A 49,335-nucleotide genomic window follows, 5' to 3' on the forward strand; every position below is an offset into this window, starting at 1 on the left:
GTTGAATGAATCCAGCTCCTCCTTGAATTGTTTCTAAAAGTACACCCGCAGTTTTTGTAGTGATTTTTTGTAAATCAGCTTCATTGTTAAATGTAATAAAAGCCACATCGGGAATTAAAGGTCTAAAAACTTGTTTGCGTTCTTCAAATCCCATAACACTCATGCTTCCCATTGTATTCCCATGATAAGCATTGTGGCAAGAGATTAACTCACTTCTTCCTGTAACTCTTCGGGCAAGTTTTAAAGCACCTTCTATGGCCTCTGTTCCTGAATTGGTTAGATAAGTTTTCGTTAAAGGTGAAGGTAAGTTTTGAGCTAATAATTTACAAAGTTCGGTTGCTGGGCTTTGAGCATATTCTCCGTAAACCATAACATGAGAATATTTGTCTAATTGCGCTTTTATAGCATCGTTAACTCTTTTAGGTTGATGTCCTAAAGTGTTTGCAGATACACCAGCTACAAAGTCTAAGTATGCTTTTCCGTTTGTATTGTATATGTATGATCCTTTTGCATGGGATACTTCCATGGCAAGAGGATGTTCTGTTGTTTGGGCTTGGTATTTAAAAAAATCTTCAATCATTTTTTGAAGGTAAGTAGGTTATAAGTAATCTGAATACTGCTTATTCTTTTTTAGGATTTTTTTTATCGTATTCTAGTGTTTCCTTTAAAATTTCCATAGGAACATTTTCTTCCATTTCTTTCTTCTTAGTTTCAATCACTATTTTGTCGTGAATAATGTTTTCTTCTTCAGGAAAAATATCATCTTTAGATTTTATTCTTTCGTCTCCACGCCAAGTAAATCCTCGAAGCTTTCTTGCGTTTTCTGGAAACTCTGATTCTGGATAAATCTCTCCTTCAGTATTTTTAAAAAACGTAATTGTTTCAATTTTATTTTTATTAAGCATCAAGTTAATTTTACTACAAACACTTTTATTGATTCCAATTAATTCATTAGCATCATTGTACAAGTAATAAATAACTTCTGCATTTTTAACAATATCAACTTCATTAAGGCTGTTTTCTACAAATTTACCGTATAAATTCTGACCTTTAATTTGGTTGTATCCGTTCTTACTTAAAGTATCTTTTTGAATTAAAAATGCGTTGTTTAGCACTTTTAACGAGTCCAATTTTTCAGATTGATTATTGCCAATTAAATGAATAACATCACCAGTCATTTGATTATCGAAATTCCAAATAACAGGTTTTCCAATTAACTGTGTTAATGCTGTTTTATTGCTTGAATGCAGAGAGTCACATTTTCCGCTCATATCCGTTTTATAAAAACGCACATTATTGAATGCTTTGATGATTCTGTTTTCTGGCGGACCAGTGACTTGTATTTTTTTACCGTGCATGTAAAGTGAGTCTTTCTCAACTTTTGTAATTACAACTGCTCTTTTAGTTAGTATAATTGAATCTTTTCGCGTTATAGGATTTCTATACATTTCAGCATAATGTCCTTTAGCAACTAAATTATTAGTAGTGTCGGTAATTTTTACATTATTAATTCCTCGAGAATAGTTTTTTTCTCTATCATAATATAAGTCATCTCCTTCAATAACTTTATTGCTATAGCTGATTTTTGAACCTTTTTTAAGTTTTCCAATTCCTGTTTTAGTATCGTAAAACCCTTTTTCGGTATAAATGACATTGTCTTTACTCGTAATGGTTGATGGTCCGAAAACATAAGCATGACCAGAGTTTTCATAAAAATCTAAATGATTTGTTTTTATTGTGCTTTTAGGGTTTGTAACTGTTACTGCTGAAGTAAATTGGTATTTTTTTTCTGAAAGAAAATATTTTCCCGATTTACTTTTTAAAGTGTTTTCTTTATTTCGAATAGTTCCATAACTGTTGTAAAAAGCAATTTGTCTTTTTTTATCAAAAAAAACTGTATCAGTAGCTAAAGTAGATTCTGGCGAACGAAGATTTACATCTCCTGTTGCGAAAGCAAATTCGGTTTTACCATTGTATTCCGCATAACGACTGTTCATAAAAATGGAATCACCTTGGTTGATTTGTACATTTCCAAATGCCTTAATGTAATCTTCATCCTTAAAATGATAGGCTTTGTTACATTTTATTTGAACTCCATTATGAAGAACACTTACGTTTCCTGTAAAAACAATTGCTCCAGGAATTTCATTCTGATTCATGTCAATGAAATCTGAATGTTCAATGACAATTTTCTTAGATTCTTGAGCAAAAGTTATAAAGCTTAATAATGTTAAACTTAAAATATATAAGAGATGTTTTTTCAAAGTAAAATTATTTTGATTCAAATTTAAGTAAAAAGTCGAAAGGCACTTTATTATTAAGATTTTTTTATCATAAAAAAAACGTCTCCTGTAAAAGAGACGTTTTAAAATATTACTTAGTAATTGTTTGTTTTCTATCTGGTCCTACCGAGATTACTTTAATAGGGACTTCTACTTCTTTTTCAATGAAAGCAATGTATTCTTTAAATTCAGAAGGTAATTCCTCATAAGTAGTCATTTTTGTTAAATCAGCTTTCCAACCTTTCATAGTTGTGAAAATAGGTTCAACATTTTCTGGCTCAATATTATAAGGCAAATGTGCAATTACTTCACCTTTGTATTTATAACCTGTGCAAATGTCTAAAGTATCAAAGCCAGAAAGAACATCGCCTTTCATCATGTATAATTGCGTAACACCATTTACTTGAACGGCATATTTAAGAGCAACTAAATCTAACCATCCGCAACGTCTTGGGCGACCTGTTACGGCTCCAAATTCGTTACCTACTTTAGCCATAGTTATTCCTTCTTCATTAAATAATTCAGTAGGAAAAGGTCCGCTACCTACACGAGTTGTGTATGCTTTGAAAATTCCATAAACTTCTTTTACTTTATTTGGAGCAATTCCTAAACCTGTACATGCACCAGCAGCAGTAGTAGTAGATGAAGTTACAAATGGATATGTTCCAAAATCAATATCTAAAAGTGAACCTTGTGCACCTTCAGCTAAAATAGATTTACCTGCTTTTAAGGCTTGGTTTAAATATTCTTCACTATCAATGAAAGTTAATTTCTTAAGTACCTCAATAGAAGCAAAAAATTCTTCTTCCATTTCTTTTAAATCATATTCTAAAGCTACATCGTAAAAAGCAATCATAGATTCATGCTTGTCAGCTAAAGCTCTATATCTTTCTTTAAAATCTACTAATTCAGTATCTCCAACACGTAAGCCGTTTCTACCTGTTTTGTCCATATAAGTTGGTCCAATACCTTTTAAAGTAGAACCAATTTTTGCTTTTCCTTTTGAAGCTTCAGAAGCAGCATCAAGTAAGCGATGAGTTGGTAAAATTAAGTGAGCTTTTCTAGAAATTAAAAGTTTAGAAGTTACATCCATTTTGAATTTTTCTAAACCTTCCAGTTCTTTTTGGAAAACTACCGGGTCAATAACTACACCGTTTCCAATAACGTTTTTTGCATTTTTATGAAAAATTCCAGAAGGAATAGTTCTTAAGACATGTTTAATTCCGTCAAATTCAAGAGTATGACCAGCATTTGGTCCACCTTGAAAACGTGCGATAATGTCATATTTTGAGGTTAATACATCTACAATCTTTCCTTTTCCTTCATCACCCCATTGTAATCCTAGTAGTAAGTCTACAGTCATTTTTTTAGTTGTTTGTTGTTGTTATTGAGTAGTTTATTGTTGTTTTTTTGTGGCATAGAAATATAGAGAATGCGAATGAATATCGATTCCAAACATTTCTTCCATAGTTTGTTTTATTTGTTGAATTCTTGGATCACAAAATTCAATTACTTCACCAGAATCTGCGATGATAATATGATCATGTTGTTTGTCAAAATAACATTTTTCATAATGTGCTTGATTTTGACCAAATTGATGACGTCTTACTAATCCGCACTCTAAAAGAAGTTCAATAGTATTGTATAGAGTTGCTCTACTAACACGATAGTTTTTATTCTTCATTTTAATGTACAAAGATTCAATATCAAAATGTTCTTTGGTATTGTAAATTTCTAGAAGAATTGCGTATCGTTCAGGAGTTTTACGATGTGCATTTTCTTCTAAATACTTCGTAAAAACATTCTTTACAATTTCTTGATTTTTGTTGTTTTCCATTTAGTTAAAACTAATAAGTCGCAAAGATAGTTTTATTTTTTGATTGACTTTACTCTATTATAAACAAACAATGAACACTTATTGTTGAAAAATACTATTCCAAATTTCATTATCTAAATGATCAGCCATTGAATCAGGTCTATATTCTCCATTTCGTATTAATGTTTCTCCATTTGGTTTTATTAAACCGAAAGAACCGCAAACGGTAGGATGTGTAAATAAGTTTAATCTAAAAAATGAATTACTATCTGAGTAAAAATATTCTCTTTTTGAATTTACACTATTTTTCAGTTTTATACTGACATCAAAAAAGCTTAAAAAAACTACATTAATATATTTTTTTTCCAACTGCTTTTTAATAGAATTCAAGGATTCTTTTCTATTATAAATTAATGATTTGGTCATATTATTAGAAAACCAATCAGAACAGTTATCATTGAAATAATTAAAGTTTAATAAAAAAATTGTAGAATCATTAAAGGTCTTATTAGTGATTTTTTCAATCTCTTTTTTTATTATCTCGTAGTCTACTTTGTATGTAGAATATTTTGGAGAATTATATTGATAAACCATTCCGCTATCTATTGTTTTTCGGAACCCAACAGAATTATCTGGAAATGACTTATAGAGCGACATTCTATTATTTTTCTCAACAAAATCACCATTCTGGTCTAACCAATGATTTGCACCTTTGTTTTGTGAAAATGAACTTAAACTCAAAAAATATATAATTAAAGTTATTATCTTCATAAATTAAGTATTATAAACCCTTGTTACCTTGTCAATTCCATCTACTTTTTTAATATTATCAATTAACTTTTTAAGAATAGTGTTGTTTTGAACTATAACTGTTATTTCACCGTTAAAAATTCCAGCATCTCCGTTTAAAGAAATATTTTGAATGTTAACATGCATTTGATTGGATATTACTTTTGTAAGTTCATTGGTTAAACCTAAAGTATCCATTCCTGTTATTTTTAAAAGTGCTCTAAACTCTTCTTTGCTAGAATCTATCCACTTAGCTTGCATAATTCTATACGCATAGTTAGACTGAAGACTTATGGCATTCGGACAATCTTTTTTATGAATTTTGATTCCTTCATTAATTGTAAGGAATCCAAATACTTCATCACCAGGAATTGGATTACAACAACTAGAAAACTTATAATCAAGTTTAGACTGTTCTGCTCCAAATACTAATAAATCATACCTTTTGTCTATCTCATTTTTATTAATTTGTTCTGGTTTGACTGTTGGAGATCTTGTAAATGGTTTTTTGAAGAAATTGACTAAAGTGTTGTTTTTTTGTGCAACAAAATCTTTCAATTGCTGGTTTTCAATTGCTCCAATACCTATTCGATAAAATAAATCTAAACTGGTTTGTACCTTGAAAAAAGCTACTAATTCATTTATAGTGTTTTCGTTTAATGTAACTTTTAAGTGACGTAGTTTACGAGTTAGCAGTTCTTTACCGTCTTCGGCAATTTTCTTTATATTCTCGTTTAATACATTTTTAATTTTAGTCTTTGCTCTTGAAGTGGTAACATAGTCTAACCAATGAATTGTTGGTTTTTGAACAGGTGAAGTAATTATTTCTACCTGATCTCCACTGTTTAAAATATGATTAAGGGGAACTAATTTTCCATTAACTTTTGTTCCTCTTGTATGAATTCCTATTTCTGAATGTATACTAAAAGCAAAATCTAAACTCGTTGCTCCTTTTGGTAATGATTTAATGTCTCCTTTTGGAGTAAATATATATATTTCTTTAGCGTATAAGTTTAATTTAAAGTCTTCAACAAAATCTACTGCATTAGAAGATTGATTTTCTAGAGCTTCTTTTAATTGGTTTAACCAAATCTCTAAACCATGTTCTTCACTATCTACGTTTTTATATTTATAATGTGCTGCATAGCCTTTTTCTGCAATTTCGTTCATGCGTTCACTACGAACTTGAATTTCAACCCAGCGGCCTTTTGGTCCCATCACAGTAATGTGCAAGGCCTCATACCCAGAAGATTTTGGCGATGAAATCCAATCGCGTAATCTACTTGGACTCGGTCTATAATGATCTGTTACAACTGAATATATTTTCCAAGCTAAGAACTTTTCATCATGTGGGGCAGATTTGTAAACAATGCGAAGCGCAAACTTGTCGTAAACTTCATCAAAAGTAACGCCTTGAGCCTTCATTTTCCTTCTAATTGAATAGATTGATTTTGGCCTTCCTTTCAAAGTAAATTCTACACCTTCATCTCTAAGTGAATTTCCAATAACTTCAGAAATTGCTTTAATGTATTCGTCTTGTTCTTCTTTTGTTTCTTTTATTTTACTGACAATATCTTGGAAAACTTCGGGTTCAGTATATTTAAGACCTAAATCCTCTAATTGAGTTTTAATATTGTATAAACCTAAACGATGGGCGAGTGGTGCATAAATGTATAACGTTTCAGATGCAATTTTAGCTTGCTTATAATCTACCATACTTTCCATAGTTTGCATATTATGCAATCTATCTGCAATTTTGATTAAAATTACACGTACATCATCATGTAATGTCAGAAGCATTTTTCTAAAATTCTCTGCTTGAATACTTACATCTTGGTCCGTTTTAACTTTAGCTATTTTGGTAAGGCCTTCAACAATTTTAGCAATACTTGGGTTGAACATTTTTTCAATGTCTTGTACTGTAATGTCTGTGTCTTCAACTACGTCGTGCATTAAAGCAGCAGCAATTGAAGTTGCTCCAAGACCAATATCTCTTGCTACTATTTTTGCAACAGCAATTGGGTGAAATATATAAGCTTCGCCTGATTTTCTTCTTTGATCTTTATGTGCATCAACAGCAACATCAAAAGCTTTTCGGATTAGTTTTTTGTCTTCAGCACTAAGGGTTTGGTAACTTATACGAAGAAGTTCTTTGTATTCTTGCGCAATTGCCTTGTTTTCAACTTCTATATCTATCTCGGTCATAGTAGGTCTTTAAACACTAAAGTTATAACAAAGATATGGACTGTGCAATAGATTTAAAGCAATTAAGTTGAATTGAAATAGTTATTTAAAATTCCTTTGTCTTTTTGCTTCAAATAGTAAAATTGCAGCTGCTACAGAAACATTCATAGAATCGATTTCACCTTGCATAGGAATAATAATATTTTGTGTGGTATTATCTCTAAATGTTTGAGAAACACCAGTTGCTTCTGTACCCACAACTAATGCAGTTGCCGAAATATAACTTTCTTTATGGTATTCGTTTGAGTTTTGAAGTGTTGCGCTGTAAATAGCAATGTTGTTTTCTTTTAAAAACGCAATTGCTTCTTCTGTAGTACAAACAGCAATTTGATTGGTAAACACACAACCAACGCTAGAGCGAATATTATTTGGATTGTAAATGTCACTTTTAGGATTGGCAATAATAACTGCATCGATATTTGCAGCATCAGCAGTACGTAACATTGCGCCAATATTTCCAGGTTTTTCAATGCTTTCTAAAACTAAAATTAACGGATTTTTTTTTAATTTTAAATCAGACAATTGTAACGATTTGCTTTTTGCAACCGCAATTATTCCTTCTGTTGAATCTCTGTAGGCTAATTTTTGATAAACGTCTTTTGAAATTTCAATAACGTTTAACTGTTGATTTGTTAATTTGTTAATTTGTTCTTCAGAAATAATTTCAGGTAAAAATAAAATAGTTTCTAATTCATAGTTTCCTTTTAAAGCCAATTCAATTTCACGTTTCCCTTCAATTAAAAAAGTACCCGTTTGTTTACGACTTTTTGCTTTTTCTTGAAGTTGTACAAGCGATTTAATAAAAGGATTTTGAACTGAAGTAATTTGTTTCATGAAACGTTTTATTTAGTTGCAAAACTACAAAAAAAAAGCCTTTTCAATTTGAAAAGGCTTTATGTAATTATTTGTTTGAATTCTCGTTTTCGTATTTTCCTTTATAACGTTCGTAAAGTTCAGTTTGGTGACTTTCTAAACTTATTTCTCTACCGTCTATAAAAGCTTTTGTAATGGTGTTCGTTCTCATGTCTAAAGCATCTCCGTTTGAAATAAATAGAGTAGCGCTTTTACCACTTTCTAACGAACCGTAATTATCATCGATACCTAAAATTTTAGCAGTATTTAAAGTAATTAATTTCAAAGCTTCTTCTTTACTTAATCCCCAAGCTGCGCAAGTACCAGCATAAAACGGTAAATTACGAGCTTGCATACGTTCCATATCTCCAGAGTTCTCTAAACCAACTAAGATTCCTTTGTCCACTAATAATTTGGCGTTTTTATAAGGAAGGTTTACATCTTCATCCTCTAAAACTGGTAAGTCATGCACACGTCTTAATAGGACTGAAATATTATTTTCTTTTAATAAATCAGCAACTTTATAAGCATAATATCCACCAACAATTGTCATATTTTTGATGTTGTTCTTTATCTTGAATAAAACAGCATCGATAATTTCTTTTTCTCCATTTGCATGAATGAAAAGTGTTTTTTCTCCAGATTCGATTCCTTTCATAGCTTCATAAGGAATGTCTCTCTTTGCATTTGTGGATTTTAAATATGCAGAGGCATTATTGTAAAATTCTTGCACTTCTTTAAGTTGTTCGTCGTATTTTTTATTTGGTTGAATTGCTCCTCCGTCAGACCAAGAACGAGAATAGCTTCTTGGCCAATTTAGATGAATTCCTCCATTTTCTTTAATAACAGCATCTTCCCAATTCCAAGCATCTAATTGAACAACAGAAGAAGTTCCAGAAATCCTTCCGCCTCTAGGAGTAATTTGAGCAACTAAAACTCCATTTGGACGCATAGTTTCTACTAAAACAGATTCTGTATTATAAGCGATTAAACTTCTAATATGCGGATTGAATTCGCCCATTTCGCTTTCGTCATCAGAAGCTCTTACGGCATCAATTTCTACTAAACCTAAAGTGGTGTTTGGAGCAATAAAACCAGGGTAAATTTGTTTACCTGAAGCATCAATAGTAACATCATGTTTCATTGGTTTCATAACTCTTGCGTCGCCAATTGCACCTATTTTTCCGTTAACGATAGAAATTAAACTATTTTCAATTACTTCTCCATTTCCTAAATGTGCTTTTCCGCCCATAATAAGAATGCTTTTGGTTTGTTTTGAAGCAGGAGTTTGTTGTGCAAAAGCCAAACAACTCATTAATAATAAAAGAATATATTTTTTCATTTTGAATGTTTTTATGTTATTAAAAAATCAATTTTTAATTGTGTAATTCCATTGTGTCACAATGGTAATGTTTGATTTCTTTTTTAACAGGTGCTTGTGTTTTTAAACCTTTGTTTTTAGCTTCTAACATAGCATTGATAAGTTCACTTCTTTCTTTTTGAATCGTATTTAAATTTTCTTGTTCTTTATTTAAATCATAGAAAATTGCTCCTTCAATAATTGTTTTTTCAGCTTTTGCATAAATAGAAAGCGGATTATCAGTCCATAAAACAACATCTGCATGTTTTCCTACTTTAATGCTGCCAATTTTATCATCTACTTGTAAAATTTTAGCAGGGTTTAACGTTACAAAATTCCAAGCTGTTTCTTCTGAAACGTCACCATATTTTACTGCTTTAGCTGCTTCTTGATTTAATCTTCTTGACATTTCTGCATCATCAGAATTAATAGAAACTAAAACCCCTTGACTGTTCATTAAGGCTGCATTATAAGGAATGGCATCGTTTACTTCAAATTTATAAGCCCACCAATCTGCAAATGTAGACCCTGCAACGCCATGTTCAGCCATTTTATCGGCTAGTTTATAACCTTCTAAAATGTGTGTGAATGTTTGGATTTTGAATCCGTATTTATCGGCAACTTTCATTAACATATTAATTTCAGATTGAACATAAGAGTGACAAGTAATAAATCTTTTCTTGTTCAAAATTTCACCTAAAACTTCCATTTCAATATCAAAACGAGGCATTATTTTATTCTTACCTTTTTTCGATTTGAATTCTTTCCATTCCTTTTCGTATTCTAAAGCTCTTGTGAAATAATCTTCGTATACTTGCTCAACACCCATACGAGATTGTGGAAAACGATTTCTAGCATTATCACCCCAGTTTGATTGTTTTACGTTTTCACCTAATGCAAATTTTATGTACTTAGGAGCTTCTTTCATAATCATTTCATCTGGAGTATAGCCCCACTTTAATTTTATAAAAGCAGCACGACCTCCAATAGGATTTGCAGAACCGTGTAATAAATTTGCAGAAGTAACTCCGCCAGATAAATTTCTGTAGATATTGATGTCATCTGAATTTACAACATCTTCAATGGTAACTTCAGCAGAAGAATTTTGGCCACCTTCGTTAACTCCATTAGAAATTGCAATATGTGAATGTTCATCGATAATTCCGGCTGTTAAGTGTTTACCAGTTCCATTAATTTCAAGAGCACTTTTAGCAGAAAGATTTTTCCCGATTTTAGTAATTTTCCCGTTTTCAATTAAAACATCAGTTTCTGTTAGGTTCCCTTCTTTTTCACCTGTCCAAACGGTTGTGTTTTTAACTAAAATGGTTTGTTGTTTTGGTTTTTCATTGTTTCCAAAGGGTAAGTTTGGATAAGTTACTGCCACCATTTCTGGAACTATTTTTTTATCTTCTTTTTTATCTTCATCTTTCTTTTCTAAAACGTCTTTTTTAGTTGCTGTCCAAGAAGATTCTTTTCCATTTTCTAAAACTACTTTTCCTTGTAGTTGATTGTTGATTTTAGTTCCTGTAAAACGTAAATACTCCGATTTCAAAGTGTCTTTTGTACGAATAACAAAAGATAACCAAGGCTCATTAAAAGATAATTTCGTTCCGTAATTAATACTGTCTTTAGAAACCTTTCCGTCCAGTTTTTCTAATTCACCTTTAATGTTTAATTCAAAAGTTTCATTGTTAAAAGCTAAATCATATTTACCTCTAATATCATCAGTGTCCATTTTATTGATTACTGAACGATTTCCTTGAACCCAGTTTTCATTAATTTTAGCATCGTCCTCAAAAATGTCTTTCGAAGTAATAATAAAATTTGCCAATTTCCCTTTTCCTAAACTTCCAATTGAACTTGACTGTTTAAGTATTTTTGCTGGATTTTCAGTTAATGCAGCAATTGCTTTTTCTTTCGGGAAACCATAAAAAACAGCTTTTCTTAAATTGGTTAGAAAATCTTCTGGTTTTTTGTTATCTGAAGCAGTTAAAACAAAATTTATGTTGTTTTCTGCTAATATCTTTAAGTTAAAAGGGGCTTGATTCCAAAATTTCATATCGCTCACACTAACTTGTTGCGCTAAATAAGAATCAGAAACATCATATGCATCTGGGAAATTAAGAGGAATAATATAAGTAGCTCCCGTTTTTTTAATTTCGTCTATACGCTCAAATTCATTTCCACTTCCTTTAATTATATAGTTAACTCCAAATTCTTTACCAATTTTAGCTGCTCTTAGACTACTCAGTTTATCGTTGGCTTCAATAATTTGAACTAAATTTTTATTAGCATTAAAACTTTCTAACGATAAATCTTTTGTAGTAGAAAAGCCTTTACTGTACCATTCAGCATCATGATATACTTGTCTTATTAGAGCCATTCCACCCATTAATGAAGAAGGGTAAGATTGTTTGGTGAAATTACTACGCTTAAAAGTAAAATGCTGTGATATTTTAGTATTTAAAATACGAGTTGCATTATTTGTATCGTCATTAAGCGTCCAAAGTAATCCAGTACCAGCAATAATTCCATCGTTATGGTGACTTAAAACTGTTCCGAAACCTATATTTCTTAATGATTCAGCAGTTTTTGAATCATAATTTGTGTTTTCAAAAGCATTATATTCTGGTTTTACATGATCGTTCCAGTAAAAACCATCTCTTGAAGAATCATATTGTGGAGTAAAATTTCCATTAGGCCTTTGAGCAGGTTTTTGGATGCCAAATTCACTAAATAAATCAATAAAGGATGGGTAGATGGTTTTTCCCGTTGCATCTATAATTGCTGCGTTTTTAGGAATGCTAATATTTGTACCAACATCAATAATTTTATCTTCCTTTATTAATAAAGTTGCCTTCTCAATTTTATTAGTTGATGAAATGTAAATTGTTGCATTTGTAATTGCAGTATAATTTTTGAAAGTTTGTTTTACACCGTCATTTTTTGGAAAATAATCTTGTGCTTGCAAACTAATGCTAAAACAAATTAAGAGTAGTATTTTGTAAAATTTCATATTTTTTTACTTAAAATTTTTGCTAAATATAATGATTAATATAAAGAAAGAAGTTGAAAAAATCTCTCATGAGTAAAATTTAACAATTGTTAAAACATTTTATTTTACATCTATCGAGTTAAGTACAAATAACCTGTTAATGGTTCTGAATAATTAGGGTCATTAAGGTATAGAATATAATAATAAGTTCCTGCAGGAGCATCATCTGGACCAACAGATTTTAAAACTTTTCCATCCCAATCAGGCAGACTGTTGTCGCCTGTCCAAATATGTCTGCCCCAACGGTTGTATATTTCTATTTTAAAATTCACAAAAATATCTCGTAAACCTTCAATGAAAAAACCGTCATTTAATCCATCGTTATTTGCAGAAACAGCATTGAAAACTTCGGGAGGACAATTTCTTGTTCTTAGTTTAAAAGAAGTAATACTAAAACAAAATTCATTTTCAATTCTAATAAAAATTTCTTTAGGTGTTGTTAGAGATTCGTAGTTAGTTGTATTGAAAATTTCATTTATATTCAAAACGGCATCGTTATAACTTTCATGAAAAGTAACAATATGAGACGGGTCACTTTTTACAAGCTCTTCATAGTTTGAAAAATCAAATATTGCTCTTGTTAACCCTAAATTACATGATAGTAAATCTGTTAAAAAATTAAAAGTTGGAGAAATTTTAAGGTCTATTAAAGCTTCAAACGTATTGTTTGTTTCTAAAAGTTCTGAAACAATACCTGTTCCTGTTCCATTATCGTCAACAACAGCTGTAAGAGTAAAGTTAGTTGAAACTGCACTAGGTATATTTAATACTACAGAGCCGTTTTCACTTCCTCCAATAGGAATATCATTTTGAGTATAGAAAGTTCCTAAAACGGTATTTTGAATGTAAAAAGTGATAGGCGTGTTTGCAGGTAAAAATTCTGTACTGTTAACATTGAAAACCGTATAGTCAACTTCTATCATTCCAGTATTACATTCTGTTGTGTAACTATTTAGAACTATTGTCGCATCAGGTAATTGACTGTTAAGTTTAGTGACAATTGCATTAATCATTACATAATCTTGGCTTGATGTTAATGAAATGTCTGCAGTTGTATCACCAACAGCGATGTTGTTTTGAATATTATAAATATCCAAATCCATATTGTAAAGAGTGTTTGATCCTGTTACACTATTTGTACTGTTAAAAGCATTATTACTTGGGTTTAAAGGTGGATTGCTTAAAACATTTCCATTTATAGTTAATGACTCGTTATTTGCTATCCCAACATCACCTTCCCAAGCAAGGAAACCAATTTTTGCATCAAAATTATCTATAACATTTAAGCTGCTTAATGTAATGTCAATTCTATCTGGAACAGCTTGCATTCCATCATAAATATTCAATTGGTTTAATGGAAGTGTATTGTTTTGGTAAACGACAATAATTGCCCAACCTCCAAAATTGGTTCTATTTTGAAAATATTGAGGAATTTCAGCGGTTAAATCTAAGTCGGAAAGTGTATAAGTACCGTTGCCTGTTGCTTGAACTTGTGCAGTGATATCTTTAAAAGCGCTAAAATGTGGCCATCCTGAACTTGCTTGTACAATTGAAAAAGTTCTATCCGGTGTTATATCAATTCCATTTAGTTGAACATCAAAATCTCCAGTTCCACACCCTGCCCAATATAAATACGCTCTTTCAATTACATCACTAGGTCCTAATGCTAAGTTTGCCGATGAGCTAGTTAGGATTGTTGGTGTTGACATAAACGAATTTTCATTGGTGTTTAATGTGTTTCCAACAAATGTGAAATCATAACGACCGTTAATTTGCGTATATAAAGAGATATCCTGTGAAAAAAGTGATTCAGGAATTAATAGGCAAAATAAGAATAGGGAAAGCGTAATTTTTTTTATCATGAAAAATAAATAAATATTTCTGTACCAATATAATAATTTTTATTAGAAAATAGTAAAAACTGCTGTCGAAGAATTAAAAAATTAGTAATTTTCCGAAAATTAATTTCAATTGGGTAACTACAAAGTTCAGCGATATCAATCAAGCCAATATAACGATTGGAATACATTTGTTGCAAATGCTAAGAATGCAACATTTTTATTTCATCGCGACTTTATGGAATATCATGAAAATAGTTTTGATGATTTTTCCCTGATGATTTTTGATGAGAAAGAAAAACTAGTTGCTGTTTTACCTGCTCATAAATTAGGAAAGACTCTTTATTCACATCAAGGTTTGACTTACGGCGGACTTGTTTTAAGTTCGAAAATAATTTTATCGGAGGTTGTTTTAATTGTGAAAAATATTTTAGAATTTTTACATAAAAACACCATTTCTAGAGTTGAGTTAAAAATAATTCCATCAATTTATAATACTTTTCCATCAGATGAAATGGAATACATTTGCTTTCTTTTGGATGCCAAATTAGATAGGAGAGATGCATTAGCAGTTTTAGATATTACTAATCAAATTTCAGTTTCTAGAGTTCGTAAAAGAGGAATTGAAAAAGGTAAAGTAAACAGTTTAGTGGTTAAAGAAGAAAATGATTTCACATCTTTTTGGAATGTATTATTAATTCCAAACTTAAAAGAGCGTTATAATGCAAAGCCTATTCATTCGTTAGCTGAAATAACTTATTTGAAATCTAAATTTCCAAAACAAATTAAGCAATATAATGTTTATCAGAATGATAAAATTGTTGGCGGAGTTACTGTTTTTGAAACAAATAATGTAATTCATCCTCAATATATTTCTGGTAATAAAGCTTTTAATAACGAGCTAGGGGGGCTTGATTTTTTATACCATCATTTAATTTCATCTGTATATAAAAATGAGAAGTATTTTGATTTTGGAATTTCAAATGAAAATCAAGGAAGACAAGTAAATGAAAGTTTACATTATTGGAAAGAAAGTTTTGGAGCGAGAACAATTGTTCAAAATTTCTATTCCATTGAAACCGATTCTTTTTCTAAATTAGACAATGTTTTAATATGATAAAATTTCTCGATTTAAAGAAGGTAAATCAACCTTTTGAAACTGCGTTCAAACAAAAAATGGAACAATTTTTAGAAGGCGGCTGGTACATTTTGGGAAGTGAAGTAAAACTTTTTGAAGAAAATTTTGCACAGTATTGTGGAGCAAAACATTGTATAGGTGTTGGTAATGGTTTAGATGCTTTAGTTTTAATTTTTAAAGCCTATATTCAGGTAGGAAAGTTACAAAAAGGGGATGAAGTCATTGTTCCTTCAAATACATATATCGCAACAATTTTAGCTGTTCTTGGAGCTGATTTAGTTCCGGTTTTGGTTGAACCAAAATTAGAAACGTTTAATATAAATTCCGATTTAATCGAAGAAAAAATATCGGATAAAACCAAAGCTATTTTACCAGTACATTTATACGGTCAATTAGCAGAAATGGAAGAAATTCAATCAATTGCTGAAAAACATAATTTATTAGTAATTGAAGATGCTGCTCAAGCGCATGGAGCAATTGGAATCGGAAATCAAAATATGAGAGCCTATAGTTTTTATCCAGGAAAGAACTTAGGTGCTTTAGGCGATGCCGGAGCAATAACCACAAATGATGATGCATTAGCTGAGGTTTTGTTTTCTCTTCGAAATTATGGTTCGAAAGTGAAATATGAAAACGAAATAATTGGAGTTAATTCGCGTTTAGATGAACTTCAAGCTGCTTTTTTAAATGTTAAAATACCAGAATTAGATAAAGAAAATCAAATTCGAAGAAAAATTGCAAAACGATATTTATCTGAAATTAAAAATAATAAAATAGTTCTTCCTTTTTGGGATAATTCAGAAAATCATGTTTTTCATTTGTTTGTAATTCGGACAGCAAACAGAAATGAATTGAAAGAATATTTACTTAAAAACGGAATTGAAACGATGATTCATTATCCCATTCCGCCACATAAACAAAAAGCATTAAAAAATTGGAATTGTTTGTCTTTTCCTATTGCAGAAAAAATTCACGATGAGGTTTTAAGTATTCCATTAAATGGAGCGCTGAATCAAATAGAAATCGATAGAATAATCACAACTTTAAATAATTATTAATTTGAGTTGGATAAAAAGTATAGCAAAATCACCCTTGTTTAAAATCGCGAGTTTTAATAGCGCAAGTCTATTGGTGCGTATTTTTACAGGCTTACTTTCGTCGAAAGCGATTGCTTATTTTATTGGTCCATCTGGCATGGCTTTAATGGGGAATTTTAGAAATTTTAGTTCAACATTAGAAGCTGTTGGAATTCTTGGTTTTCAAAATGGAATTGTTAAAACAGTTGCAGAAAATCAAGCAGATAAAGAAAAAGTCTATTCGTTACTAACAACTGTTTTTTATACTTTATTGATTACTTCTTTATTGTTGATTTTTACCGTTTTAATTGGTTCAACTTATTTCTTAAAATCTATTTTAAACGGAAATGAAACCTATTTATTAGCCTTACAAATATTAGCTTTTACAATACCTTTTACAATATTACATTTGTTTTTTGTTTCGGTTATCAATGGTCTTAGTGCATATAAAAAAGTAATTAACATAACTATTTTTAGTTATATAGCCGGACTTATAATTTCGATTTTCTTAATGTGGAAATTTACCGTTTTAGGTGCTATGATTTCGGTATCTATTGTTTCATTTTTGTTATTCTGTTTCTCGGGATTTTATTTCTTGAAACAATTCTCATTAAAAGAAGTTTTAAACCTTCAGTATTTTGATTTTCAACAAATTAAAAGAGTGGTAGTTTTTGCTTCAATGACTTTGTTTTCATCTATTTTAACACCAATTGTTTACATTTATATTCGAAAATTAATAATTGCTTCACAATCAATTGAAGCTGCAGGTTATTATGAGGCTATGAGCAGAATATCTAGTTTTTACATGATGTTTATTACTACTTTAGTGAGTTTGTATTATTTACCAGAGCTTTCTAAGACTTCCTCTTTAAGTGAAAATAAACCATTAATTCGTCAGTTTTACAAAACCATTTTACCTGTTTTTGGTTTCGGATTGGTTTTAATGTATTTTTTGAAAGATATTGTAATTCTTATTTTGTTTACCAAAGATTTTTCTGCAGTTTCAAATTTGTTCTTTTGGCAGTTATTAGGCGATTTTTTTAGAGCAGCAGCATTAATATTAGCGATTCAGTTTTTTGCTAAAAAGTTGGTTAAACCTTATTTTATTACTGAAATAATTTCGTTTAGTATTTTAATTTTTTCAAGTTATTTTGGGATTCAGTATTTTGGAGCTGAAGGTGCGGTAATGGCTTATGCTGTTACTTATTTTTTATACTTTGTTGTAGTTGGTTTTTATTTTAGAAAAATGATATTTTAAATGAAGAAGCTAAAAAAAATAATTCAGTTTCTAAACCAAAGAGAAGTAAAGTTATTATTACTCATTGGATTTTTGACACGTACTATATTGTTTTTAATGTATTTAAAAATTACAAAAGTCCCTGATAGTTGGAGTTATATGGAATTGTCAGAGTATATTCTAAGATTAGATTTATCAGGCTATATTGGCTGGAGAAGTCCAGGTTATCCAATATTAATTGCTTTGGCATTTGGCACTATGAAAATAACTATGTTGTGCCAATTTTTAATTGGACTTTTTACATTGTGTTTTTGGTATGCAACTTTAATAGAATTACAATTTTCAAAAAAACAAAGCTTCTGGATTGTTCTATTCATGAACAGTTTATTGTGTTATTTTTTCTTTGAAACTGCTATTTTAGTAGAATCTTTCGTTGTTTTTATTTTTAGCATTATCTTCTGGATGCTTTCTAAAAAGTATTTAGAGCAGCCTACTTTTAAGCAATTATTATTCATTGGACTTGTGTTAGGTTTTTTGGTTTTAATAAAGCCATTTTACGCTTACTTTCCTTTTTTGTTTTACGGATTATATACTTTAAAAGCATTCCGTTTTAAAAATATTATTAATCGAAGAATCATTATTTTGGTTTTTCCTTTAATAGCTTATTTTGGTTGGTCTTATGTAAATGAAATGAATACAGGTTATTTTGTTTCAACTACTTATTTTGGTTTAAATATTTCTCAAAACTGTGTTTATTTTGTAGAGAAAGCACCTGAAAAATACAAATGGATTAAAGAGCCATATATTAAATATAGAGATGAAGCAATTAAAGAAAATAAAGATGTCGCAATGTCTATTTGGTATGCTTATAACGACAGTGTTTTTAATAAATATTATACTAATTTTCCCGATTTATCAAACGAGTTGGGGAAATTTGGAAAAGAGACAATTGCTAATAATCAAAGTGAATTTTTTGAGCAAGTTATTTCAAAATCATTTTTAGATTTTTGGAAAGTATTTGACATGAAACCTTTTGTAAAATTTGATAATTCATATGTAGATTCTATTGTTGGTTTGGTATGGAAAATTCAAAGTAGCATCATTCAAATTTTTAAATTGGTTTTTGTTGGTTTGATGTTTTTCTATCTTTATTTGTTTTTTAAAAATCGAAAAATCACATTTGAACTAATAATTATTACTCTTGTTTTTGCAAGTGCTGTTTTACAAGCTTTAGTAACTTTTGGAAACAACAGTAGGTTTAGTTTTCCATTTGAATTTGCAATGATTGTAGTTGTTTTACTTTTTTTGAAGAACCATGTTAAAGCAAATTGTAAATTAAAAAAGTAAATTTATCGTTGTAGATAACTGTAAGTAGAATTGCTATTATTACCGAAGTAGTAAAAGCTTTTAGATTTCTTTGTTTTATATTTTTATTCAGAAAAATATATTTAATTATTATACCAAGTATAATTGTATAGAAAAATATATTTGTTAAAATCATAAATGAATAACCAAAGTTTATTATTGAACTTATTCCATCTTGGCCTTCAGCAAAAGATTGATTACAATTTAATAGAATGATAATTAAATAAATCCAACTATATCTTTTTTTCATATTCATTATTTTAAATAACTCCCCAAGTCTTTAAATAAGTACTTGCAATAGTTTTATAATGATGTTCTTTTTCAATAAACGCTTTTGCGTTTTTTGAAATTTCTAAAATTAAATCCGGATTTTCAATTAACAAACTCAGTTTTTCTACAATATCATTTTCATCAGGAAGTGCGTTTACACAAACCTCATTTTCGCTTAAATGATAGTGTTGTAAAAATTCGGTTTCAGCACCCGTAAAAACGACTTTGCCTTTTGTCATGGCTTCTAAAGCATTATAACCTTGGTCATAAGCATATATTTGATCTAGTAAAATATGTGTTTTGTTGTAAATGGAAATGTATTCGTTATACGGAATGTTTTCAGTGATAATTACTTCAACTTTCTCTGTGTATTTTGTTTGAATAATCTCAAGAGCTTTTTCAAAATAAGGAATCCCTTTTTTTAAATAACTCAATCTATTTATTCCTAGGAAGATAATAATTTTATCATCAATTTTTAAAGGAGAATATTCAATTTTGTCTGTATTTATTGGGTTTGGAATAAATGTAGTCTTGAAACCCATTTTTTGCATTGGAATTTGATAATCCAAATCCGATGTGATGATGTTTTGACAATTCTCATTTAGCCAATTAAACGTTTTTCTATATTCTGAAGTAATGTATTTCAACGGAAAATGGAACTGTTTTTTATGTGATTTGTTTGCAAAGTAAGGCGTTAAAATAGAATATTTCATTTCGTTTTTTAGCAAATATTCAATAACCGGAGTTTCATCCCCACAAACTAATAAACTTCTCGATTTAATTTTTGCAAACAATCTCTTATATAAAAAGCGAGACAGAAAAGTATACGTTTCTAATGCATCTGAATTAATTAATTGTACATGATCAAATTTGGTCAGTTTAGGAATTAAAAAGTAAAAACGAATAGCTTTTTCAATTTTTTCAAAATCAATAGAAGTTATTTTTCGAATTCCTTTAAATATTATGTTTCCTAACTTAGTTTTGTTACAAGTTTTTGCATAAATAGAATAGTCTACAGGAAATTGTTTGAATTTGTCACCACAACCAATTATAATCACTTCATGGTCTAAAGAAACCAACCCTTCTTTCAAAGAGTTATGTAATCGACTGTATTCGCCAAGTAATAAAATTTTCATTGAATGTTTTAAATTCTAAAATTTGAAATCTAAATTTCTATCTTTGTGTAAATATAGTACAATTGATAAAAACCTATCACAAATCGGATATTGAAATTTTAATTGCGACAATGAATCGATCTAATCTCGATTTTTTGCAATCTATGTTTATGTTTTCTGGTTTTTACAATTTCAACATTATAATTGTCAATCAAACTACAAATGATACTATTCTGAAATCAGATTATGACACTATAAAAGTAATTAATGTGTTTGAGAAAGGCTTGTCTAAAAGTAGAAATATTGCCATTCAAAATTCGAGTAAAGATATCCTTCTTCTTGCAGATGACGATGTTGTTTTTGAGTTGGGTTTTGAAGATAAAATTTTAAAAGAGTTTAATTCACATATTAATTTTGATGGATTTAGATTTAAATTTAAAAATGAGTTAGGGAAATTTGTTAAGAAATACCCGTTAAGATTTCAGGGAAAATTAAATTGGTTTGAAGTCTTAAAGACCTCTTCAATTGAGTTGGTTTTTAAAAGAGAAAGTATTTACAATTCAGTTTGTTTTGATGAAAATTTTGGTTTAGGCAGTATGTTTTCTATGGGAGAGGAGGCAGTTTTTTTAGCTGATGCTAAAAGGAAAAAATGCAAAATTGGTTTTGTTCCTCATACGTTGATGATGCATAATGGTTTTACAACATCAAGCAAAATAGAGCAAGATTTACTTTATTTTAATCAAGGAGCTGTTTTTTATCGTATTTTCAATAAAAAGTACTTATTTTGGGTGTTTTTAAAACTGTTTTTTGATTTAATACACGGTAAAATTACCTTTTCAAATATTGGTTCTTTACTTAATCAAGCTATAAAAGGAAAAAATAAATATGCAAAACATATCAGACTGTAAATTACTTCAAATACCTAAAATTGAAGATCCAAGAGGAAATCTTTCGGTTATAGAAAATGATGTAATTCCTTTTCCTATAAACCGGGTTTATTATTTATACGATGTGCCTAGTGCTGCTGAACGTGGTGGTCATTCTCACATTGAGCAACAAGAGTTTTTAATTGCACTTTCAGGCAGTTTTGATGTTATCCTTAACGATGGAAATGAACAAAAAACGGTTACTTTAAACAAACCATTTGAGGGGTTATTAATTACCAATGGAATTTGGCGCGAATTAAAAAACTTTTCTTCGGGTTCGGTTTGTTTAGTTATTGCTTCTGATGTTTTTAAAGAAGAAGATTATATTAGAGGTTTTGAAGATTTTTTAAAATCTAAAAACTAATTCCTTTTTTTAGCAACCAATTTTTCAATTTGAAAAGAGTATTTAAAATACTTGAAGGTGTTTTAAAAAGGACTTTTATCATAAAAGATAGATTTTCGTTCGCAACATCATTTAAATAAAAACGAACTTTTTCTTCGTTACCAATTATTTTATAATGTTTTGCATAAAATATTCGATGAAAATCCAAAAAATTTTTCAAATGTGGGTTTTCCTTTTCTTCGAATTCAAACTGTTTAAAGTCCATTAATTTCATAGTTTTAAAACTGTTTTTAGAAAGTGTATTTGGTAAATAGTTGTTGTAGATTGCCGTGATTTTATTGTGTACTGCAATTGGGTATTTAATTCCAATTTTTGTCCATAATTCTAAATCTTGCCCATTAGTTATTCCTTCAGTGAAACAATTCATTTCGATTAGAATTTTTTTAGGAATCATTTGGTTCAACGTAATGTTTATTTTAAACGGATGATTAGACGCAAAATAGTTATTTAAAATTCCATTGAAGTCTTGAGGAATATCTTTAAAAACCGGATTTATAACGGAGTTTTTTGTGTTTTTAATTTGGTATCTAGAACAGTAAGAACCGCAACTAGGATATTGCTCTGAGAGTTTAATTAATTCTTCTAAATGATTGGGAAACCAATAATCATCAGCATCTAAAAAAGCAATAAATTCACCATTACTTTTTTCAATTCCTAAATTTCGAGCAGCAGCAGCGCCTTTGTTTTCTTGAGAATAAATTTGAATTCTTGAATCTTCAAACTTTGAAAGGACTGATAGACTATTGTCAGTTGAACCATCGTTAATAATTATAATTTCATAATTGGTAAAGATTTGTTGTAAAACAGAATTTAGAGTTTCATTTAGAATAAAACCTTTATTAAAAACCGGAATTACAACTGAAATTTGTACCATAATTATTTTTTAGCAATTAATACGGTTTCGTTTTCCGCTAACCCTAAATATACATTTTCATCAAAATGTTTTACATCAACAGAAAAACCACTTTTTTCTAATCGTTCTTTTAATCCATTTATTGAATAAAAACGAACATGATCTTCTTGTCCGAAATGAATTAATCGTTCCGATTCAGAAGTTATAGAATAATCTTCATAAATTTCTCCGTCTTTGAAAGGAGTTTGTATAAGAATTGTTCCGTTTGGTTTTAAAACTCTATACAATTCCTGTATTGCTTTAGAATCTTCAATTACATGTTCTAAAATATGGTAACAAATAATTAAATTATAAGTTTCATTGGCCTGAGAAATTTTTGTAATATCGAATTTTACATCTGAAATAAAATCTCCAGATAAATCAGAAGCTGTATAGTTAATGTTTTTTATTTTTTTCCATTTACGAAATAAACTTCGTGAAGGTGAAAAGTCTAAAACCGTAATCTGATCTTTCATATAATCTTCAGAAATTAACCACCATAATCTTCTATCACGAGATAAACTTCCGCATTTAGGACATAAATTATCATCGTTTAAAATTGTGGTCCATGTTTTTGCCTCAAAATCACAAACAGTACATTTATGTTTATTCCCAGATTTGTTTAACGCATAAATACTTCTCAAATAAGGTTCTATTTGAAAAAGTGCTTTTCTAGGTAAAATAAAGTGAACTATTTTTTTTAATGATTGATACATGAGCAGCATTTGAAACAAAAATACATTAATTTTTGTTATTCTTTTAGAGAACATAAATATCCAATTCTGTACGCATTAAAGATGCCAAGTGAAGGATTACTACTTAGTATTTGTTTTCGGAAAATATTTTTAAAAAGTTTAAATCCTAATCTAACAATATATATTGATCCAGTGTTTTTTAAAAAGACATAGAGTTTTAAAATAGAAACAAATTCGGGGCTTATTTTTTTTGAAGCAAAAAGAATTAAAAGACTTTTCAGACTTTCTTCAGTTTTATTTAAATACTTTTTGCTTTCATCAATATCATCATGTAATATTGGGTTTTCAATATGATTTACTTTACTCTTAATTTTGCTTAATTCATACGAAAACTGAGTATCATCATGTCCATAAAGGGTAATTTCTGGATCGAATTTTACTTTGTTGAATTCTGATTTTAAAATTAAAGTATTGTTGAATAACAAACATTTATATGGATTTTTTAATCGTTCTGTAGCAGTTTTGTCTTCAATGAACTTTCCATATTTCCATCTTAACTTTTGCTCATCAGAAGGGCAAACTTCAGAATGAATTCGTCCTCCATAAATTACTTCGAAATCTTTTGTATTGTCAATGTAATTTTGAATGTAATTTTGTTGATTTATTTTAGAATCACCATCAATAAAAAGTAACCACTTGTATTTTGCTTTTTCGGCAAGTAAATTTCTGTTTTGTCTATGTGCAACATTTTGTTTTAAAGAAATAAAAGAACAATTGGGTAATTGATTTATTTCTTCATTTAATGTATTCAATATTGAGTTTGAAGCGTCGTCTTGACAAATAATTTCATATTCAATTCCACAATTCACACATTGTTCATTTAGTTCATGTGCTAAGTTATAAGCATTGTAATTGTAAATTGGAATTAAAATAGAAAGCATTAAACTGTTCTTTGAACCACTTCAAATACCTTTCCTTCGTCAAATTTCAACGTTTTTGAAGGGTATTTTAGTAATAAAGCGTAATCATGCGTTGCCATAATTATTGTTTTACCAGTTGCATTTATGTTTTTTAAGACTTGCATTACTTCAGAACTTGTTTGAGGGTCAAGGTTTCCTGTCGGCTCATCAGCTAATATTAATTCTGGATCGTTTAACAAAGCTCTTGCAATTGCAATACGTTGCTGCTCTCCACCAGATAATTGATGAGGCATTTTAGATTGATAGTTTTTCATTCCTACTTTGTCTAAAACTTCGTCAATTTTTACATTCATTTCTTCCTTTTCAATCCAACCGGTTGCTTTTAAAACAAAAAGTAGATTTTCTTTTACATTTCTATCTGGTAAAAGTTTAAAGTCTTGAAATACAACACCTAGTTTTCTTCTTAGATATGGAATGTCATTTTCTTTTAAGGTTTTTAAATCATAATCAACAATTTGTCCTTCACCTTCTGTTAAAGTTAAATCAGCATAAAGTGTTTTTAAAAAACTACTTTTTCCTGCTCCAGTTTTTCCAATTAAATAGATAAAATCTCCTTTGTTAACTTCCAAATTAATATTAGTTAATATAGGGTTTTTTTCTTGAAAAATAGAAACGTCTTTTAATGAAAGAATGGTATGTGACATAATGAAATTCTGATTTAATGTGTAAATGTAATAACTATATTTTCGCTTTCAAAATATAAACTTAAATATGATGTAAATTATTATAACGGTTTTAAAAAAATGTTAATAATATTTTACAATAATATGTTAATCTCTTACGTTAATAGGTATATAAAATCTATATTTGAAAGCAATAAAACAAGGCCAAATGATTCCAATAATTAGACTAAGATTTCTGTTTTTATTTTTAATTTCATTTTCAGTATTTGGACAACAATCGTCTATTTATACGCATGAATTAAAAGAATTTGATAACGCACTTGCTTTGTATAAAGATATGCAATATCAATCTGCTCAAATTTTATTTGACAAAGTAAAAAGTCAAGTTAATAATCAAGAAGTAAAAGCAGACTGTGCTTACTATATTGCAAATTGTGCGATTCGCTTAAATCAAATGGGTGCTGACGCTTTAATTGAAAGTTTTGTAGAAGATTATCCTACAAGCACAAAGCAAAATCAAGCTTATATTGAAGTTGCACATTATTATTTCGATCAAGGGAATTATCCGCAGTCATTAGCTTGGTTTGATAAAGCTAATACAGAATCGATGTCTTATTCTGATTTAGAAAAATATAATTTTCAAAAAGGTTATGCTTATTTTGTAGCTAAAAATACTAAAGAAGCAACTAAGTATTTTAATAAGGTTATCAATTCTAAAACTTTTGGAAGTCAGGCTAAATATTATTTAGGTTATCTTTCATACGAATCGGATGATTATACAAGCGCTAATCAATATTTTGATCAAGTTCAAGATAAAGATAAGTACAAAGAAAAGATGGGGTATTTTCAAGCTGATATGAATTTCAAGCTTGGAAGTTTTCAAAAAGCAATCGATTTAGGATTGGAACAAATGCCAAAATCAAATGCTGTTGAGAAAAGCGAACTGTCTAAAATTATTGGAGAAAGTTATTTCAATTTAAAGCAATATGACAAAGCGCTACCTTATCTAGTTGATTACAGAGGGAAAAAAGGAAAATGGAGTAATACTGATTATTACCAATTGGGTTATGTGTATTATAAGCAAAACGATTTTGAAAATGCAATAGCACAATTCAATAAAATTATTAATGGGAATGACTTTGTAGCTCAAAACGCTTATTATCATTTAGGAGAAAGTTATTTAAAAACAGATAAAAAGCAACAGGCTTTAAATGCTTTTAAAACTGCGTCTGAAATGAGTTTTGAAAAGAAAATTCAAGAAGATGCTTTTTTAAACTATGCTAAATTAAGTTACGAAATTGGTAATCCATATCAATCTGTTCCTCAAGTTTTAAACAGTTATTTGGCTAAATATCCAAATACATCTTACAAACAAGAGATTAATACTTTATTAATCAGTTCATACATTACTTCTAAAAATTACAAAGAAGCTTTAGTTTTATTAGAAAAAAATAAAGGACCAGAAAATAAATTGGCGTATCAAAAAGTAGCTTTTTATAGAGGTTTGGAATTATATACAGATGGAGATTACAAAGGAGCTTACGATTTATTTAAAAAATCTATCGCAGAAAGACAAGATGCTAAATTTACAGCAAGAGCTACATTTTGGAAAGCTGAAACAGAGTATAGTTTAGATAATTTTAGTGAGGCTAAAATCAGTTTTCTTCAATTTGTAAATGATGCAAATGCTAAAGCTACACCAGAATTTAAAAACGCTAACTACAATTTGGCTTATGCCTATTTCAAGTTAAAAGAATATGATAATGCTATAAAATATTACGAAAATTTTATTGCTGTTGTAAAAGAAGATAAAGTAAGACAAACAGATGCTTACTTGCGTTTAGGAGATTGTAACTTCATTTCTACTAAATATTGGCCAGCAATGGATGCTTATAACAAAGCAATCGATTTAAAGAGTGTAGATGCTGATTATGCTGCTTTTCAAAAAGGAATCAGTTACGGATTCGTTGGTAAAAATGATAAGAAAATAGAGGATTTAGAAAAGTTTGTAAAAACTTATCCAGCTTCTCAATATGCAGATGATGCGTATTACGAGTTAGGAAACACCTACGTGAATGAAAGACAAACAGATAAAGCAATTGCAACTTATGATAAGTTAATTCAAACAAATAAAAAAAGTTCTTATGTTGCAAAATCTATTTTAAAACAAGGCTTAATTTATTATAACGGAAACAAAAATGAACAAGCTTTAACCAAATTCAAAAAGGTTGTTGCGGAATTTCCTAATTCACCAGAATCATTAGAAGCTGTTGCAACTGCTCGTTTAATTTACATAGATAACGGTAGAGTAGATGAATATGCAGATTGGGTAAAAACATTAAGTTTTGTTGAAGTTTCAAATGCCGATTTAGATAACACAACGTATGAATCTGCTGAAAAGCAATACTTAATGAATAATGCTAAACTAGCAATAACAGGATTTTCAAACTATGTTTCTAAATTCCCGCAAGGTTTACACGCATTAAAGGCAAATTTCTATTTAGCACAATTATATTTTGCTGATGGATTAGAAAGCAATTCTGTTAAACATTACGAGTTTGTAGTTGATAAACCAAGAAGTGAGTTTACCGAACAAGCATTGGCGCGTTTAAGTCAAGTTCTTTTAAAAGCAAAAGACTATTCTAAAGCAATTCCGGTTTTAAAACGATTAGAGACAGAAGCTGAGTTTCCTCAAAACGTAACATTTGCACAATCTAATTTAATGAAAGCGTATTACGATAAAGAAGATTATACAAATGCAGTTGTTTACGCTGATAAAGTTTTAGCAAATAATAAAACGGAAGACAGGGTTAAAAGTGATGCTCAAATTATCGTAGCTCGCGCAGCAATGAAAACGAATAACGAAGCTAAAGCGAAAGAAGCTTACGCCAAGTTATTGAAAATTGCAAAAGGAGAATTAGCTGCTGAAGCAATGTTTTATGATGCTTATTTTAAAAACAAAGAAGGTCAGTTTGAAGCATCAAATGCTGTAGTTCAAAAAATAGCAAAAGACTATTCAGGTTATAAATATTATGGTGCAAAAGGATTAGTGGTTATGGCTAAAAACTTCTACGGTTTAAAAGATAGTTTTCAAGCGACTTACATTTTAGAAAGTGTAATTAAAAACTTTACTGATTTTCCTGATGTAGTTGATGAAGCAAAAACTGAATTAGATAAAATCAAAACAGAAGAAGCTAAAACGAACTCATCAATTACAAAATAAATTATTTATAAAGTTGTCATTCTGAGCTTGTCGAAGAATCTCACCAATAAAATTAAATATGAAGAATACAAAATATATAGTCATAGGAGTTTTTGCATTTGCCACTCAGTTTACTTTTGGTCAAGTAAAAGATGAGAATATTGGTTCTGAAGTGGTAAATATTGTAAAGCCTTATACACCAACCATTTCAGATGCTTTTAAAGTAAAAGAAACACCGGTTATTGAGGATGAAGATAATACTCAAAAAGAATCGATTACCTATAATATCTTTTCTTTTCCAGTTGCATCAACTTTTACACCTGCAAAAGGAAAAGCTGCTGATGTAGATAAAGCAGAAAAAATAAAACTATACAATAATTACGCAACATTAGGTTTTGGAAATTATCCTACCATTAATGCAGAGTTATTCATTACCGAAAATCTTAGTAGAAACAGTTACGTTGGTGGAATGCTTCGTCATTTGTCTTCTCAAGGCGGAATTAAGGATGTTGTTTTAGACGATAAATATTACAACACTAGTTTAGATGTTACTTATGGCGTTAGAGAAAGAGACATGAATTGGAACATCGATTTAGGTGTTAAAAACCAAATTTATAATTGGTACGGTTTGCCTACCGAAAATATTTTCTACGATCAAGCTACTATCGATGCTATTGATCCTTCACAGTCTTATAATACAATTGTTCTTGGAGGAAAAGTAGAGTTTAAGAAAAGTTTCTTTAAAGATGCTTCAATGCAGTTTAAACGTTTCTCAGACGGATTTGGTTCTGGCGAAAATAGGTTTTTTATTAAACCTTCATTAGATATTGACGCTTTAGGTCAAAAAATTAAAGCTGACTTTGTGGTAGATTATGTAGGCGGAAGTTTTGATAAGGATTATACAGATACGGGTTCTATTGATTATAGCAATGTTCTTTTTGGAACTAAACCAAGTATTTTATATCAAAAAGATGATTTATCAGTTCAAATTGGAGCTGGAGTTTTCTATACAACTGCAAAATATAATGGTGTAAGTGATAGTAAGTTATTTGTGTATCCAAATGTAAAAGCATCCTATAGAATTGTAGGCGATATTTTAGTTGCTTATGCCGGAGCAGAAGGAGGTTTAGACCAAAACTCATACGCTGATTTTGTAGATCAAAACACTTTTGTTTCACCAACTTTATTCATTGCTCCAACAGATAATAAATACGACATTTATGTTGGTATGAAAGGAAAATTAGCTAGTTCAGTTGCTTTCAATTTAAGAGGAAGCCTTAAAAATGAAGACAATAAAGCATTATTTGTGAGTAATGAGTATATTTTAGGAAATACAAATACCGAAGGTTATGCTCATGGAAACTCATTTAATGTAGTGTACGATAATGTAAAAACAATCATTTTCTTTGGAGAGTTAAAAGCCGATTTTTCTAAAAATGTAACATTCGGAATCAACGGAACATACAATAATTTCACTTCAGATGTTCAAGCTGAAGCTTGGAACTTACCTCAATTAAAAGTAGGAACAACATTAGATTTTAACCTGACAGAAAAATGGTATGCAGGAACAAATGTATTCTTCGTCGGAGAAAGAAAAGATGTTGTTACAGTTCAAGACGATTTATTAATTAATCCAGGAACTTTTACACAACAAGAAGTTACATTAGATAGTTATTTTGATTTAAATGCTCATGTGGGTTATAAATACAATGCTCGTTTAACAGCTTTCTTAAAAGGAAATAACTTAGCAAACCAACAATACAACCGTTGGGCTAACTTTCCTGTGCAAGGAATCCAAATTATGTTAGGAGCAAATTATAAGTTCGATTTTTAAGAGAAGAGTAAATAAATCATTTTAAACCTACAAGTTGATTTTAAACTTTGTAGGTTTTTATTTTATAATAAATGACAATCAAACAAAAAGCATACAATCAATATTTAGAGTACTTAAACGATAGAATTCAAAACTATCGCGCTATGATTCTAGATTTAGCTGAAGATGCACAAAACGATGCAAAAGGTTCAGCGGGAGATAAGCACGAAACCGCTTTATCAATGATGCATATTGAGCAAGAAAAACTCAATTATAAGTTGAAAGAAGTTTTAGAGCAAAAACAAATCTTAGAAAGTATTGATGTTGATAAAGTCAATAAAAAAATTGGAATTGGGAGTTTAATTCAAACCAATACTTTTCTTTTTTATATGAGTACAGCTTTACCTAAAATCACAATTGATGGTAAAGATATCGTGGCTTTGTCGCCAAGTTCACCTCTAGGAAATATAATGCTTGGAAAAGAAATAAACGAAGAATTTGAATTTAACGGAATGAAATATAAAATTTCATCAATTGAATGACAATTTTCTTACAATTATAGCGTTATCATTATCTAACTAAACATCTACTTATGAAATAGCTATTAATAATAGGTTTGCGCAAGCAAATACCAATAAAGATAAAGCTATACCATATGACAAATAAAAAACAATAAATATTTACATATGAAAAACAAATTCAAATTATTATCGGTTTTAGGAATGGTATCTATATTCCTTTTAATAGCATTTAAACCATTAGGAGAAAAAAAAGTAATTGTTATTGATGCTGGTCACGGTGGAAAAGATTTTGGAGCAACTTCAGGTGAAGTAATGGAAAAGGAAATTGTAGAGAAAATTGCAAATAGAATAAAAGCATTAAACAAAGATGAAAATGTAGAGATTGTTTTATTGCGCGAAGAGGATAATTTTCTTGAATTAAAAGAAAGAGTTGAGAAAATTAATGCTTTAAAACCAAGCTTAGTAATTTCATTACATGCTAATATTACAAAAAATGAAACTGTAAATGGAGTTGAAGCCTTTGTGTCTAAAGAGAATCAGTTTTATGATCAATCATATAAACACGCAGAAGGATTGATTAATGAGGTTTCAAATGATAATCTTGCCAAAAGAGGTGTAAAAGATGCTTCTCTTTTTCTTTTAAAAAATTCAATCTGTCCAGCTGTTAACTTAGGAGTTGGTTTTTTGTCTAATCCTAAAGAGAAAGAATATTTAAGTAGCGGAAAAGGTCAAAATGAAATAGCTGCTTCAGTGATAAGTTATTTAAAGAAAATTTAATTCAAAATCTACATGATAAGAAGTTGTCTAATTCTACTTTTTGTATTTATATTTAGTTGTTCAAAAAGTAATTATAAACAATTTCAGTTGGAATACGATACAACAAAAATTGCAATACTTGATGCAGGTAAATTAGATGATTTTAAAAAATACAAATCAGCCAAGCTAAATGATGAAGATTTTATAGAAATAGAAAGGTTGCTTAAGTTATCAGTCTTTAATTATAATTCAAATCAAATAATGCGTATTCCAAATTATCAAAAGAAATACCCTGATATCGTGGTTTGGGAAGAAAATGTAACAATTAATTTAGATAACTACAAAAGGCAATACATTCCATATATTAATGGAAATGGTGAAAAATTAGTATGGGTTTATTGTGTAATTAATGCTAGAGTTCATGAACAATGGGAAAAAGAAGTTTTATATGCTACAGGTGGAGGAGATAATTATTTCTGGGTTACTATAAATCTAAATAGTAAAACACAGAAAGACTTTTCAATAAATGGTCCTGCATAAGAAAACGATTTGTGTAAATGATTAATTTTTAATTTAAATATAAAACCACTCAATTGAGTGGTTTTTTTATGACTTATAATTAAATCAACTTAAAATACATATATTTAGTTTCAGATTTATTCAAATAATAAAAATAAAGTTTAAAATTATAATCAAAAACATCTATTTAGTTTAAATAAACTCAATTTAAGTGCAATTTTGTTCAGGAATTAAATAGTAATTCAGTTAAACAATTAAAAATATAAAGTTATGTGCGGAATAGTATGTGCCTTCGACCTAAAGCAAAAAGCAGAAACGTTAAGACCTCAGGTTTTAGAAATGTCTAAAAAAATTCGTCATCGTGGACCAGACTGGAGTGGAATTTTCAGTAATGAAAAAGCCATTATGTCTCACGAACGTTTGGCAATAGTAGATCCAACTTCTGGAAAACAACCTTTATTTTCGAAAGATAAAAGTCTGGTTTTAGCTGCAAACGGAGAAATATACAACCATAGAGAATTAAGAAAACAATTTGTTGGTAAATACGATTTTCAAACAGAAAGCGATTGTGAAGTCATATTAGCTTTATACCAAGAAAAAGGGGTAAGCTTTATTGATGAAATGAACGGAATTTTCGGATTTGCCATTTATGATGTTGCTAAAGACGAATATTTCATTGCTCGCGACCACATGGGAATTATACCTTTATATATAGGTTGGGACGAACACGGTACATTTTATGTAGCTTCTGAATTAAAAGCATTAGAAGGTGTTTGTGCAAAAATCGAATTATTTCCACCAGGGCATTATATGACAAGAAAAGATGGAGAATTCGTACAATGGTATAAAAGAGAATGGACAGAATTTGATGCAGTTAAAGACAATGCAACAAGTATTCAAGCTATAAAGGTAGCTTTAGAAGCAGCGGTTCACAGACAATTAATGAGCGATGTTCCTTATGGAGTTTTGCTTTCAGGAGGATTAGATTCTTCAATCACTTCGGCTATAGCTAAAAAATATGCGCAAAAAAGAATTGAGTCAGATGATACATCAGAAGCTTGGTATCCGCAATTGCATTCATTTGCGGTTGGTTTAGATAGTTCTCCAGACTTGGCTGCGGCCCAAAAAGTAGCCGATCATTTAAAAACCATTCACCATGAAATAAAATTCACTATTCAGGAAGGTTTAGATGCTATTAGAGATGTAATTTACAATATAGAAACCTATGATGTAACTACTATTCGTGCTTCAACGCCTATGTATTTAATGGCAAGAGTTATAAAATCAATGGGAATTAAAATGGTGTTATCTGGTGAAGGAGCAGACGAATTATTTGGAGGTTATTTATATTTTCATAAAGCGCCAAATGCACAAGAATTTCACGAAGAAACAGTTCGTAAATTAAGTAAGTTGCACATGTACGATTGTTTACGTGCTAATAAAAGTTTAGCAGCTTGGGGAATTGAAGGTCGAGTTCCATTTTTGGATAAAGAATTTATGGATGTTGCCATGAGAATAAATCCTCAGGATAAAATGATTAATGGCGAACGTATGGAGAAATGGGTTTTACGTAAAGCCTTTGAAGACATGTTGCCGGAAAGTGTCGCTTGGAGACAAAAAGAACAATTTAGTGATGGAGTAGGGTACAGTTGGATTGATACGTTGAAAGAAGTGGTAGCTAAAGAGATTTCAGATGAACAATTAGCGAATGCAAAATATAAATTTCCAATTCAAACGCCAACATCCAAAGAAGAGTATTATTATCGTTCTATTTTTACCGAACATTTTCCAAGTGATGCAGCAGCTTTAAGTGTGCCGCAAGAAGCAAGTGTGGCGTGTAGTACAAAAATTGCTTTAGAATGGGACGAAGCGTTTAAAAACATGAATGATCCATCGGGTAGAGCTGTAGCAAATGTGCATGCAGATGCTTATTAATTCTATTTTAATAAATAATTTGGTTAATATTTCTTATAAATGCACTAAAAATTAAGCTCATAAATAAGTTTTAAGCGACTTTGCTAATTTTGGCATTTTAACAAACGGGCAAATTGCTTTATTTTCGATTTTTAGCCTTTTTTTATTCGATTTTAGAGACTTTTTAGAAATTAACAAATGTTGATAACTTACGGTTGTTTTAAGGTGCTTTTTAGCTATTTTCTTTATTAAAACGTTATATTTGTTTCTTTAACAGAAAAATCGTTTAAGATTTAATAATATGAGTGAAGAAATAAAGAAAAGCAATTATTCAGCCGATAGTATTCAGGCACTAGAAGGAATGGAGCATGTAAGAATGCGTCCTTCGATGTATATTGGAGATGTAGGAGTTAGAGGACTTCATCATTTAGTATATGAAGTTGTAGATAACTCTATAGATGAAGCTATGGGTGGGCATTGTGATACCATTCGTGTGGATATTAATGAAGATGGATCTATTTCTGTAGAAGATAATGGTCGTGGTATTCCGGTTGATATTCATAAAAAAGAAGGTGTTTCCGCATTAGAGGTTGTAATGACTAAAATTGGTGCTGGAGGTAAATTTGATAAAGATTCGTATAAAGTTTCTGGAGGATTACACGGAGTTGGAGTTTCTGTAGTAAATGCATTATCAAATCATTTACGTGCAACTGTTCATAGTGCAAACGGAAACGTGTACGAACAAGAATATGAAAAAGGGAAGGCCCTTTATCCAGTAAAACAAATTGGAACAACTGATAAAAGAGGTACAATTGTTACTTTTTATCCTGATGATTCAATCTTTACGCAAACTATAGAGTTTTCTTACGATACATTGTCAGCCCGTATGCGTGAATTGTCTTTCTTAAATAAAGGAATCACAATTACATTTACAGATAAAAGAGAAAAAGATAAAGACGGTAATTTTGTTTCTGAAGTTTTTCATTCTACTGAAGGTCTTAAAGAATACATCCGTTATTTAGATGGAAATCGTGAGCCAATTATCGCTCATGTAATTTCAATGGATTCTGAAAAAGGAGATATTCCAGTTGAGGTTGCTTTAATTTATAATACGTCTTATTCTGAAAATATTTTTTCTTACGTAAATAATATTAATACACACGAAGGAGGTACGCATTTACAAGGTTTTAGAACAGGTTTAACACGTTCTTTAAAGAAATATGCAGATGCTTCTGGAATGTTAGATAAACTAAAATTTGAAATTGCGGGAGATGACTTCCGTGAAGGGTTAACAGCTATTATTTCAGTAAAAGTTGCAGAACCTCAGTTTGAAGGACAAACGAAAACAAAATTAGGAAATAGAGAAGTAGTTTCACCAGTTTCACAAGCTGTTGGAGATATGATCGAAGCTTATTTAGAAGAAAACCCTAATGACGCTAGAATTATTGTTCAAAAAGTAATTTTAGCTGCACAAGCACGTCACGCTGCAAAAAAAGCACGTGAAATGGTGCAAAGAAAAACCGTTATGGGTGGTGGAGGTTTACCTGGTAAACTTTCAGATTGTTCAGAGCAAGATCCTGCAAAATGTGAAGTTTTTCTTGTAGAGGGAGATTCGGCAGGTGGAACAGCAAAACAAGGTCGTGATAGAATGTTTCAAGCTATTTTACCTTTGAGAGGTAAGATTTTGAATGTTGAAAAAGCGATGCAACATAAAGTTTTTGAAAACGAAGAAATTCGTAACATTTTTACCGCTTTGGGTGTTACCATTGGAACAGAAGAGGATAGTAAAGCTTTAAACCTTTCTAAATTACGTTACCATAAAGTAGTTATTATGTGTGATGCCGATGTCGATGGATCACATATCTCAACTCTTATTTTAACTTTCTTCTTTAGATTTATGAAGGAGTTAATTGAAAACGGACATATTTATATAGCTGCACCACCTTTATATTTAGTTAAGAAAGGAAATAAAAAGGAGTACGCTTGGAATGATAATCAACGTGATATTATTGCTCAAAACATGGGTGGTTCTGTTGCTATTCAACGTTATAAAGGTCTTGGAGAGATGAATGCGGAACAACTTTGGGACACAACCATGAATCCAGAGTTTAGAACATTACGTCAAGTAAATATCGATAGTTTAGCAGAAGCAGATAGAATTTTCTCTATGCTAATGGGGGATGAAGTTCCACCAAGAAGAGAGTTTATTGAAAAAAATGCTGCTTACGCTAATATTGATGCATAAAAAGCAATTATTAATACTATTATTATGTTCATTATTTTTTAATTTAAAAAGTAATGCACAATCACAGTCTGAATTAGAGCAGATAGGGTATCTTTTAAATGATGCCCTTTTCTATTCAGAACAATACATTATTCCTGCAACTGATGCGGCAGTTTATCTTTCGTCTTCAAGTTGGGTAAATTCTCCAAAGAAAAAGAAACTTTGGGATGTAACTTTAAGTTTGCACGGGAATATGTTTTTTGTTCCTAAGAACGACAGAAGTTTTAAAATTAAAAATACCGATTTTCAATTTTTCGAAATTGAAAATGCAACATCTGCAACTGTCTCTACGGCTTTAGGGAATGATAATCAAATATACTTAGTTGGAGATTTAGGAGGAGAGCAAGTCAGACTTAAAACTCCAGAAGGAATTAATCAAGAAATTGTTTTTTATCCTTATTTACAAGTGAGTCTCGGTTTACCATTTGGAACAGAATTAATTGCAAGGTATTCTACAAAAACAAAACTTAAAAAAGGTGACTATCAAGTATATGGTTTTGGATTAAATCATAATATCAGTCAGTATTTTAAAAGTTTAGAAGCAAAAAAAATCAATGTTTCAACAGCATTAATATATTCAAAAGAAGAAATTACATTCGATTTTTTAGATATTAATACTGCCTATGGTAATTTAGGAATCAATCAATTGTCAGGTTTGGTTGATACATTTCATTTTCAATTAAGTGCTTCAAAAGAATTTAATAAGTTAGAAGTAATCACTTCTCTTATTGCGAATACAAGTAGTTTTGAATATGTAGTAGGTGGTAAAAAAGGAGAAATAGAAGATGCTTTTCCTTTACAACAAACAGTAAATACTTTATTGGAAAGAATAGCAAAAGATAATGTAAATGTTTTAGGTGAAATTTCGGCGAGGTATCAAATTGAAAAAATATTTTTACAAAGTTCATTTGCATTTGGTAAATTTGCAAATCTAAATTTAGGAGTTCAATATCAATTTTAATATATAATTTTTTAAACACAACAAAATGAAAGTAACAATAGTAGGTGCGGGAAATGTAGGCGCAACATGTGCAGACGTTATTTCGTACAGAGGAATTGCAAGCGAGGTAGTGTTATTAGATATCAAAGAAGGTTTTGCTGAAGGTAAAGCTATGGATATCATGCAATGTACTACAACAACAGGTTTTAATACAAAAGTAGTAGGTACTACAGGTGATTATTCAAAAACAGCTAATTCAAATGTAGTTGTAATTACTTCTGGAATTCCTAGAAAACCAGGAATGACTCGTGAAGAATTAATTGGTATTAATGCAGGAATTGTAAAATCGGTTGCAGAAAATATTTTAAAACATTCTCCAAATGCTATTATTGTAGTGGTGTCTAATCCTATGGATACAATGACATACTTAACATTAAAAGCTACAGGATTGCCAAAAAATAGAGTAATAGGAATGGGTGGAGCTTTAGATAGTTCTCGTTTTAAATATTTCTTATCTCAAGCACTACAAAAACCAGGAAATGATATCCAAGGAATGGTAATAGGTGGTCATGGAGATACAACTATGATCCCATTAACTCGTTTAGCTTCTTATAACGGTTCTCCAATAGCAAACTTTATGTCTCAAGAAGATATGGATAAAGTAGCTGCTTCAACTATGGTTGGGGGTGCAACTTTAACTGGACTTTTAGGAACTTCAGCTTGGTATGCTCCAGGAGCTTCTGTTGCATTCTTAGTAGATAGCATCTTAAACGATCAAAAACGTATGATTCCTTGTTCAGTAATGTTAGATGGAGAATACGGTCAAAACGACATATGTATCGGTGTTCCATGTATCATAGGTAAAGATGGAGTTGAGCAAATTGTAGATGTGAAGTTAAATGATGCTGAAAAAGCATTATTCGCAAAATCAGCTGAAGCTGTTAGAAATATGAATGCAGACTTAAAAGCTGTCTTGTAATTCTTAAAAATATAAGATTAAAAACTGTCAAATTTTATTGGCAGTTTTTTTATTTTAATAAAGTATTAGGAAAGTGTGTGATTTATTAATAAAAAACCAATTTTATTGCCAAATAAAATTGGTTAATCCTATTGTAATATATATATTTGTCCGTTTTTAGATAAAAAAAGAATAATTAATTTATAGTAATAATGCAGAATAAAGGACTGATTAAATTTTTCGCAATTATTTTCGCGTTGGTATGTGTTTACCAACTTTCATTCACTTTTGTAGCTAATAGCATAAGTAGTGATGCAAAAGCATTTGCAAAAGGAGATTTCACAAAAGAATTAAGATATTTAGATTCTATTGGAAAAGAAACTGTTTTCTTAGGTAACACATACAATGAGGTTAGAGATAATCAATTACAAAAAGGTCTTGACTTAGAGGGAGGTATTAACGTAATACTTCAAATCTCTGTTAAAGATGTTTTAAACGGATTAGCAAACGATTCTAAAAACCCTGGGTTTAAGAAAGCGTTAGCTGATGCTAAAACAAACCAATCAGGAAACCAAGATTATATTGACGCATTTTTTGTTGAAGCAAATAAGGCTAATTTAAAATTAGCTAGCGCAGATATTTTTGGTAATAGAAACTTAGATGAGGTAATTAAATTTGACATGACAAATGCTCAAGTTGAACCAATTATTAAGTTAAAAATTATCGAATCTGTTGAAAGTGCTTTTAAAGTATTAAGAGAGCGTATCGATAAATTTGGTGTTACACAGCCTAATATTCAAATGTTAGGAAAATCTGGTAGAATTTTAGTTGAATTACCAGGTGCTAAAGATGTAGATCGTATTAAAAAATTATTACAAAGTACTGCCCAGTTAGAATTTTGGGAAACTTATAAAGTAGAAGAAGTTAGTGGTTATATAGTTGCTGTAAATGAAGCTTTAAAGAAAACTGAAGTTACTGCAAAGTCTGAAGTTGTTGAAACTGCTGCAACAGGAATTGACTCATTATTAACGGATAAATCTGCCGATACGATTAATAAATCAAACGGACCTTTATTTGATAAAATGTTAGCTGGTGGTCAACAAGGTTCGCCTTATGTTGGAATCTTTTTAACTAAAGATACTGCTCAAGTAAAAGCATATTTAAACAGAAGTGATATTAAATCTTTATTACCTGCAGAATTAGCAAATATTAAATTTGTTTGGGGTAAAATTGACGAGAAAAGCCCAGAAGGGATTCAATTATATGCTCTTAAAGGAAGTTATTCTGGTAAAGCGCCAATTAGTGGAGGAGTTATTGTTGATGCTACTGATACTTTTGACCAAATGGGTAAACCAGCTGTTTCTATGCAAATGGACGGTACTGGTGCTAAACAATGGGAAAAATTAACAGGAACTGTTTCTCAACAAGGAAATGCAATTGCAATTGTGTTAGATAATACAGTTTATTCTGCACCAGGTGTAAGTAGAGGAGCTATTTCTGGAGGACGTTCAGAAATTTCGGGAGATTTTTCTATCAATGAAACTAAAGATTTAGCGAACATCTTAAAAGCAGGTAAATTACCAGCTAGAGCAGAAATTGTACAATCTGATGTTGTAGGGCCATCTTTAGGTAAAGAAGCAATTGATAGTGGTTTAATGTCATTTATCATTGGTTTCTCATTAGTATTGTTATGGATGGTTATTTACTATGGTAAAACAGGTTTCTATGCAAACTTAGCTTTATTAGTAAATATCTTATTTATCTTTGGTGCTTTAGCAAGTTTTGGTGCTGTATTAACATTGCCTGGTATTGCGGGTATCGTATTGACAATTGGTATGGCAGTTGATGCTAACGTAATTATCTACGAAAGAGCAAAAGAAGAATTAGACGAAGGTAAATCAGTTGAGGAAGCTGTAAACTATGCTTATACATGGAAAGGTGCAATGTCATCTATCTTTGATGCAAATATTACTACTGCAATTACTGCAATTATCTTATTAGTCTTTGGAACAGGACCAATCAAAGGTTTTGCTACTACTTTGTTAATAGGTATTATAACTTCATTATTTACGGCTGTATTTATTACAAGAATGTTCTTAGACTGGAGTTTATCAAGAAAAGAAAATATTACTTTTTCAACTTCATTGACTAAAAACTGGTTTAAAAACTTAAACTATGATTTCTTGTCAAAAAGAAAAATTGCTTATGTTGTTTCAAGTATATTAATAGTACTTAGTTTAGTTTCTTTATTTACTAAAGGATTAAATCAAGGGGTCGACTTCGTAGGAGGTAGAACTTACCAAGTACGTTTTGATAAGCCAGTTTCTGCACCAGATGTAGCTGCTGATTTAGTTGCTGTTTTTGGAAGTGCTGAAGCTAAAGTTTATGGGAATGATAGTCAGTTAAAAATTACAACAAAATATAAAGTTGACGAAGAGGGTGATGGAATTGACAAAGAAGTAAATGAAATGTTATTTGCTGGTTTGAAAAAGCACTTACCTGCTGATTTAACATATGAGCAATTTGTAAAATCTTATGAAGGTAAGCAATATGGTATAATGCAAGCTTCTAAAGTTTCAGGAACTATTTCTAAAGACATTAAAACAAACTCTATTTGGGCAGTATTAGGTTCGTTATTAGTTGTGTTTATTTACTTAATGTTTTCATTTAGAAAATGGCAGTTTAGTTTTGGAGCAGTTGCTGCGGTAGCGCATGATGTTATCATTGTATTAGGTATTTTCTCATTCTTCTATAATATTCTACCATTTAACATGGAGTTAGATCAAGCATTTATTGCTGCAATCTTAACGGTTATTGGTTATTCGTTAAATGATACTGTAATTGTATTTGATAGAGTTCGTGAATATTTAGATTATAATTCATCGTCAGATTTTGATGGATTAGTAAATAAAGCATTAAACTCTACTTTAAGTAGAACAGTAAATACTTCTGCAACAACTTTAGTTGTATTAGTTGCTATCTTCATTTTTGGAGGTGAAACTATTAGAGGATTTGTATTTGCTATTTTAGTGGGTATCTTAGTAGGTACTTACTCATCTATTTTCGTTGCAACACCATTAATGAAAGATGTAATGAGTAACAAAGAAGCTAAGAAAATGGCAATGTTTAAAAAAGAAGACTAAATTTATATACATAGAATTTAAAAGTCCTGATGAAAGTCAGGACTTTTTTTATATATTTATGTGAAAATTAGAATGTTATAAATGCGAATGTAAATCTATTCCTAACTAAATTCTATTACTATGAAAAAATTAATTACTTTATTTGGAGTTATGATTATTACAGTAATTCTTGTTTTATCTTGTAAAAAAGATAATGAAGCAATGAATGAAGAAGAGGTTTATTCAGAAGACACTTTGAGAGTCACTGAAGCTTTCATTTCTGAATCACTTAATGACTCAGTTGTTAAGTCTAATAGTCTCTTAAAATTCAAAATTATGCCTATTGAAAGTGATATCAATGGTAACCCAGCTTCTAAAATTTACGTTTCTACAGATTTAGCACTTGATTTTGTTGCCTCTATTACAGGAAAAGCTACAATTATAAAAAACAATGAATTTAGTAAAATGAATATACCTAATGAAGCTGTATCAGCATGTGGTTCTTCGTGGAAAGGTCTTGATACTTATTTTTATATTATTGATGCTAAATCAGGGTATAAAATATTTAAAGGCACTCTAGATACTTCAGATCCAAATAAGACTTATAAATGGGAAGAATTTCAACTAATTAATTAATAAATACGTATGATTAAATTAAAGTTTTTATTGCTTTTTACAACAGTACTTTTTGTCTCATGTGATTCAAATTATTTATATAATGAATTTAATTCAAATTTTGATTCTAACAGGTGGAATTCAAATGAAGAAGTTGCATTTGAATTTGAAAATACCGAAGACATAGAGGCGAGTTCTATTAAATTGCATATTGGTCACATTTATGATTTCCAATTTTCTAATGTACCAATAGGAGTAAATATTATTTCTCCAGATGGATCTACTGAAACAATTGAAATAGATGTTAAGTTCAAAGATGAAAGTGGAAAAGATTTGGCTGAATGTTCAGGTGATATTTGTGATTTGTATGTTTCTATAGCGAGCAATATAAAGCTAAAAAAAGGAAAGTATAAGTTTGTAGTTAAAAACAAATTTTCAAGTCCGTTTTTGCCTAATATATTAGGTGTGGGAATTTTAATTGAAAAATAAACATGAAATAAAAAAGGCTCTGAATTTCAGAGCCTTTTTTATTTGTATTATTCTGCTTTTTTACTTTTAACGATAAAATATATTCCAGCAATGACAAATGGAATACTCAACCATTGTCCGGTTGATAGTGCCGAGAATATTGGGTTGTTTTCAAATCCACCTTGACTTCCTTTTACATACTCAACAAAGAAACGAACTGTCCAAAGTAATACTAGAAAAGTTCCAAAAAGTAACCCTAGTTTGTTTCTTGCATCTGTTTTCCAATACATATAGTAAAGAATCGCGAAAACAAAAACATAACCAAATGCTTCATATAGTTGTGCAGGATGTTTTGGCACAACATCTGCTAATAGTTGAGCGAATTGAGGGTTAGTTTCTATAGCTTTATAAGCTTCATTTGAATTTCCTATTTGTGTTGCTTCAAAAGCTTGTCTTGGCGTATACCAATCTCTTATGAATTTAATTCCAAAAGAAGAAGTTGTTTCTGTTCCTACAATTTCAGAATTCATAAAATTACCTAAACGGACAAATATCGCTCCACTTGCAACAGGAATTACAATTCTATCTAAAACCCATAGAATAGGTCTTTGAATAACTTTTTTACTATAATAAAGCATTACAATGATAATTGCAATTGCTGCACCATGACTTGCTAAACCTGCAAAACCTGTAAATTCCCAACCTTGTATTATTCCTAGTATCGATTCGTTTGCATTTTCTCTTATTGGTAATAATATTTCTAGTTTATGATCTTTAAAATAATCCCAATCATAAAAGAAAACATGACCTAAACGAGCACCAACTAAAGTAGCTAAAACTGTTGAAACAAATAAGTTGTCTAGTTTTTCTAATGTTTCACCTTCTCTTTCGTAAATAGCTTTCATAAGGTACCAACCTAATCCAAAAGCAATTACAAACATTAAACTATAAAAACGCAAATTAAAAAATCCTAAATCAATTCCTCCTGAAGGATTCCAAATCATATTTAAAGCGTAAATCATATTGATGTGTTTTTTATTTGAGGTTAAAAATAAATATTATAATTGGTAAAGTTGTTAATAATGTTTTAAGATTATAAAAAACTTACGGCACAGGGTCATAACCACTTTTTCCCCATGGATGACAACTTATTATTCTTTTAGCAGCTAAAAAACCACCTTTAAATAAACCGTATTTTTTTAAGGCTTCAATAGAGTAGTGCGAGCAAGTTGGTTCAAACCTACATGCAGCAGGTGTGTAAGGAGAAATTGCAACTTGATAAAATCGAAACAAGAAGATAAAAGGATAAGCTAATATTTTAACTATTTTTTTAATCATCTATACTTAGTTTACACTAAATCCAGTTCCGTCTTTTCCGTCTTTAAGTTGAATACCAAGCGCTAATAGTTTGTCTCTAATTTCATCAGATAAAGCCCAATTTTTATTAGCTCTAGCTTCATCACGCATTTCAATTAGCATATTTACAACTCCTTCTAATTTATTATTATCAGAACTCGCAGTACTAGATATGTTTTCTAAATTAAGACCTAAAACATCATGTAAAAAGCTATGTAAAGTTTTATTTAGTAATGTAATATCTTCACTTGTAAGGGTATTTTTTTTATCATTTACTAGATTAATGAAGCGAACACCTTCAAATAATTGTGCAATTAAAATTGGAGAATTAAAATCGTCATTCATAGCATCATAACATGCTTTTTTCCAGCTGTTAATGTCTAAAGTAGAAGTTGAACTCGCTTCAAGGTTTTTACCCAGTTTATAAGCATCAGCTAATCTGTTAAACCCTTTTTCACTAGCTATCATTGCATCGTTAGAAATGTCTAAAACGCTTCTATAATGTGCTTGTAAGAAGCAAAAACGAACAATGTTTGGATGAAAAGCTTTTTCAAAAAAATCATTTTCTCCATTAACAAGTTCCATTGGTAAAATATAATTCCCTGTCGATTTACTCATTCGTAAACCATTCATAGTTAGCATATTGGTATGCATCCAGTAATTAACGGGAGAAACACCATTACAAGCTTTTCCTTGAGCTACTTCACATTCATGATGCGGGAATTTTAAATCCATTCCACCTCCGTGAATATCAAATGTTTCGCCTAAATACTTAGTACTCATAGCAGTGCATTCTAAATGCCACCCAGGGAAACCAGCTCCCCAAGGAGAATTCCAACGCATAATATGTGCTGGAGAAGCGTTTTTCCAAAGTGCAAAATCTTGTGGGTTTTTCTTTTCAGATTGTCCGTCTAAATCTCTAGTATTGGCAAATAATTCATCAATATTTCTATTGCTTAATTCGCCATAATTTAACCCTTTTTTATTGTATGCTAAAACATCAAAATAAACCGAACCTTTACTTTCATAAGCAACACCAACTTCAATAAGTTTTTCAATCAGTTCAATTTGTTCAATAATATGTCCAGTTGCAGTAGGTTCAATAGTAGGAGGTAAGAAGTTGAAGTTATCTAAAACTTTATGAAAATCGACAGTATATTTCTGTACAATTTCCATTGGTTCTAACTTCTCTAAACGTGATTGTTTTACAAAACGATCATTATCCACATCACCATCATCTGTTAAATGCCCTGCATCAGTAATGTTTCTTACATATCTAACATTGTATTCCAAATGTTTTAAATAGCGGTATATAACATCAAAACTCATAAAAGTTCTTACGTTTCCTAAATGAACATTGCTGTAAACAGTAGGTCCACATACATACATACCTATATTTCCTTCATGGATAGGTTTAAAAACTTCTTTGTTTCCTGTAAGCGTGTTGTAAATCTTTAAGTCTTGATTTTTATATAATTGCATGTATGATGTTTTTTTAGAAGCTATTCCTGCTATTCGCTATATCTTTACATTTTATTTCGCAAGCTTCATAAAATGTTAAAGGATGCCGCTGCTATCAGGGCTAAATTCAAAATTAAATAAAAATGATGAATTTAAAAGCTAAATCCATCATTTATATAATTAAAATGTAGTGTCTAATTTTATATAATCGAGAAATTCTCTTCTTGTCTTGTCTTCTTTAAATTTCCCGCCAAATTCAGCAGTAACCGTACTGCTTTCAATATCACGAATACCTCTAGAATTTACACATAAATGTTTTGCATCAATAACACAGGCAACATCTTTAGTATTTAATACTTTTTGAAGTTCTTCAACAATTTGAATGGTTAAACGTTCTTGTACTTGCGGACGTTTTGCAAAATAATCTACAATTCTGTTCATTTTTGACAATCCTACAACAGTTCCATTTGAAATGTAAGCAACATGTGCACGACCTACAATAGGTAGTAAGTGATGCTCACAAGTAGAATAAACCACAATGTTTTTCTCTACAAGCATTTCGTTGTACTTGTACTTATTGTCAAAAGTTGAAGAGCTTGGTTTTTTTGCAGGATTAAGTCCTCCGAAAATTTCTTTCACAAACATCTTAGCAACTCTATTTGGAGTGCCTTTTAAACTATCATCAGTTAAATCCATCCCTAGTGTAGTAAGGATTCTTTCTACATCTTTTTTAATTGATTCAATTTTGTCTTCATCAGATATATCAAATGCATCTTCTCTTAATGGTGTGTTTGCACTTGTAGCAATATGATTATTTCCTAATTCTTCTTGTAAATCCTCTTTATTTGTCATTGTTAACAATAAATATTAGTATAGCAATTTTTAGAAATGCAAAGATAAATAATAAACTTTAAATAAAAGTATTTTGTTAAATTTTAAGAAAATAAAAGATTAAAGTTAAATTATGGTTAAATTTGTTTATCTACAACTATATAAAAAAAATAAAATGAAAGAAATTTACTTTAAGTTATTATTTGCTTTTTTAGTATTTAATTTTAGTTATTCGCAAACCAAAACTAATTTTACATTAGAAAGTTTTAAAATTAATTTAATCGAATCTTCTACTTCAACTCCTTATATTGATACTTTTGCAAATGTAAAATGGGATAGTGATTTAGTAAATAAGAACACTTCTTTAAGTAAAATTTATTTAGAAATAGTTCCTATAATGGATTGCTTCAATAATCTTGATGCTAAAGACCTTAGAAAAACATTTTTTGTTGATTTAAAGACTGAGAGTACTAAGAGTATTAGTAATTACATGATTACACATAAAAGTTTACTGTCTAAATGTTTCAAATGGCGTGTGCGTTTTGTTGGTAAACAAGGAAATCAAATGACTTCGTGGAATTATCATTTATTTATTAAGTAATTATGAAGAAAATATACTTATTTATTAGTCTGATATTTTCAATTTTATCCTTTTCTCAAGGAGGACCTGGAGGAAGTTGTGCTACTATAGCCTCCTTTTGTGGAGATGCTTCATTGCCTTTTAATAATGTTACCAATACTCCCAATTTAGGTAATATTGGATGTCTAGGAACTGCGCCTAATGGTGCTTGGTACACTTTTCAAGTAAGTACTCCTGGATTGTTGAATTTTCAAATTTCTCAAACTAATGCGGCCGGAAACGGAATTGATGTAGATTTTATTTGTTGGGGACCTTTCACAACAGATCCTCGTTTAAACCCTGTATTGTGTACTAATTCATTACAGGATTATCCAGATGGAAGTAATGCTTCTGCAAATAATATTGTAGCTTGTAGTTATTCAGCTGCACCAATTGAAAATTTTTCTATTGCTGGAGCAGTAACAGGTAATTTTTACGTAGTTTTAATTACAAATTACGCAAATCAATCTGGGACAATTACTTTTAATCAAACTAATAATACAGGTGGTTCAAACGGTTCTACAAACTGTGAAATATGTGGTGTTACTTTGGGACCAGATCGATTTATATGTAATTCATCTGTTACATCAGTAAATTTAACAGCAAGTTTTTATTCTCCACCAACTACAGCTACTTCATTATCTTATAGATGGTATTTAGGAGGAGTTTTGCAGGTGACAACTGCAACAAATACATTAACTGTAACTCAAAATGGTTTATGGCGAGTCGAAGTTGATCGAGTAGCTTGTACTCCAACTGAATACGATGAAATTATTGTGGATATTTCTGCAGGAATTTCTTCTAATACTATTGGGCCTTTTGATGGACCGCCTGGAGAATGTAATCCTACTTTTGATTTAACTAGCTATTTGGCTGCTTTAATGGCCCCATTAAATCCTGCAAACTATACATATGAGTTTTATGATCTTTCAGATGGAAGTTTAATCCCTGATCCTTCAAATTTTACACCTACGTCAAGTACTACGGTATATATAAAAATTATCTTAGGGACATGTGAGGGTTCTGAATTTATTGATTTTAACGTTTATTGTGTTCCCGCTACTTGTTCATTAGTACTGAATTCACCTACGAGTACTTCTAATCAAGCAATTTGTATCAATCAAGCAATAACAGATATTATTTATAATTCTGGTGGTGATGCTACTGGTGTAACGGTTACAGGTTTGCCAACAGGCTTAACTGGGATCTTTTCAGCTGGTCAATATACGATTAGTGGTATTCCAACTCAATCAGGAGTTTTCAATTATACGGTCGAAACAGTTGGTTGTTCAACAAATATACAATTGACAGGAACAATTACAATTAATAGTATACCTCCTCCTCCAACTTTGAATACAGTATTTTCATCTTGTACTTCAAATGGTTCAAACATAATTAATAATTATAATGCAACTTACACTTATACATTTTCTCCTTTAGGCCCAACCGTTGGTTCTTCAGGAGAGATTTTAGGAGCAATTATTGGTACATCTTATACAGTTGTTGCTAATAATAGTGGTTGTAATTCGCTTCCTTCAGCGCCATTTACTGATATGGCTATGTTAGCATCACCTGTTCAACCCACAACGTCTTCAGTAGGACCAACGTGTTTAGCTGATGGAAGTTCAAGCATATCTAATTATAACGGCGCATTAACGTATACATTTACACCAGCAGGTCCAACGGCAGGAGCAGGAGGATTAATCTCAGGTATGACAGTTGGAACAACTTATACGGTTGTATCGAATAATGGTAGTTGTACATCAGTTACTTCTGCAAGTTTTAGTAATGCTGCAATGTTGACACCACCAGTTCAACCAACGATTACTCCAGTAGGGCCAACCTGTTCATCAGATGGTACTTCGACTATATCGAACTATAATGGTTCATTAACTTATACATTTACACCAGCAGGACCTACAGCAGGAACAGGAGGATTAATCTCAGGTATGACAGTTGGAACAAGTTATACGGTTATTGCTAATAATGGTAGTTGTACATCAGTTTCTTCTGCGAGTTTTAGTAATGCTGCGATGTTAGCATCACCTGTTCAACCAACGATTACTCCAGTAGGACCAACGTGTTCATCAGATGGTACTTCAACTATATCTAATTATAATGGTTCATTAACGTATACATTTACACCAGCAGGACCAAGTGTTGGTGCAACGGGATTAGTAAATGGAATGGTAGTTGGAACAAGTTATACAGTTGTATCGAATAATGGTAGTTGTACATCAGTTGCATCTGTAAGTTTCAGTAATGCAGCAATGTTAATTACACCAGTTCAACCAACGATAACATCAGTTGCACCAACCTGTTCAGCGGATGGTGCATCAACGATATCAAATTATAATGGCGCATTAACATATCTATTTACACCAGCAGGACCTACAGCAGGTGCAGCAGGATTAATATCAGGTATGACAGTTGGAACAAGTTATACGGTTATTGCTAATAATGGAAGTTGTACATCAGTTGCTTCTGCAAGTTTTAGTAATGCTGCGATGTTGGCATCACCTGTTCAACCCACAACTTCTTCAGTAGCGCCAACGTGTTTAGCTGATGGAAGTTCAAGCATATCTAATTATAACGGCGCATTAACGTATACATTTACACCGGCTGGTCCTACAGTAGGAGCAGGTGGAGTTATTACAGGAATGACAGTTGGCACAAGTTATACAGTTGTATCGAATAATGGTAGTTGTACATCAGTTGCCTCTGCAAGTTTTAGTAATGCTGCAATGTTGACACCACCAGTTCAGCCTACATTAGTTTCAGTAGGGCCAACCTGTTCATCAGATGGTACTTCGACTATATCGAACTATAATGGTTCATTAACTTCTACATTTACACCAGCAGGACCTACAGCAGGTACAGGACGATTAATCTCAGGTATGACAGTTGGAACAAGTTATACGGTTATTGCTAATAATGGTAGTTGTACATCAGTTTCTTCTGCGAGTTTTAGTAATGCTGCGATGTTAGCATCACCTGTTC

At 30.4% G+C, this 49,335-nt stretch carries 39 protein-coding genes (1 of these 39 cut by a window edge); 20 read left to right on the forward strand and 19 right to left on the reverse strand.

Features of this window, described 5'->3' with window-relative positions; all coding sequences use genetic code 11:
• From UXY25_RS00565 to UXY25_RS00610, 10 genes are all read right to left on the reverse strand, one after another.
• A protein-coding gene (locus tag UXY25_RS00565) for an aspartate aminotransferase family protein (RefSeq protein WP_320814047.1) crosses the window boundary here: on the reverse strand, positions 1-580 show its start. The gene continues 599 nt to the left of window position 1, outside the view; only the first 580 of its 1,179 coding nucleotides appear in the window; its start codon is at positions 578-580; the stop codon falls past the left edge of the window.
• 40 nt (positions 581-620) lie between these two features.
• Complete coding sequence (locus tag UXY25_RS00570) at positions 621-2,264, reverse strand: OstA-like protein (protein WP_320814048.1); 1,644 nt, start codon at positions 2,262-2,264, stop codon at positions 621-623.
• 109 nt (positions 2,265-2,373) lie between these two features.
• Complete coding sequence (locus UXY25_RS00575) at positions 2,374-3,645, reverse strand: adenylosuccinate synthase (RefSeq protein ID WP_320814049.1); 1,272 nt, start codon at positions 3,643-3,645, stop codon at positions 2,374-2,376.
• 33 nt (positions 3,646-3,678) lie between these two features.
• A complete protein-coding gene (locus UXY25_RS00580) occupies positions 3,679-4,119 on the reverse strand; it encodes a transcriptional repressor (RefSeq protein WP_320814050.1) in 441 nt (146 codons plus the stop codon).
• A 78-nt stretch (positions 4,120-4,197) separates the two neighbouring features.
• Complete coding sequence (locus UXY25_RS00585; RefSeq protein WP_320814051.1) at positions 4,198-4,869, reverse strand: hypothetical protein; 672 nt, start codon at positions 4,867-4,869, stop codon at positions 4,198-4,200.
• Between the two features lie 3 nt (positions 4,870-4,872).
• A complete protein-coding gene (locus tag UXY25_RS00590; protein WP_320814052.1) occupies positions 4,873-7,092 on the reverse strand; it encodes a RelA/SpoT family protein in 2,220 nt (739 codons plus the stop codon).
• Positions 7,093-7,173: 81 nt separating this feature from the next.
• Positions 7,174-7,965: an RNA methyltransferase gene (locus UXY25_RS00595; RefSeq protein ID WP_320814053.1), complete on the reverse strand. Its 792-nt coding sequence runs from the start codon at positions 7,963-7,965 to the stop codon at positions 7,174-7,176.
• 67 nt (positions 7,966-8,032) lie between these two features.
• Positions 8,033-9,325 (reverse strand): amidohydrolase family protein, encoded by a 1,293-nt coding sequence (locus UXY25_RS00600; RefSeq protein ID WP_320814054.1) that lies wholly within the window; start codon positions 9,323-9,325, stop codon positions 8,033-8,035.
• 34 nt (positions 9,326-9,359) lie between these two features.
• On the reverse strand, positions 9,360-12,359 hold the full coding sequence (locus UXY25_RS00605; RefSeq protein ID WP_320814055.1) for an amidohydrolase family protein: 3,000 nt from the start codon (positions 12,357-12,359) through the stop codon (positions 9,360-9,362).
• A gap of 110 nt (positions 12,360-12,469) precedes the next feature.
• A complete protein-coding gene (locus UXY25_RS00610; RefSeq protein WP_320814056.1) occupies positions 12,470-14,260 on the reverse strand; it encodes a gliding motility-associated C-terminal domain-containing protein in 1,791 nt (596 codons plus the stop codon).
• A gap of 109 nt (positions 14,261-14,369) precedes the next feature.
• Between UXY25_RS00610 and UXY25_RS00615 the strand changes: the two genes are divergently transcribed.
• The 4 genes from UXY25_RS00615 to UXY25_RS00630 are packed head-to-tail and all read left to right on the forward strand — an operon-like array spanning position 14,370 to position 19,034.
• The gene (locus UXY25_RS00615; protein WP_320814057.1) at positions 14,370-15,353 is read left to right on the forward strand and encodes a GNAT family N-acetyltransferase; all 984 of its coding nucleotides are present in this window, start codon (positions 14,370-14,372) and stop codon (positions 15,351-15,353) included.
• Positions 15,350-16,432, forward strand: coding sequence for a DegT/DnrJ/EryC1/StrS family aminotransferase (locus UXY25_RS00620; protein WP_320814058.1), 1,083 nt, complete (start codon positions 15,350-15,352; stop codon positions 16,430-16,432). Before UXY25_RS00615 ends, UXY25_RS00620 begins: the two co-directional genes overlap by 4 nt.
• Position 16,433: 1 nt before the next feature.
• Positions 16,434-17,708 carry an O-antigen translocase gene (locus tag UXY25_RS00625; protein WP_320814059.1) on the forward strand — a complete coding sequence of 425 codons (1,275 nt, stop codon included), beginning with the start codon at positions 16,434-16,436 and terminating at the stop codon, positions 17,706-17,708.
• A complete protein-coding gene (locus UXY25_RS00630) occupies positions 17,709-19,034 on the forward strand; it encodes a hypothetical protein (protein ID WP_320814060.1) in 1,326 nt (441 codons plus the stop codon).
• Positions 19,035-19,312: 278 nt separating this feature from the next.
• On the opposite strand, the gene UXY25_RS00635 is transcribed toward UXY25_RS00630, so the two are convergent.
• The gene (locus UXY25_RS00635) at positions 19,313-20,458 is read right to left on the reverse strand and encodes a glycosyltransferase (RefSeq protein WP_320814061.1); all 1,146 of its coding nucleotides are present in this window, start codon (positions 20,456-20,458) and stop codon (positions 19,313-19,315) included.
• A 62-nt stretch (positions 20,459-20,520) separates the two neighbouring features.
• Here UXY25_RS00635 and UXY25_RS00640 point away from each other — a divergent pair, with 62 nt between their 5' ends.
• Both UXY25_RS00640 and UXY25_RS00645 read left to right on the forward strand, forming a co-directional pair.
• Positions 20,521-21,345: a glycosyltransferase family A protein gene (locus tag UXY25_RS00640; protein ID WP_320814062.1), complete on the forward strand. Its 825-nt coding sequence runs from the start codon at positions 20,521-20,523 to the stop codon at positions 21,343-21,345.
• On the forward strand, positions 21,323-21,727 hold the full coding sequence (locus UXY25_RS00645; RefSeq protein WP_320814063.1) for an FdtA/QdtA family cupin domain-containing protein: 405 nt from the start codon (positions 21,323-21,325) through the stop codon (positions 21,725-21,727). The genes UXY25_RS00640 and UXY25_RS00645 overlap by 23 nt, the downstream gene beginning before the upstream one ends.
• Here the strand turns inward: UXY25_RS00645 and UXY25_RS00650 are convergent.
• From UXY25_RS00650 to UXY25_RS00665, 4 genes are read right to left on the reverse strand one after another with little or no spacing between them, the layout of a single operon-like run.
• Entirely contained in the window at positions 21,717-22,640 is a 924-nt protein-coding gene (locus UXY25_RS00650; RefSeq protein ID WP_320814064.1) for a glycosyltransferase family 2 protein, read from the reverse strand. The genes UXY25_RS00645 and UXY25_RS00650 overlap by 11 nt on opposite strands.
• 2 nt (positions 22,641-22,642) lie before the next feature.
• Positions 22,643-23,374: a class I SAM-dependent methyltransferase gene (locus tag UXY25_RS00655; protein WP_320814065.1), complete on the reverse strand. Its 732-nt coding sequence runs from the start codon at positions 23,372-23,374 to the stop codon at positions 22,643-22,645.
• A gap of 35 nt (positions 23,375-23,409) precedes the next feature.
• On the reverse strand, positions 23,410-24,294 hold the full coding sequence (locus UXY25_RS00660; protein WP_320814066.1) for a glycosyltransferase family 2 protein: 885 nt from the start codon (positions 24,292-24,294) through the stop codon (positions 23,410-23,412).
• Positions 24,294-24,977, reverse strand: a complete 684-nt coding sequence (locus UXY25_RS00665; RefSeq protein WP_320814067.1) for a cell division ATP-binding protein FtsE — start codon at positions 24,975-24,977, stop codon at positions 24,294-24,296. Before UXY25_RS00665 ends, UXY25_RS00660 begins: the two co-directional genes overlap by 1 nt.
• A 187-nt stretch (positions 24,978-25,164) precedes the next feature.
• Between UXY25_RS00665 and UXY25_RS00670 the strand changes: the two genes are divergently transcribed.
• The 12 genes from UXY25_RS00670 (at position 25,165) to UXY25_RS00725 (ending at position 42,089) form a co-directional block, all read left to right on the forward strand.
• Complete coding sequence (locus tag UXY25_RS00670) at positions 25,165-28,179, forward strand: tetratricopeptide repeat protein (RefSeq protein ID WP_320814068.1); 3,015 nt, start codon at positions 25,165-25,167, stop codon at positions 28,177-28,179.
• A gap of 58 nt (positions 28,180-28,237) precedes the next feature.
• Positions 28,238-29,992, forward strand: coding sequence for a TonB-dependent receptor (locus UXY25_RS00675; RefSeq protein WP_320814069.1), 1,755 nt, complete (start codon positions 28,238-28,240; stop codon positions 29,990-29,992).
• 71 nt (positions 29,993-30,063) lie between these two features.
• A complete protein-coding gene (locus tag UXY25_RS00680) occupies positions 30,064-30,513 on the forward strand; it encodes a hypothetical protein (protein WP_320814070.1) in 450 nt (149 codons plus the stop codon).
• Between the two features lie 144 nt (positions 30,514-30,657).
• Positions 30,658-31,269, forward strand: a complete 612-nt coding sequence (locus UXY25_RS00685) for an N-acetylmuramoyl-L-alanine amidase (protein ID WP_320814071.1) — start codon at positions 30,658-30,660, stop codon at positions 31,267-31,269.
• Positions 31,270-31,356: 87 nt separating this feature from the next.
• Positions 31,357-31,788, forward strand: a complete 432-nt coding sequence (locus tag UXY25_RS00690) for a hypothetical protein (RefSeq protein ID WP_320814072.1) — start codon at positions 31,357-31,359, stop codon at positions 31,786-31,788.
• Positions 31,789-32,037: 249 nt separating this feature from the next.
• Positions 32,038-33,702, forward strand: a complete 1,665-nt coding sequence (gene asnB, locus UXY25_RS00695; protein WP_320814073.1) for an asparagine synthase B — start codon at positions 32,038-32,040, stop codon at positions 33,700-33,702.
• A 280-nt stretch (positions 33,703-33,982) separates the two neighbouring features.
• Positions 33,983-35,926 (forward strand): DNA topoisomerase (ATP-hydrolyzing) subunit B, encoded by a 1,944-nt coding sequence (gene gyrB / locus UXY25_RS00700; RefSeq protein WP_320814074.1) that lies wholly within the window; start codon positions 33,983-33,985, stop codon positions 35,924-35,926.
• Positions 35,898-36,926 carry a DUF6588 family protein gene (locus UXY25_RS00705; RefSeq protein ID WP_320814075.1) on the forward strand — a complete coding sequence of 343 codons (1,029 nt, stop codon included), beginning with the start codon at positions 35,898-35,900 and terminating at the stop codon, positions 36,924-36,926. The genes gyrB and UXY25_RS00705 overlap by 29 nt, the downstream gene beginning before the upstream one ends.
• Before the next feature lie 25 nt (positions 36,927-36,951).
• Positions 36,952-37,884: a malate dehydrogenase gene (mdh, locus tag UXY25_RS00710; protein ID WP_320814076.1), complete on the forward strand. Its 933-nt coding sequence runs from the start codon at positions 36,952-36,954 to the stop codon at positions 37,882-37,884.
• A gap of 191 nt (positions 37,885-38,075) precedes the next feature.
• Positions 38,076-41,006, forward strand: a complete 2,931-nt coding sequence (gene secDF, locus UXY25_RS00715; RefSeq protein WP_320814077.1) for a protein translocase subunit SecDF — start codon at positions 38,076-38,078, stop codon at positions 41,004-41,006.
• A gap of 120 nt (positions 41,007-41,126) precedes the next feature.
• Positions 41,127-41,621 carry a hypothetical protein gene (locus UXY25_RS00720; protein WP_320814078.1) on the forward strand — a complete coding sequence of 165 codons (495 nt, stop codon included), beginning with the start codon at positions 41,127-41,129 and terminating at the stop codon, positions 41,619-41,621.
• Between the two features lie 9 nt (positions 41,622-41,630).
• Positions 41,631-42,089, forward strand: a complete 459-nt coding sequence (locus UXY25_RS00725) for a hypothetical protein (protein WP_320814079.1) — start codon at positions 41,631-41,633, stop codon at positions 42,087-42,089.
• A 47-nt stretch (positions 42,090-42,136) separates the two neighbouring features.
• Here UXY25_RS00725 and lgt read toward each other — a convergent pair whose 3' ends face one another.
• The 4 genes from lgt to folE all read right to left on the reverse strand — a co-directional run bounded on the left by lgt (position 42,137) and on the right by folE (position 45,737).
• On the reverse strand, positions 42,137-43,090 hold the full coding sequence (lgt, locus tag UXY25_RS00730) for a prolipoprotein diacylglyceryl transferase (protein WP_320814080.1): 954 nt from the start codon (positions 43,088-43,090) through the stop codon (positions 42,137-42,139).
• 82 nt (positions 43,091-43,172) lie between these two features.
• On the reverse strand, positions 43,173-43,406 hold the full coding sequence (gene yidD / locus UXY25_RS00735; protein ID WP_320814081.1) for a membrane protein insertion efficiency factor YidD: 234 nt from the start codon (positions 43,404-43,406) through the stop codon (positions 43,173-43,175).
• Between the two features lie 6 nt (positions 43,407-43,412).
• Positions 43,413-44,906 (reverse strand): cysteine--tRNA ligase, encoded by a 1,494-nt coding sequence (gene cysS, locus UXY25_RS00740; RefSeq protein ID WP_320814082.1) that lies wholly within the window; start codon positions 44,904-44,906, stop codon positions 43,413-43,415.
• A gap of 159 nt (positions 44,907-45,065) precedes the next feature.
• Positions 45,066-45,737: a GTP cyclohydrolase I FolE gene (gene folE / locus UXY25_RS00745; RefSeq protein ID WP_320814083.1), complete on the reverse strand. Its 672-nt coding sequence runs from the start codon at positions 45,735-45,737 to the stop codon at positions 45,066-45,068.
• 154 nt (positions 45,738-45,891) lie between these two features.
• Here folE and UXY25_RS00750 point away from each other — a divergent pair, with 154 nt between their 5' ends.
• Both UXY25_RS00750 and UXY25_RS00755 read left to right on the forward strand, forming a co-directional pair.
• On the forward strand, positions 45,892-46,317 hold the full coding sequence (locus UXY25_RS00750; RefSeq protein WP_320814084.1) for a hypothetical protein: 426 nt from the start codon (positions 45,892-45,894) through the stop codon (positions 46,315-46,317).
• Between the two features lie 2 nt (positions 46,318-46,319).
• The coding region (locus UXY25_RS00755) for a beta strand repeat-containing protein (protein WP_414601352.1) at positions 46,320-49,335 on the forward strand (3,016 nt) is incomplete at its 3' end.

It is taken from the genome of Flavobacterium sp. (assembly GCF_034111225.1).
Taxonomy (GTDB): Bacteria; Bacteroidota; Bacteroidia; order Flavobacteriales; family Flavobacteriaceae; genus Flavobacterium.

Coding starts and splice junctions, on each gene's coding strand:
- UXY25_RS00575 (WP_320814049.1), bottom strand. CDS start 3,645: ATGACTGTAGACTTACTACTAGGATTACAATGGGGTGATGAAGGAAAA.
- UXY25_RS00580 (WP_320814050.1), bottom strand. CDS start 4,119: ATGGAAAACAACAAAAATCAAGAAATTGTAAAGAATGTTTTTACGAAG.
- UXY25_RS00585 (WP_320814051.1), bottom strand. CDS start 4,869: ATGAAGATAATAACTTTAATTATATATTTTTTGAGTTTAAGTTCATTT.
- UXY25_RS00590 (WP_320814052.1), bottom strand. CDS start 7,092: ATGACCGAGATAGATATAGAAGTTGAAAACAAGGCAATTGCGCAAGAA.
- UXY25_RS00595 (WP_320814053.1), bottom strand. CDS start 7,965: ATGAAACAAATTACTTCAGTTCAAAATCCTTTTATTAAATCGCTTGTA.
- UXY25_RS00600 (WP_320814054.1), bottom strand. CDS start 9,325: ATGAAAAAATATATTCTTTTATTATTAATGAGTTGTTTGGCTTTTGCA.
- UXY25_RS00605 (WP_320814055.1), bottom strand. CDS start 12,359: ATGAAATTTTACAAAATACTACTCTTAATTTGTTTTAGCATTAGTTTG.
- UXY25_RS00610 (WP_320814056.1), bottom strand. CDS start 14,260: ATGATAAAAAAAATTACGCTTTCCCTATTCTTATTTTGCCTATTAATT.
- UXY25_RS00620 (WP_320814058.1), top strand. CDS start 15,350: ATGATAAAATTTCTCGATTTAAAGAAGGTAAATCAACCTTTTGAAACT.
- UXY25_RS00630 (WP_320814060.1), top strand. CDS start 17,709: ATGAAGAAGCTAAAAAAAATAATTCAGTTTCTAAACCAAAGAGAAGTA.
- UXY25_RS00635 (WP_320814061.1), bottom strand. CDS start 20,458: ATGAAAATTTTATTACTTGGCGAATACAGTCGATTACATAACTCTTTG.
- UXY25_RS00645 (WP_320814063.1), top strand. CDS start 21,323: ATGCAAAACATATCAGACTGTAAATTACTTCAAATACCTAAAATTGAA.
- UXY25_RS00650 (WP_320814064.1), bottom strand. CDS start 22,640: ATGGTACAAATTTCAGTTGTAATTCCGGTTTTTAATAAAGGTTTTATT.
- UXY25_RS00655 (WP_320814065.1), bottom strand. CDS start 23,374: ATGTATCAATCATTAAAAAAAATAGTTCACTTTATTTTACCTAGAAAA.
- UXY25_RS00660 (WP_320814066.1), bottom strand. CDS start 24,294: ATGCTTTCTATTTTAATTCCAATTTACAATTACAATGCTTATAACTTA.
- UXY25_RS00665 (WP_320814067.1), bottom strand. CDS start 24,977: ATGTCACATACCATTCTTTCATTAAAAGACGTTTCTATTTTTCAAGAA.
- UXY25_RS00670 (WP_320814068.1), top strand. CDS start 25,165: ATGATTCCAATAATTAGACTAAGATTTCTGTTTTTATTTTTAATTTCA.
- UXY25_RS00675 (WP_320814069.1), top strand. CDS start 28,238: ATGAAGAATACAAAATATATAGTCATAGGAGTTTTTGCATTTGCCACT.
- UXY25_RS00680 (WP_320814070.1), top strand. CDS start 30,064: ATGACAATCAAACAAAAAGCATACAATCAATATTTAGAGTACTTAAAC.
- UXY25_RS00685 (WP_320814071.1), top strand. CDS start 30,658: ATGAAAAACAAATTCAAATTATTATCGGTTTTAGGAATGGTATCTATA.
- asnB (WP_320814073.1), top strand. CDS start 32,038: ATGTGCGGAATAGTATGTGCCTTCGACCTAAAGCAAAAAGCAGAAACG.
- gyrB (WP_320814074.1), top strand. CDS start 33,983: ATGAGTGAAGAAATAAAGAAAAGCAATTATTCAGCCGATAGTATTCAG.
- UXY25_RS00705 (WP_320814075.1), top strand. CDS start 35,898: ATGCTGCTTACGCTAATATTGATGCATAAAAAGCAATTATTAATACTA.
- mdh (WP_320814076.1), top strand. CDS start 36,952: ATGAAAGTAACAATAGTAGGTGCGGGAAATGTAGGCGCAACATGTGCA.
- secDF (WP_320814077.1), top strand. CDS start 38,076: ATGCAGAATAAAGGACTGATTAAATTTTTCGCAATTATTTTCGCGTTG.
- UXY25_RS00720 (WP_320814078.1), top strand. CDS start 41,127: ATGAAAAAATTAATTACTTTATTTGGAGTTATGATTATTACAGTAATT.
- UXY25_RS00725 (WP_320814079.1), top strand. CDS start 41,631: ATGATTAAATTAAAGTTTTTATTGCTTTTTACAACAGTACTTTTTGTC.
- lgt (WP_320814080.1), bottom strand. CDS start 43,090: ATGATTTACGCTTTAAATATGATTTGGAATCCTTCAGGAGGAATTGAT.
- yidD (WP_320814081.1), bottom strand. CDS start 43,406: ATGATTAAAAAAATAGTTAAAATATTAGCTTATCCTTTTATCTTCTTG.
- cysS (WP_320814082.1), bottom strand. CDS start 44,906: ATGCAATTATATAAAAATCAAGACTTAAAGATTTACAACACGCTTACA.
- folE (WP_320814083.1), bottom strand. CDS start 45,737: ATGACAAATAAAGAGGATTTACAAGAAGAATTAGGAAATAATCATATT.
- UXY25_RS00750 (WP_320814084.1), top strand. CDS start 45,892: ATGAAAGAAATTTACTTTAAGTTATTATTTGCTTTTTTAGTATTTAAT.